At 42.7% G+C, this 57671-nt stretch carries 46 protein-coding genes (2 of these 46 cut by a window edge); 23 read left to right on the top strand and 23 right to left on the bottom strand.

The genetic code is table 11. The features are described from left to right. Positions 1-105, top strand: the 3' end of a protein-coding gene (locus tag FC98_RS02065; protein WP_008857783.1) for a helix-turn-helix domain-containing protein. It extends 1113 nt beyond the left edge of the window; only the last 105 of its 1218 coding nucleotides appear in the window; the start codon falls outside the window, past its left edge; it ends in the stop codon at positions 103-105. Between the two features lie 352 nt (positions 106-457). Here the strand turns inward: FC98_RS02065 and FC98_RS02060 are convergent, their stop codons facing one another. The 3 genes from FC98_RS02060 to FC98_RS02050 are packed head-to-tail and all read right to left on the bottom strand — an operon-like array spanning position 458 to position 3404. Next, complete coding sequence (locus FC98_RS02060) at positions 458-1873, bottom strand: NAD(P)(+) transhydrogenase (Re/Si-specific) subunit beta (RefSeq protein ID WP_008857785.1); 1416 nt, start codon at positions 1871-1873, stop codon at positions 458-460. Then, positions 1873-2193, bottom strand: a complete 321-nt coding sequence (locus FC98_RS02055) for an NAD(P) transhydrogenase subunit alpha part 2 (RefSeq protein ID WP_008857786.1) — start codon at positions 2191-2193, stop codon at positions 1873-1875. Before FC98_RS02055 ends, FC98_RS02060 begins: the two co-directional genes overlap by 1 nt. 2 nt (positions 2194-2195) lie before the next feature. Then, positions 2196-3404: an NAD(P) transhydrogenase subunit alpha gene (locus FC98_RS02050; protein ID WP_008857787.1), complete on the bottom strand. Its 1209-nt coding sequence runs from the start codon at positions 3402-3404 to the stop codon at positions 2196-2198. A 430-nt stretch (positions 3405-3834) separates the two neighbouring features. Here FC98_RS02050 and FC98_RS02045 point away from each other — a divergent pair, with 430 nt between their 5' ends. The 3 genes from FC98_RS02045 to FC98_RS02035 all read left to right on the top strand — a co-directional run bounded on the left by FC98_RS02045 (position 3835) and on the right by FC98_RS02035 (position 7994). Then, positions 3835-6249: a Xaa-Pro dipeptidyl-peptidase gene (locus FC98_RS02045; RefSeq protein ID WP_056949126.1), complete on the top strand. Its 2415-nt coding sequence runs from the start codon at positions 3835-3837 to the stop codon at positions 6247-6249. Positions 6250-6564: 315 nt separating this feature from the next. After that, on the top strand, positions 6565-7476 hold the full coding sequence (locus tag FC98_RS02040; RefSeq protein WP_054654657.1) for a proline iminopeptidase-family hydrolase: 912 nt from the start codon (positions 6565-6567) through the stop codon (positions 7474-7476). A gap of 230 nt (positions 7477-7706) precedes the next feature. After that, positions 7707-7994, top strand: coding sequence for a putative quinol monooxygenase (locus tag FC98_RS02035; RefSeq protein ID WP_008857792.1), 288 nt, complete (start codon positions 7707-7709; stop codon positions 7992-7994). 156 nt (positions 7995-8150) lie between these two features. Here the strand turns inward: FC98_RS02035 and FC98_RS02030 are convergent, their stop codons facing one another. From FC98_RS02030 to FC98_RS02010, 5 genes are all read right to left on the bottom strand, one after another. Further along, positions 8151-8549 carry a type II toxin-antitoxin system HicB family antitoxin gene (locus tag FC98_RS02030; RefSeq protein WP_040471871.1) on the bottom strand — a complete coding sequence of 133 codons (399 nt, stop codon included), beginning with the start codon at positions 8547-8549 and terminating at the stop codon, positions 8151-8153. 26 nt (positions 8550-8575) lie between these two features. After that, positions 8576-8767, bottom strand: a complete 192-nt coding sequence (locus FC98_RS02025; RefSeq protein ID WP_054654655.1) for a type II toxin-antitoxin system HicA family toxin — start codon at positions 8765-8767, stop codon at positions 8576-8578. Between the two features lie 199 nt (positions 8768-8966). Continuing rightward, positions 8967-10499 (bottom strand): glutamate/gamma-aminobutyrate family transporter YjeM, encoded by a 1533-nt coding sequence (gene yjeM, locus FC98_RS02020; protein ID WP_056949125.1) that lies wholly within the window; start codon positions 10497-10499, stop codon positions 8967-8969. A 302-nt stretch (positions 10500-10801) separates the two neighbouring features. Further along, positions 10802-12085: a histidinol dehydrogenase gene (gene hisD, locus FC98_RS02015; protein ID WP_056949124.1), complete on the bottom strand. Its 1284-nt coding sequence runs from the start codon at positions 12083-12085 to the stop codon at positions 10802-10804. Between the two features lie 655 nt (positions 12086-12740). Continuing rightward, positions 12741-14279, bottom strand: coding sequence for an ABC-F family ATP-binding cassette domain-containing protein (locus FC98_RS02010; protein WP_056949145.1), 1539 nt, complete (start codon positions 14277-14279; stop codon positions 12741-12743). Between the two features lie 652 nt (positions 14280-14931). On the opposite strand from FC98_RS02010, the gene FC98_RS02005 reads away from it, so the two are divergent. Continuing rightward, on the top strand, positions 14932-15285 hold the full coding sequence (locus tag FC98_RS02005) for a VOC family protein (protein ID WP_008857799.1): 354 nt from the start codon (positions 14932-14934) through the stop codon (positions 15283-15285). After that, positions 15286-15972, top strand: coding sequence for a CPBP family intramembrane glutamic endopeptidase (locus FC98_RS02000; protein WP_008857800.1), 687 nt, complete (start codon positions 15286-15288; stop codon positions 15970-15972). It begins immediately after the preceding gene. 185 nt (positions 15973-16157) lie between these two features. On the opposite strand, the gene FC98_RS01995 is transcribed toward FC98_RS02000, so the two are convergent. From FC98_RS01995 to FC98_RS01985, 3 genes are all read right to left on the bottom strand, one after another. After that, positions 16158-18377 (bottom strand): DUF5776 domain-containing protein, encoded by a 2220-nt coding sequence (locus tag FC98_RS01995; RefSeq protein WP_056949123.1) that lies wholly within the window; start codon positions 18375-18377, stop codon positions 16158-16160. A 241-nt stretch (positions 18378-18618) separates the two neighbouring features. Next, positions 18619-18966, bottom strand: a complete 348-nt coding sequence (locus tag FC98_RS01990) for a YxeA family protein (protein ID WP_008857802.1) — start codon at positions 18964-18966, stop codon at positions 18619-18621. 67 nt (positions 18967-19033) lie between these two features. Beyond that, positions 19034-20233 carry a DUF2075 domain-containing protein gene (locus FC98_RS01985; protein WP_056949122.1) on the bottom strand — a complete coding sequence of 400 codons (1200 nt, stop codon included), beginning with the start codon at positions 20231-20233 and terminating at the stop codon, positions 19034-19036. Positions 20234-20353: 120 nt separating this feature from the next. Between FC98_RS01985 and FC98_RS01980 the strand changes: the two genes are divergently transcribed. Next, positions 20354-21925 (top strand): amidohydrolase, encoded by a 1572-nt coding sequence (locus FC98_RS01980; RefSeq protein WP_056949121.1) that lies wholly within the window; start codon positions 20354-20356, stop codon positions 21923-21925. A gap of 91 nt (positions 21926-22016) precedes the next feature. Here FC98_RS01980 and FC98_RS14570 read toward each other — a convergent pair whose 3' ends face one another. The 3 genes from FC98_RS14570 to FC98_RS01965 all read right to left on the bottom strand — a co-directional run bounded on the left by FC98_RS14570 (position 22017) and on the right by FC98_RS01965 (position 26728). Further along, positions 22017-24056 (bottom strand): DUF5776 domain-containing protein, encoded by a 2040-nt coding sequence (locus FC98_RS14570; RefSeq protein WP_056949120.1) that lies wholly within the window; start codon positions 24054-24056, stop codon positions 22017-22019. A 124-nt stretch (positions 24057-24180) separates the two neighbouring features. Then, positions 24181-25452 (bottom strand): oligosaccharide MFS transporter, encoded by a 1272-nt coding sequence (locus FC98_RS01970; protein WP_008857807.1) that lies wholly within the window; start codon positions 25450-25452, stop codon positions 24181-24183. Positions 25453-25726: 274 nt separating this feature from the next. Next, positions 25727-26728, bottom strand: coding sequence for a glycoside hydrolase family 43 protein (locus FC98_RS01965; protein ID WP_008857808.1), 1002 nt, complete (start codon positions 26726-26728; stop codon positions 25727-25729). 361 nt (positions 26729-27089) lie between these two features. Here FC98_RS01965 and FC98_RS01960 point away from each other — a divergent pair, with 361 nt between their 5' ends. Both FC98_RS01960 and FC98_RS01955 read left to right on the top strand, forming a co-directional pair. Continuing rightward, positions 27090-27980, top strand: coding sequence for an ArsR/SmtB family transcription factor (locus tag FC98_RS01960; protein WP_054655836.1), 891 nt, complete (start codon positions 27090-27092; stop codon positions 27978-27980). Positions 27981-28146: 166 nt separating this feature from the next. Next, a complete protein-coding gene (locus FC98_RS01955) occupies positions 28147-28746 on the top strand; it encodes a hypothetical protein (RefSeq protein ID WP_008857811.1) in 600 nt (199 codons plus the stop codon). Positions 28747-28962: 216 nt separating this feature from the next. Here the strand turns inward: FC98_RS01955 and FC98_RS01950 are convergent, their stop codons facing one another. Next, entirely contained in the window at positions 28963-29676 is a 714-nt protein-coding gene (locus FC98_RS01950) for an alpha/beta hydrolase (RefSeq protein ID WP_008857812.1), read from the bottom strand. Between the two features lie 746 nt (positions 29677-30422). Here FC98_RS01950 and FC98_RS01945 point away from each other — a divergent pair. Then, positions 30423-31472, top strand: a complete 1050-nt coding sequence (locus tag FC98_RS01945) for an SGNH/GDSL hydrolase family protein (protein WP_008857815.1) — start codon at positions 30423-30425, stop codon at positions 31470-31472. A 91-nt stretch (positions 31473-31563) separates the two neighbouring features. On the opposite strand, the gene FC98_RS01940 is transcribed toward FC98_RS01945, so the two are convergent. Both FC98_RS01940 and FC98_RS01935 read right to left on the bottom strand, forming a co-directional pair. Further along, positions 31564-32727, bottom strand: coding sequence for a hypothetical protein (locus FC98_RS01940; RefSeq protein WP_008857816.1), 1164 nt, complete (start codon positions 32725-32727; stop codon positions 31564-31566). A 48-nt stretch (positions 32728-32775) separates the two neighbouring features. Next, positions 32776-33954: a hypothetical protein gene (locus FC98_RS01935; protein WP_008857817.1), complete on the bottom strand. Its 1179-nt coding sequence runs from the start codon at positions 33952-33954 to the stop codon at positions 32776-32778. 658 nt (positions 33955-34612) lie between these two features. On the opposite strand from FC98_RS01935, the gene trpX reads away from it, so the two are divergent. The 5 genes from trpX to FC98_RS01910 all read left to right on the top strand — a co-directional run bounded on the left by trpX (position 34613) and on the right by FC98_RS01910 (position 40770). After that, positions 34613-35614 (top strand): tryptophan ABC transporter substrate-binding protein, encoded by a 1002-nt coding sequence (gene trpX, locus FC98_RS01930; protein ID WP_056949119.1) that lies wholly within the window; start codon positions 34613-34615, stop codon positions 35612-35614. Continuing rightward, on the top strand, positions 35611-36510 hold the full coding sequence (locus FC98_RS01925) for an ABC transporter permease (protein ID WP_054655838.1): 900 nt from the start codon (positions 35611-35613) through the stop codon (positions 36508-36510). The genes trpX and FC98_RS01925 overlap by 4 nt, the downstream gene beginning before the upstream one ends. Next, positions 36503-37276, top strand: a complete 774-nt coding sequence (locus tag FC98_RS01920; protein ID WP_008857820.1) for an ABC transporter ATP-binding protein — start codon at positions 36503-36505, stop codon at positions 37274-37276. The genes FC98_RS01925 and FC98_RS01920 overlap by 8 nt, the downstream gene beginning before the upstream one ends. Positions 37277-37604: 328 nt before the next feature. Beyond that, entirely contained in the window at positions 37605-39122 is a 1518-nt protein-coding gene (locus FC98_RS01915) for a YfcC family protein (protein ID WP_008857821.1), read from the top strand. 304 nt (positions 39123-39426) lie between these two features. After that, a complete protein-coding gene (locus FC98_RS01910; RefSeq protein ID WP_056949118.1) occupies positions 39427-40770 on the top strand; it encodes a M20 family metallopeptidase in 1344 nt (447 codons plus the stop codon). Between the two features lie 331 nt (positions 40771-41101). Here FC98_RS01910 and FC98_RS01905 read toward each other — a convergent pair whose 3' ends face one another. After that, a complete protein-coding gene (locus tag FC98_RS01905; RefSeq protein WP_056949117.1) occupies positions 41102-42502 on the bottom strand; it encodes a sugar porter family MFS transporter in 1401 nt (466 codons plus the stop codon). Between the two features lie 564 nt (positions 42503-43066). Between FC98_RS01905 and FC98_RS01900 the strand changes: the two genes are divergently transcribed. Further along, positions 43067-43621, top strand: a complete 555-nt coding sequence (locus tag FC98_RS01900; RefSeq protein ID WP_008857826.1) for a MarR family winged helix-turn-helix transcriptional regulator — start codon at positions 43067-43069, stop codon at positions 43619-43621. A gap of 270 nt (positions 43622-43891) precedes the next feature. Further along, positions 43892-44920: an acyltransferase family protein gene (locus tag FC98_RS01895; RefSeq protein ID WP_008857827.1), complete on the top strand. Its 1029-nt coding sequence runs from the start codon at positions 43892-43894 to the stop codon at positions 44918-44920. Between the two features lie 205 nt (positions 44921-45125). Here the strand turns inward: FC98_RS01895 and FC98_RS01890 are convergent, their stop codons facing one another. After that, positions 45126-46484: a uracil-xanthine permease family protein gene (locus FC98_RS01890; RefSeq protein ID WP_008857828.1), complete on the bottom strand. Its 1359-nt coding sequence runs from the start codon at positions 46482-46484 to the stop codon at positions 45126-45128. Between the two features lie 446 nt (positions 46485-46930). Then, positions 46931-47386, bottom strand: coding sequence for a GNAT family N-acetyltransferase (locus FC98_RS01885; protein WP_008857830.1), 456 nt, complete (start codon positions 47384-47386; stop codon positions 46931-46933). A gap of 404 nt (positions 47387-47790) precedes the next feature. Between FC98_RS01885 and FC98_RS01880 the strand changes: the two genes are divergently transcribed. The 5 genes from FC98_RS01880 (at position 47791) to FC98_RS01855 (ending at position 53051) form a co-directional block, all read left to right on the top strand. After that, a complete protein-coding gene (locus FC98_RS01880) occupies positions 47791-48405 on the top strand; it encodes a hypothetical protein (RefSeq protein WP_008857832.1) in 615 nt (204 codons plus the stop codon). A gap of 65 nt (positions 48406-48470) precedes the next feature. Further along, the gene (locus FC98_RS01875) at positions 48471-48980 is read left to right on the top strand and encodes a YbhB/YbcL family Raf kinase inhibitor-like protein (RefSeq protein ID WP_008857833.1); all 510 of its coding nucleotides are present in this window, start codon (positions 48471-48473) and stop codon (positions 48978-48980) included. An 83-nt stretch (positions 48981-49063) separates the two neighbouring features. Continuing rightward, a complete protein-coding gene (locus FC98_RS01870; RefSeq protein ID WP_054655842.1) occupies positions 49064-49549 on the top strand; it encodes a universal stress protein in 486 nt (161 codons plus the stop codon). Positions 49550-49874: 325 nt separating this feature from the next. Next, positions 49875-51491: an FAD-dependent oxidoreductase gene (locus FC98_RS01860; protein WP_054655844.1), complete on the top strand. Its 1617-nt coding sequence runs from the start codon at positions 49875-49877 to the stop codon at positions 51489-51491. A gap of 573 nt (positions 51492-52064) precedes the next feature. Next, positions 52065-53051 (top strand): aldo/keto reductase, encoded by a 987-nt coding sequence (locus FC98_RS01855; protein WP_054655845.1) that lies wholly within the window; start codon positions 52065-52067, stop codon positions 53049-53051. A gap of 77 nt (positions 53052-53128) precedes the next feature. Here FC98_RS01855 and FC98_RS01850 read toward each other — a convergent pair whose 3' ends face one another. The 3 genes from FC98_RS01850 to FC98_RS01840 form a co-directional block, all read right to left on the bottom strand. Then, complete coding sequence (locus FC98_RS01850; protein ID WP_008857838.1) at positions 53129-53776, bottom strand: TetR/AcrR family transcriptional regulator; 648 nt, start codon at positions 53774-53776, stop codon at positions 53129-53131. 199 nt (positions 53777-53975) lie between these two features. Beyond that, positions 53976-55148 carry an ABC transporter permease gene (locus FC98_RS01845; RefSeq protein ID WP_056949115.1) on the bottom strand — a complete coding sequence of 391 codons (1173 nt, stop codon included), beginning with the start codon at positions 55146-55148 and terminating at the stop codon, positions 53976-53978. After that, positions 55126-55872 (bottom strand): ABC transporter ATP-binding protein, encoded by a 747-nt coding sequence (locus FC98_RS01840; RefSeq protein WP_008857840.1) that lies wholly within the window; start codon positions 55870-55872, stop codon positions 55126-55128. Before FC98_RS01840 ends, FC98_RS01845 begins: the two co-directional genes overlap by 23 nt. Before the next feature lie 201 nt (positions 55873-56073). On the opposite strand from FC98_RS01840, the gene FC98_RS01835 reads away from it, so the two are divergent. Further along, positions 56074-57671, top strand: partial view of an APC family permease gene (locus tag FC98_RS01835; protein WP_056949114.1) — the 5' portion only. It continues 4 nt past the right edge of the window; only the first 1598 of its 1602 coding nucleotides appear in the window; the start codon lies at positions 56074-56076; the stop codon falls past the right edge of the window.

The following is a 57671-nucleotide window of genomic DNA, read 5'->3' as shown; positions in this document are numbered from 1 at the left end:
ATGACTGGATTTAATAATGTTACTTATTTTATTAAGGTATTTAAACAACTGGTTGGAAAGACGCCGCTGGCTTACCGGAATAATTCTAATCGTCGAGAATCGTAAAGAGCAGCCAGAAAATCGTTGCATGGTTTCCTGGCTGCTCTTTTTTGATCTATTTAATTAGTTTTGTCAGAGAAATTTTGCGAGTGACGTTTCCTACAAATTCAGCATCACAGACCTGATCGTTCGACATTTTATGGGTTAAGGACCGCTCCGCAAAGCAGAAGTCTGCACCTAAGCCGTCCCGCTCAAAAATCCCAAGCCCAGGGATTTCTATTTCTTGGCAACATTGCAGAAACGTGCTACACCAAGCAGAAAGCTGCACCTAAGCTACTCCGTTCAAAAATCCAAACCCGGGATTTCTGAACGGAGTAACTTAGGCTCCGCTTTCTAAACGCTTGGTTCCGCACTCTGCTCACTCTAAATATCCCTTCGTCGCCGCAATAATCTCCTGCAGGCCCTTCTTAGCGTCCGCAAACATCATACTGGTTTGATCTTCACTAAACAGTGGGTTTTGAACGCCTGCATAACCGGTGCTCATCGAACGTTTAATCACAACAACCGATTTGGACTTATCAACATCTAAGATTGGCATCCCAGAAATTGCATTGCCCTTCTCCCGAGCCAATGGGTTGGTGACGTCGTTTGCCCCGATGACCAATGAGATATCCGTATTTTCAAACATTGAATTGGCTTCATCTAATTGTTTCATCTGATCGTACGGCACGTTAACATCCGCCAATAGCACGTTCATATGACCAGGCATCCGACCAGCAACTGGGTGAATTGCGTAGTTGACGTTAATATCAGCATCTGTTAACAACTTGGCCAGCTCAGCCACTTCATGTTGTGCCTGAGCAGCCGCCAAGCCATAACCAGGCACAATCATGACATTATGGGCATAAGCCAACTGCATCCCAACATCGTCGGGACTGGTTTTCTTAACATTGACCGGAACATCATCGCCAGCCCCGCCAGTGCTAGATTCACCACCGCCAAAACCACCAGCAATAATATTCGCAACTGACCGGTTCATCGCTTCCGCCATCTGCAGGGTCAAAATCGTTCCGGCAGCTCCAACTAATGCTCCGGCAATGATTAAGACTTGATTATCAATGACAAACCCAGCAAAGGCAACTGCCAGACCCGTAAACGCGTTTAACAGCGAAACAACCACCGGCATATCGGCACCACCAATTGGCAGTGTCATTAAGAGGCCGAAAATCAAACTTGCACATAATGCCAGAATCATTGGCCAATAAGCGGACGGGAACCCAATCATCCACACGCCAGCAATGATGATTGCAAAAACAGCGATTCCATTTAGAAGTTTATCGCCTGGAAAGGCAATTGGCTTGCCAGAAACGTGACCTGACAATTTACCAGTCGCAATTAGCGATCCTGAAAAGGTAATACCACCAATAATAATATCTAGCAGTACCGGAATTGAAAAAGCCAAACTTAAAGAGGTCCCGACCGCTTCATTGGTGTAATCAAAAATCCCAATGGTTGCAGCAGCACCACCACCAACGGCGTTAAATAGCGATACTAATTGAGGCACGTCGGTCATTGGGACTTTGCGGGCCTTAATAACCCCGTACAAAATACCAATTAACAGGCCGGCAAACAAAACCGCCCAGCCAATCGTTGTGATCGTACCCTTAGCAATAATTTCCACTAAGATCATCACAACCGCCATCGCCATTCCTAAACCGGACAGCAAATTACCCTTACGTGCCGTTTTGGGTGAACGCATCATGTGAACACCAATGACGTAGCAAACTGCCGACAATAAATAAATTAAGGAGGCAATCGTTTTAAGCATTGACATTATTTATTGCCTCCTTTATCAGCCGAATTCGGCTGCTTTTTTGGTCGGTTAAACATCCCGAGCATCCGATCGGTAACCGTGTAGCCGCCAGCAACGTTGACAGCGGCAAAAAATGCAGCCAAGAACGCTAATACATAAAAGTACCAATTGCTGGCTTCTGCGGCAATCACAAACGCACCAACGACAACCACGCCATGAATTGCGTTAGCACCAGACATCATTGGTGTTTGCAATGTTGACGGAATTTTACTCATTACTTCAAATCCAACAAGCAGGCTCAATACAAATATAGCTAAATTTGTGTATAATTCTTGACTCATAATTATTGGTCCCCCTTATCAGTTGATTGGTTGCCTTCATCAGTCGTGGCTTCCTGTTTTGCTGATTGTTTGGCTGGTAAATTCAAAGCCGCTCTAAGCCGGTTAGAAATAATTTCACCATGATCAGTTGCAACCAACTGGCTCATAACCTCGTCTTCAAGATCAATGTTGAGCTTTGCCTCTTTATCCGCCAAATCATTAATAACCGCTTGAACGTTTTTTGCAAACATTTCAGAAGCGGAGGTTGCAAGCTCACTGGCTAAGTTACCTGCGCCAATAATTTGAGCACCAGAATCCGTTTTAACTGTTTGATCCGGTTTAGAACCAGCAACGTTACCGCCTAAATCGCTCGCAGCTAAATCAACGAAGACACTTCCTGGCTTAGCAACGTCAATCGCGGCCTGTGGCACTAACAGCGGTGGCTTCTTACCAGGAACTTGAGCGGTTGTGATGACAATATCATTTTGTTTAATAAAGCCAATCAACTCTTCTTGTTGCTGCTTCTGCTCATCAGCGGACAATTGACGGGCATAGCCACCCTCACCTACCGCATTGATGGAGCTAGTTAGAAATTGGGCTCCTAACGATTCAACTTCCCCGCGAGATGCTGGTCGGACATCGTAGCCAGAAACAATGGCCCCTAGCCGTTTGGCCGTTCCAATCGCTTGCAACCCGGCAACCCCAGTTCCTAAAACCAGCACCTTAGCAGGCTTGGCGGTGCCAGCAGCGGTTATCATCATTGGAAAATAACGTTTGAACGTATCAGCCGCTACTAAAGCCGCTTTATAGCCAGCAATTGAAGCCTGCGAACTCAAAACATCCATGCTTTGAGCCCGCGAAATCGTCCGTGGTAACAATTCGAACGATAATGCTGTTACCTGCTGCTTAGCTAGCTGCTGAATGGCATCCGTGTCAATCAACGCCCCCAATAACCCAATAAGAATTTGACCAGCTTTAATTTTGCTGCGAGTTGCTTCATCTGGCTGATTGATGACAGCAATTAAGTTAGCCTTCTCAAGTGCTTCATCTCGGCTAACAACCTCGCCACCAGCATCAATGTATGCCTGATCAGAAAAAGACGCGCTGTCACCAGCCCCCTTTTCGATTAATACTTGAAACTTATTGTGAACCAATTTTTTAGTCACATCTGGTGTGATTGCGACCCGATTCTCATCACCAGATTCCTTTAGAGTGGAAATGATTGTTGCCATTAGTCAGTTACTCCCTTCAGACAATTTGCGTAAACGCTTACTACACATTTAAGGCTAATCTTTATATCCAATAAATGCAATAAGTTTGTGATGGATTCCACAATTAAATTTTGCTACCGAAATTCATGACCCCATAAAGTAATGTATAATGTTTCTAATTGTTGGTTTAGGACAGCTGCACAAGCAGGGATCTGCGCGTAAGCACCTGTAACAAAGTCCCAGAACCAGGGATTTCCGTTACAGGAGACTTACGCTCCGATCTCTAACCGCTTTGTTCTGCTCACTTTTTCTAGGACAGCTGCGCAGAGCAGAAACTTCCACATAAGCACCTTGGTCAAAAATTCCAAAACCGGGGATTTCTGTTAGAGGAGACTTATGTTCCAGTTTCTAACCGCTCTGCTCCGCTCACTTTATTTTTGGAGGTCATTTCATGAAAATTAATCAGTTTGCCTACGTTCCCACAACCCACGATCAAATTGTTACTGAGCTAACGGACATTCGTTTCTTAACCGCTCGGACTTCTAAGATTGCCGATCCGGTCATGTTATTTCGCCAATTTCTATTGAAGTTTTATCTCGAAAAGCAGGGACTCTCTACCCGGGTCCAAAAAGTCTCGAATCTGATGGCAACCCCTGAACTGAATGCTTACGAGTACACAACTAGTCAAGAATCTGTCACCAAGCTTGCTTTCTATAACGTTGGCTTACAATTGTTGGGCTTTGAGGTTGGCTTAGACTTCACGCTTGATGAGCCACTTGCCACAATGAAAAAGCTGAAGCTACCAATCGCTGATGTCCCCACCACTTTGGACCGGAATCACTTAATCGATGCCTGGTACAAATTATTAAACACCCGGACAAAATTCGGCCAAACACTGATCGACTTTCTTGCCGGCCAGGGCTACTACCATCAATTTAACGATGACGATTCGCTTAAACGACCATTAATTTTTAACGGTAAATCTCAGGCGGTGTTCGATACTGACAAGCTCATTCACGAAGTTGTTTACGTGGAAGCACCACTTGATAACGATCATGATGGGAAACGCGACCTCTTAAAAGCTGAAATTACCCGACCAGCCGAAACCAATAATGGCCTGAAGGTACCGGTTGTCTTCACAGCTAGCCCCTATGACCAAGGAACTAACGACAAGCAAGCTGACGCCCTCACCCACAAAGTTAACAAGCCACTAACGCGAAAAGTCCCCAATGATTTGACCTATGACGACGTTAAGGCGCCAGCTGCCCCCACCAACTTACCCAACCCCCGTTCAGCAAAAGGAACCACGGAGGTTGCCGAAGAAACGTTTGTTAAGACTTGGACGTATTCACTAAACGACTACTTCCTAGCCCGTGGATTTGCCGTGGTCATTTCTTCTGGCGTGGGCACCAAAGATTCTGATGGTGTCCGAACAACTGGTACTCGTGATGAAACCATTAGTGCAACGTCAATTATTGAGTGGCTTCATGGCGATCGCCAAGCGTTTACTAATCGCCACGACCAAGTTGCTATCAGCGCCTGGTGGAGCAACGGCAACGTTGGTATGACCGGCCGTTCATATTTAGGCACGCTGTCAACAGCCGCTGCCATGACCGGAGTTTCTGGTTTGAAGACTGCTATTGTTGAAGCTGGCATCTCTAATTACTACGACTATTACCGCGAAAATGGCTTGGTAGTCGCCCCCGGTGGCTTTCAGGGTGAAGATACAGACGTCCTTGGCGAATTGACCTTTAGTCGGGAACAATCTGCGGCTGACTACCTCAAGATTAAAGATACCTGGCTAGAACAGCTCAAAAAATTAACAAGTGGTCAGGATCGAAAATCAGGTAGTTATAATTCGTTCTGGGATGCTAGAAACTTATTAAAAGACGTCAATATCAAAGCGGACATGTTACTGATCCATGGTCTGAACGACTGGAACGTTAAACTATCCCACGTTTATAATTTGCGTAATCGCCTCAAAAAAGAAGCCATTACCCAAAAGTTGATTCTTCATCAGGGTCAACACGAATATTTAAATAACTTCAGATCAGTTGATTACACGGACATCGTTAATCTCTGGCTTACTAATAAGTTATTGGCCGTTCAAAATGACGCCAATAAAGTCATTCCAGACGTCTTAGTTCAGGACAACGCCGCCGCTGAAACTTGGACGACTTACAAAGACTGGGGAACAGACGCAACTGTTAAGAAAATTTCATTAGCCGATGATCGTTTTACCGACCTCAACGAAAATACTAGTTTCACTGACCAGTTACCGGATGATTTATTTAAACATTACACGACTAACACCGACAAATGGCAACATGACTTATTCACAAAGGACCACTCTAAGATGGACAAGCACTGCATCAAGCTGGTTTCAGAACCTTTGAGCCAAGACATCATTGTCGACGGCCAAGCTAAAATTTCTTTACGTGGTTCAACGAGTGCCAACGTTGGCCTTTTGAGTGTTGCCCTTGTTGACTACGGTAAGGCCAAACGCCTAACTGCTGTTCCCCAAGTGCTAGCGCCTCAACAAATTCTCACCAGCTATCACTGGCGGAAGGATGATCTAAAGGAGTTCCTGCCAACCAAGAAGGCTTCGGCGTTCAAGAAATTCACCGATTCACATATGAATATGCAAAACCGCACCAACAACTACAAAGCAGATGAATTACAGCCTAATCAGCGATATACCTTTGACATGGCTTTCCAGCCCACATTCTGGCGACTGCTCGCCGGCCATCAGCTTGGTATCGTCATATATGCGACTGATATGGATTACACGATTCGTGGCAATCAAGATATTACTTACACGATTGATTTAGGTGCATCGAGCATTGAAATACCGGTGCTAAAGTAAAAACATCACGATAGTTTTTTGACATCATGGCGTAGGACCGCTCCGCAAAACAGAGGCTCGCAGAGAAGAACCATTTGGAGAATTTTCCAAGAATTAAAGATGTAGTTTGGCAACATTGTGAAAACGTGCTACACCAAGCAGAAAGCTGCACCTAAGCCACTCCGTTCAAAAATCCAAGCCCAGGATTTCTGAACGGAGTAACTTAGGCTCCGCTTTCTAAACGCTTGGTTCCGCACTCTAACCGCTTGGTTCCGCACTCTTGTCGTGCTATCATAACTATAAATGCAAATATAAATAATAAGGACAGGTGATTACATGCGACAAGGAACAAAGATCATTACCCTGGACAATGGCTATCATTTATGGGCAAATACTCAAGGAACTGGCGACATTCACTTGTTAGCCCTTCACGGTGGCCCCGGTGGTGAACATGAATACTGGGAAGACGCTGCCAAGCAACTCGCAAAGCAGGGGCTCAACGTTCAAGTAACCATGTACGACCAACTAGGTTCATGGTACTCAGATAGCCCTGATTTCAGTGACCCCAAGGTTCGTAAAGACATTCTGAACTACGATTACTTCCTAGACGAGGTCGATGAAGTCCGGGAAAAATTAGGGTTAGATAACTTCTACTTAATTGGTCAATCGTGGGGCGGCTTGTTAGTTCAAGAATATGCCGCTAAATATGGTCAACATCTAAAGGGAGCCATCGTTTCATCAATGGTTGATCGAATCGACGATTACACCAAACACTTGGAAGAAGTCCGAGAAACTGCCTTAACACCTGATCAAGTTGCTTATATGAAGAAATGCGAAACTAACAATGATTACGACAACGATAAATACCAATCATACGTTGATATTTTAAATAAGGGTTACATTGATCGTAAGCAACCTTCTAAGTTGTCCCATTTAATTGACGTCACAAACACTGACATCTATGGTGCTTTCCAAGGCGACAACGAATTCGTCATTACTGGTAAATTAGCCGAATGGAATTTCACTGATCACTTGAAGGACATCAAGGTACCAACCTTAGTAACCTTTGGTGAACATGAAACGATGCCAGTTGAAACGGGTAAACGAATGGCGGAAATGATTCCAAATGCTAAATTCGTATCAACCCCAGAAGGTGGCCATCACCACATGGTTGATAATCCAGATGTTTATTATGATCATCTCGCAACGTTTATTAGAGAAGTAGAAGCTGGTACGTTTAACAAATAATAAGCGTCCGGAAATTTTTTAACACATTTATAAGGGAGTCCCTCTGAAATCCGAAACCAAGATTTTAAGTGGGACTCCCTTATATATTAAGCGATAGTTCTTCAAAGCACGGCTCCGCTATATCATGGCGAGCGCAGAACACCTATTTTCTGAACCAAATCCACCGTTCTCCCCCAACAACTTGTTATAATCAACTTGTCCATAAAACATCACCATCCAGGAGGAAAATCATGAAAGTTATCAACGTTGAATTAACCGTCAAACCAGGCATGCAATCAGATTACGAAGCATTTATCGATAAACTCGTTCAGGGATCGCGCGGTGAAGCTGGCAATCTTAGTTATAACCATTACAAACAAATTGGCAGTGACAACGAGTACGAAATCATTGAACATTGGCAAGATGCTGAAGCCGTTGAATTTCACAATAACACTGCCCACTTTCAAGCGTTTCTTGCCGGAGTTGGCGACTTCTTAACGAAGGACCCGGTCATTATTCGAATGGATTATGACGAGTAATAATCGCTTATTTCAAAACCGAAAAAATTAAGATTTTTATATCGCAGCTACTTGCTACTTTAAAAAAACTGGCCTAAATCAAAAATTATTTGAATTTTTGATTTAGGCCAGTTCGCTTTCGAAGGACTTATCACAAAAGGCCACTTCATTTTTTAGCTATTCTTTTAATTTTTTCTTTAATGCATCTGTAAGAACGGCACTGAAGTTGATATTCTTCTGTTCGGCCATTCTGGCTAAATCGCCGGGAATGGTTGTATTTTTTTTGACTGCGGGTTCCCGAACCGTTTGCCTGATTTCCTCCAAATCGGTTGCAATCCAATTAACAATCGTTCCCGATTCATCTGGATGGATTGCGGCCAAACTACTTGCCCCGGGCAATTCTTTTGCATCATACAGCATCAGCCCCAGCGCTTCACTTCCATTTGAAATAGCCTCAGCAATCCCCTTCCCCTGAGAAATTGCCCCTGGTACATCTGGAAAAATAACGGTATAGATCTGAGGTGATTCCTTATCGGGAATCAGCTCGGCTGGATAAGCGACAATCCTTTTTGACATATCAAGATCTCCAATCATTCTCATAATTATTTGATACCTGCCTGTTGTTTGATGTATCGATATGTTGAAAGTGTAATCTCATCCTTTAAATGTGAGTATGGTACCGTAACTTTATGACCATGTTGATCAACAAAGCGATGATGATCACCCTTAATCCTCGTTTCAACAAATCCCTGATTCACCAACATCTCTAGGACTTGTTTAGCCGTAACTTTCATTAAAATATCCTCCAAGCATCTGCATTATACGTAGTTATGCGTATAAATGCAAGAAATTGATTTTCCTCTCTGCTAATTAAATACGTAAATAGTTAGTAGGATCTCTAGCATTTACCAAGAATTGAAATCGAAAACCAAAATAGTGCTAACGTCAAAAATTTTCATGACGTTAGCACTATCTTTAATATAATCATAATGTTTACTTATTAAAATCCCCAGAAATCTCTGCATCCGCCAACGTTCTTGCGCTTCGCTTCCGATATAACCTAAACAAGACGTAGCCAACCATCCCAAAGAATAGTGGGCCAATTAGTTCAAGTGTCAAGTTCCAGTATTGGCTCTCTGAAATGGCCGAAATGGCAGTTGAGGCTACCCCAATCATCAACAGTAAATCCACCACGATTGTGACGGTTATATAGACCCACTTTCGTTTATAGAAAACAAATGGTCGTTCCAGCGTGGTATTCGCCTTGAAGAACGGGAATGCTGTCACTAAAAATAGGTATGGCAGCGTTGAAGATAAATTATCCATCAGCGTCAATACGTTATAAAAACTAACTGCCGACTTCCCACCAAACGACGTCAAGGCAATCAATACGCTCACCACGCCCGCCTGCAGCCACATTGCGTTGGCAGGCATTCCATAAGTGTTTAACTTTGGAAGTGCTTTAGGCCACAATTCTTTTGGCGTTCCCAAAATAAACGACTTAATCGGCATGTAGACAATGACAAAGAATGACCCCAGATAGCTAATTAACATGGCAAATGAACCAAACCGGGCGAACCAGAAGCTTAAGGTTTGCGCTCCAGCTGTTCCCAATGAGAATTGCTGACCTAGGCTATAACCTAAATTACTCATCAATACATAGGTCGTATTCCCCAAGTTAACCCCAGAGCCGTTGAAAACCTTTGACCAGTTTGCTGAAGCCCCCCACAAAAAGATAAATAAGGCGTAAATCATTGTAATTAGGAATGCCCCCAGCGCCATTGCCAGTGGAAAGTTCCGTTTAGAATTCTTCATTTTATCCGAAACACCGCCAAGCGCTTCAATTCCGGCATAGGCATAAATCGCAAAAATTAGAAATGACACAATTGAACTAAGTGATTGATAGCTCGACCGGGGTGATTTTAATAGACTGGTCGGTAAGTTAATTGGCTCAGCAAGTTGGAACCCATTTTTTGCCAGCAATACAAGACTCGCAACACAGAAGAAAATTGTTAGCACAACAGCGGCAATGCCACCAACAGCAGCAAGTTTGGCAACCTTGGTGAGTCCCTTGGTCGCAACAAACGTTACGATACAGAAGAAGCCAATGCTGAGTAAGCCGATGGTTTCAGTGGAATTGAAGCCACCCAAACGCCACTGGCTTGTCTGATCAGCACCACTAATTGTTGTGGAGAGCATAATCCAAATTTTAGAAACGGTTGAGACAATTAGGATTATCCAAGAGGCAATCCAGACAAATCCGCCAATGAACGCCCATTTTGTTCCCAGTGACTTTGATAACCACGAGAACACACCGCCAGCTTCATTTCGCAGTGACGCTCCGTATTCCGAAAACATCAACGATGATGGAACAAAAAACAATAACGCGGCCAACACATACCAGATAATCCCGGCATAACCCATTGTGTAATAAGCAATGGATGTATTATCAAATGCAAACGTTGAGGTGAAGATCATCAGCATGACACTCATTAAGGTTAATTTATTGGTAGCAATTTTCTTCATAGGCGTTCCTCCACTTTAATTCAAATCCGTTCTACAAAATAACAATTAATGTATGAGTCGTATTTTTACAGGTATATAGACTAGGACCACTCCGCAAAGCAGAAGCCTGCACCTGAGTCCCTTACCCAGAAATCTTAGAAGCGGAAATGTCTCTTGGCAACATAGAGAAAACGTGCTCCACCAAGCAGAAAGCTGCACCTAAGCCACTCCGTTCAAAAATCCAAGCCCAGGATTTCTGAACGGAGTCACTTAGGCTCCGCTTTCTAACCGCTTGGTTCCGCACTCTGACCGCTTTGCTCCGCTCACTCTTTATCAAACCGACTCTCAATCGCCCGGGCGTGGGCTTCCAATCCTTCTACCCTTGCTAACGTCGTGATGGCATCCTTTTCCTTGTCAAGGGCTTTTTTTGTATAAGAAACGAACTGGGTTCGCTTAACAAAATCCTGCACACCAAGGGGCGAAAAGAAGCGCGCCGTTCCACCCGTTGGCAGAATGTGGTTTGGGCCAGCTAGATAATCGCCAAGTGGTTCAGAAGCTGAAAAGCCTAAGAACACCGAGCCAGCATTTTTGATTTGGTTCAAATATTCGATTGCGTCTGGTAGTTGAACTTTCAAATGTTCTGGTGCAACGGCATTCATCAACGTAAAAGCATCATCAATGTCATCAACAACGGCAATAAACCCTTCATTATCCATTGCGGCTTGGGCAATTGCCCGTCTCGGTAACAATGCCACTTGACGATCCAGCTCTTTATTAACAGCTTCTGCAAGCTCCCGATCATCTGTAATTAACATCGGCCGGGCTAACTTATCATGTTCCGCTTGGGACAACAAATCAGCGGCAACTTGGCTTGGAACTGATTGGGAACTGGCAATGATGCCAATTTCAGATGGGCCAGCAATCATATCAATATCCACTTGCCCAAAGACTTTCTTTTTGGCAGTGGCAACAAACACGTTTCCCGGCCCAGTAATCTTGTCGACCCGCGGAATGGTTTCCGTACCATAAGCGAGGCTGGCAATTGCCTGTGCCCCGCCAACCGTATAAATTTCATCGACTCCGGCTATTTTAGCGGCGGCCAAAACGGCTTTGCTTAACCCATCTTTTTGCGGTGGGGTCACCATCACAATCCGGCCAACTCCCGCAATCTTAGCTGGAATCACATTCATCAAAATTGATGATGGGTAAGCAGCGGTACCACCAGGGACATACAGACCAACGGCAGCTAACGGTTGAATCTTTTCGCCACGGATAACGCCCTTCTTTTTGGCATCAATAAAACTTTCTTCAACTTCCATTTTTTGAAATGAAGTGATATTTTCCTTAGCAAGCTCTAACGCGTCGATGACCTTCTGATCAGTTTGTGCGTATGCATCATCAATCTCGGCTTGCGAAACTCGTAAATTTTTCAAGTCAATGCCATCAAACTTTTTCTCATAATCCTTGAGCGCTTGGTCACCATTTTCGATGACATTGGCAATAATGTCATCGACTGCTTTTTCAACTTCAGCTCTGTTAGCCACTTTATTCGTCCGAATTGCAACCTGATTCAATAATTGATCCAATGAATCTTCAATAATTTGCATAAAATCCACTCTCCGTTTCCATAAATACGTTAATTATGACTAACCAAATTGGTCTAAACACTGGTTGACACTCGATTACTTGCCACTAAAAAATCGCCCTCAGATATTACTTACCAATAAGTAATATCTGAGGACGATCTGTCGCGGTTCCACCTCATCTTTGTCGCCACCTCACGATGAAACGACCTTACGCTGCTCATAACTAGTCGTCCATTAAAATGGAGAACAGTCACAGTAGCCGTGGTAACGCTGACTAGCGGAGTAACCTACTTAATTCAATCACTCAGTTCATAGATGTGTTTTCATCATTCACCACAACCCCTTCTCATCAAATAGTGAGCGGAGCAAAGCGGTCAGAAGCTGGAACCTAAGTTGTCTTGACCGGAAATCCCGATTTTGGATTTTTGGTCAAGACGGCTTAGGTGCAAGCTTCTGCTTTGCGCAGCTGTCCTAACAGGGCTCTCTTTATGTGAAATGAACAATTACTTTTCTAATCATAACTTCATATTTATTATTATTTTTTAATTTGTTGATGCTGCAAGAATACCACCTCGAAATAATATGTCAAGCCACTTTTTGAGGTTTGAATCATCTTTTACACAGAAAAAAAGCCCAGCATCCTAAGAATGCCAAGCTTTGAAAGCACAATTTACTTTTAAGGCTCTTCTCTAATCACTGGTTGTTCCTTTAAACTCAGCTTTTCAACGTTAAGCACCTTATCAACCAAGCCATCATAAAAACTGTCCTCATGGCTCACGATGATTAAGTTACCCGGAAAACGATCCAATGCGCGCTTCAGGGCTTCCTTAGTCTCTTCGTCCAAATGATTGGTTGGCTCATCCATAATGAGGAAGTTAGACGGTGTAAATTCCATCATTGCCAATTTAACCTTGGTCTGTTCACCACCAGATAGTTGGCCGATTGGCTTCATTGCATTAGCGGAATCAAGGCCACACTTCGCAAGCTTGGTCCGAATCGTTTTTTGATTGAGTTTGGTGAACTTGTCCGAAATAATTTGCATTGGCGTCATCCGATTATTGTCCCAGGAAAGCTCCTGGCTGAAGTAACCAATCTTTGATGATGGTGAAAATTTCGCCGTTCCACCCTTTGCGGTTAATTGGCCAAGAATCGTCTTAATCAAGGTTGACTTACCAACCCCGTTAAACCCAGCAAAGCCAAACTTTTCACCCATTGAAATTGTGAAAGTTACCGGCTTCAAAAGCGGCTTATTATACCCAACGGAAAGGTGATCAACCGTTAAAGCTTCGTGAGAGCCGGTTTCCTCATATGGAAAGTTGAAACTCGCCTTAATGTTCGTTGAAGGCGGGTCGATTTTATCCATATGCGACAGCTTTTTCTCACGTGATTTCGCCATCGTTGCTTTAGAGCCAGCCTTGTTTTTCCGAATAAAGCGTTCAGCCTTATCAATTTCAACCTGTTGCTTATCGTACTCCCGCTGTTGAAATTCTTCTCGCTCTGCCCGCTGCCGCATGGCCTGTTTGAAGCTCCCACGGTATTTCGTGATCTTTCCGAAAGCAACGTTAATGATACAATTGGTAATTTTCTCTAAGAAATCATAATCATGAGAAACCACCAGGGCTGATCCGGAAAAACCGTTTAGATAGTCAATCAACCAATCAATTTGAGCTGTATCCAAATAGTTAGTGGGCTCATCGAGCAAAATAACATCTGGGTCAGCTAATAGCATTTTAGCCAAAATGATCTTAGAACGCTGACCGCCAGACATCTTACCAACCAGATGATCCCGGCCAATGTTATCAAGCCCCAGGCCAGTAATTGTTTGATCAATTCTGGTATCAATTTCATAAAAATTACTGGAGTCTAATTCATCTTGCAGCTGACCGGCACGTTCCATTAACTTATCATTGCCGTTGTCAGCGTAATCAGCGTATAATTTATTTAATTGCTCACTCTTTTTATAGAGGTCAGCGAATGCGGTCCGCAAGAATTGAGTAAGTGTTAAATCACCTTCAACGTCAGCGTACTGATCCAAATACCCAATCTTGATATTTTTCTGCCACTTAATATTTCCAGATAGTGGCAATTCGCTTCCTGTGATGATCTTAATGAGTGTTGATTTACCGACCCCATTTTGGCCGACAACCCCCATGTGTTCACCCTTTTCAAGCGTGAATTCAGCGTCTTTGTACAGATCTTTTTCCGCAAAACTCATTGAAAGGTCTGAAACAGATAGTAATGGCAAAAGATTCACTCCTTTTTTAATAGTGTGCGGAACAAAGCGGTTAGAAATCGGAACATAAGTCTCCTCAACCGAAAATCCCGGTTTTGGGGATTTTGGGTTGGGGTGCTTATGTGCAGATTTCTGCTTTGTGGAGCACCATTCGACTAGGTAGCCACGTAGCAAAGCAATTAGAAACCGGAACATAAGTCCCCACCAGAAATTCCCGGTTTTGGAATTTTGAGCTGAGGTGCTTACACGCAGATCTCTGCTTTGCGGAGCACCATTCGACTAGGTAAATTAGACCAGTGCGCCAGCAAAACCAATCGCAATCAGAGCGCATCATCAATGTAACCAAAGAGATTAGAAACGATCGGATACCAGGACAATTGTCGACACACTATTCAACTAAAATACCTAAGAATACATACAATTTGTTACGTTACTCTTAATTAAAGTGATGGTCAAGTCATGCAACCGCTCGCAGATACAAGTAATGGTATATAATATACCCATTGGTTTGGGACAGCTTCTAATCGCTTTGTTCCGATCACTTATTTTTTAAGGATGTTAAAAAATCAAGAAAGTAGGTGCGAGGCAATTCCTCTCCCGATTAAAATCGGCAGTTCTTTTGCCTCAATTTTAAATGAATATTAGAGAAATTGAATATATCACAATTCCAGTATCAAACTTAGAAATCAGCTTGCGCTTTTACCACGAAGTATTTGACCTGCAGATCGTCGATTTACCAAACGGCGATAAGGGCGCTGATCTTCGAAAGATGTTCTTAGACTTTCGACAAGTCGACAATGTTAGCAACCCCATTTCGTTTGGCTTAATCGCTAAAGATTCCATGGAAGCTATCAAGGCACACTTGATCAATTACTTTGTTGATATCGTTGACGAGCCATCTACCAAAACTGAAGTGAGGAGAAAAGTTAACTCAATCACCATTTTAGACCCAGATAAAAATCGGATTGAGGTTAACGAATTCAAATAGATGAAACTGACGCAATTAATTCATTACAGCACCACCAAGTCCCTGCAAATTATCAAGTGGATTGGTTTTTTGTTTATCTATTTATTTGCCTCAGGCAGCCTTGATATTGCTGGTAGCTATACCGCCCTCGTTCAGTTACGAAAGGTGCTGGGTATCTCACTACTGTTAATTGCGGTGGTCCTTGGCTTTATCGGCTGGCGGTACGGCAAACAGCTCACAATTACTAATCCACGCCATTTTGGGCGATCAAAGGCAACTTTTAGTCGCATTAGTCAACTGATCATCATTTTTGCGGTTATTCTTATCGTTCAGTCCGTTTGGGGCTGGCTGGTCGTCCACCATATTTTAGATTTACCAACAAACCAAAAAGTCATTAATGAAACGGTTACCCATTTACCACTTTGGAATAATTTGTTTGCAATTTTTCTGGCACCGATCTTTGAGGAACTTATTTGCCGTGGGATTTTTATGAATTACTTTTTCAACAAGGATAATCGGCTTAATAATATTTTAGCTATCCTTGCTAGCGGCATGGTATTCGGCTTTCTCCACGACATGAGCTTCGACGTTAATTGGCTTTTGTACTCGGCCTTAGGATGTTTGTTGGCATACACCTACATCCATTTCAGAGATATCAGGTACAGTATCGCACTGCATGTCATGAATAATTTGTTATCAATACTATAAGACTAAAACATTGACGTTTATCCCAGCGTTTAACGGCGAAGGGCCATCATTCCTGATCATTCGGAATGGTGGCCCCTCGCCGTTAAGTAACACATATTTATCATTTGCGCCAATTTTTTAATAAGCTTTTGGTTGTGATTCCAAGTAAAGAATAACGACTATCTCGGCCACCGACTACCTATAAATCACTTGTAGTAAGCTCTAACCAATTTAGGATTAGCGGAAATGAAACCACCTTTAACTTCGAATCGTTTAGTTCCGCCCTGCTTAATTGAATCTTGGTGACTAAACGTGAATCGTTTAACGATAATCTTGTCACCTTTATCAAAGTGACCATTCTTCATAGTGAAATCAGCGTCACGATAGCGATTAAGCCCCTGCTTTAGAACCACTTGCTTCGGTTGCTTATGTCGACCCATTTTAACCAGCTTTCGATTTCCAGTGACGTAATGACCATTGGTTAATTGATAACGGGTCGTGAGATTATGAGTTACAAACTTCTTAACTCGTAATACCGTTCCCTGTTTAAAGTTTCGGACTTTATTGGTCAAATTCTTGTTGGTATATTCATTGACCCCCTTGGGATTAATCGCAGTTAACGTCTTATGACTACTGTGGTAATAAACTGGGCGTACATAGGCAAATTGCGTTGTAATATAGCCCCGCAAGCCATCAGTCTTGCTTTGATGATTGACATCCCGAACATGATAACGCAGTCTGCCGTCTTTAGAATGGGCGTACCCATCAACGACAAACATTGGTCGAAATACCCGTGGCTTTTGGACATAGCCAGCTTTTCGCTCAGATGATTTAAAAGTTGGATTCTGGTATAAATAGATTTTCTCCAGTGAATAAACCGCCTCATGAATTTTAGCGACATTCTCCGGTGCGGCAACTTGGGTTTGCCTTTCCGACGTTGGCTCTGTCATCACAGGTTGGTCTGGAACACTTGGCGTCTTCGGTTTATCTGGTGCAGTAGGCGGATTTATCGACTCATTCTTCGGGACAACCGGTACATCTGGTGCCGTGTTTTTTGTATAAACTAATTTCACCGTTTGCGCCTGTCCCGTTAGCTCGCCGGTCTGGATTGGATCATACGCCTTAAACGTATAGCCAGGTATTTCCAATTGATAGTCGGTCTTCGATAGATCAAATGAATCACCCAATTTACCAGTAATCGTCTGAACTCCGTGAATCGCGGTCCCCTTCTCATCCTCGTATTTAACGGTAACTGGCTGCACCTGAACCTTATCGATGACGTAAGGCAAGTGATAGCTCATCACGGCAGTCGAATAGCCTGCCCGCTCCGGTTCAGCGCGATATTTCACCATCATATAGTATGTGTGTTCATTAGCAAGCAAGGTCCCGTTAATATGGGCAGCCTCTCTTGACGGGGCAACGACCCCACCATTTCCTGGTTCGGGAACGAGTCCACCTTGTTGGGCAAGTGATATCCCTTCACCTGGTGACACCTGTTCTGCCAAACCAGCAAAGTGAACATCATCACCATCTAGCGTCATATTTTGAGTGGCGGGCTTAAAGACTTGAATGAGATCCGTCTCATCTTCCTCGCCAGCATAACCACCCAAGTCATAATAGTTAGAACTCTTTACCATATGAATATTTTGGGACGTGTATGGTTCCCAATGATTGGTAGGATCGGCAACGTGTTTTGGCAGTGCATCTTTGAACGGTGCTTTCCACGTGTAGGCATTTTCAGTTAGATGCTGGACCGGAAAGACAACATGTTGGCCGAGATACTGGAATTTGTCATAATTATCCCGGTCCAAAACATTTAAATTCTTAATCGAATTTGAAATCAATATCAGGTTCTTAACCGACCGCATCCCAGCAATCGGCGAAATGTCCTCAATTCGATTGCCTTCCAGGTTGAGATCAGTCAATTTAGTTAGGCCACTTAGCGGTGTCACGTCTTTAACGTCATCAAAATAATACCGACCATAGTCAAGATCATGTGCCAAATCCAATTCAGTTAAATTAGTGGCATTTTCTAAACCCTTAAGAGAATAATTACCAGAATTAACGCTAGCTGGCCCAATTGTCCCATTACCACCATTAATTGGCTCATAATCAGCTCGTTGATACCCGGGAATTGTCCGCCAATTAATACTGGTTAACTTACCAAGCGCTGTCTTAAATGATCCAGCATCGAATTGACTGAGATCAGAATCACTCGTCACAATCTTTTGCCGCTTCATTTCGTACAATACTAACTTTTGTAGTTGCTGATTAGGCATAACGTCATTGATTGTTTCTTCGTTAGCGACGGTTGCCGCTTGAACATTCAGTATCGGCTGATCGCCTATTCCAGCATTCTGCGTACTAAATAAGATCGCCGACCCTAGTAGCAAAGTTGTTGTTAATAATAATTTGTGAATCTTCATAACTATCACCTCAAAGAATATCCCTTCTATTTCGATTACATCATACAAGAAAGAATACGCTGGTGTATATTATTTTGACTGCAAAGTTATATAATCAATAACAAATATGTTAATCACGTAGACAGATTATGACCATTTTTAATGGATCATCCCAATAACCCATTACCGATTCAAAACCGCCGATCAAGTCAAAAAAGCTGGCCCTACGTTCAGGCCAGCCATCGAGTGATCAAATAAGTCATTATTCTAAATGTTGCAACGCTTTCTTGGGAATTTCATTTCTCTGAACCTGTTCATAAGTTGCCACCTTTTGGGCTCTTGACCAGCCCACCTTAATGTAGCGGCCCTTCACAAATCGGTGACCACCAACGGAGCCGACTTCCATCCGCTTATGTTGGCCATCCTTATTCCAACCATTAATCAGATAATAATACGTAGTTGGATTGCCGTCTGGTTGTTTTTCGTATCGTTCCATACTACCAACTTGCCCATAATACCAAGTCTTCCCGTACGCGTGATGATACCAAGTACCACCTGCAGCCGCCAGCACAACAATCACGAGCAATGTTATCATCGTTCCCTTTTTCATGACTTAATCTCCTTGTTATTTGGTTAGTTACTCATGTAGCTAACTATATCTTGTGGTCGATAATAAGTCAATGATTTAGCCGCTCTTGGTTGATCATTTGTTCGAGATAAGCTTCTAACTTCGGATCATGCGCATGCAGATACATCCCTTTGATTCCGCGGCGCAACAACACATTTAGTGAGTTACGCAACAGGGTTTCTTTACTTTGCCCGAAAACTTGGTTATCCATATCCGGCCGCCGCTTAAATATTTCAACGTCAGTTACCTTACTGGGATCGACTCCTAATCGATTATCCGCGGTCAAATAAAACGGCGGTCCAATAATAATCCCAATATAATTGAGGTCAAATCCCTGCACAGTATAAATACTACCAACTTCATTGATCGTCTGGGGTTGCTCAGCCCACGGCGTGCTGGTGAAATTGTACTGATCCCATGGTAAGTGAAAATTACCCTCATTGACCAAATGCTTGCCACCATCCAGTGTTGATGGGTAGCCACTGGTCGACGTCATTCGGGCAAGCCCAGAACGGTTATTCTTTTTGATGATTAGTTGAAACATCTGCTGAGCATCGGCAAACGCCCTAAAGTCATAATCCCCAACATCCGTGGGAACTGGGCGGATGACATCGCCATCAATAAAATGATCCAGCCAGTCCATTAATTGGGGGCTGGCCTGCATTCGAAACTGCTGCTTTAGATGAACAACCTGGTGGGGATGCGATGCGACTAAATTTAACAACCGTTCCTTATTCCAAAAGCTCTTGGTGCGCAAGACCTGGTGGGGATCAAACACGACAATGGTTACGTTACTAAGCGCCATAATATCTTCAAGCTGGTTATTGCCATAATAGTTGTTGTAGTGATCCGGTTTGCTTAACAACAAGTGAGCCTCGTCAATAACCGTTAAATTGACCCGTTTACCAAGTTTATGCAACTTATTAATGAAACTAGTCGGTCGCTGATAATATTTTTTTAGCATATGGGGTGTCTGACCAGCCAACTCCCGGTATACTTTGAGTAACTCAGGATGATTTACTAAAAAATATGCGTCAGTAACGTTTTGAGCCAAATTAGTAAATAGTTGATTGAGAATGAGACTTTTGCCAGTCCCAGCATCCCCCATCAGAACAAACACCGCGTGATCAGCTTTTTCTAGGTGGTCGCGAGTAAAAGCTTCAATGGTATGCAGAACCTGATTCTGTTTTTGCGTCAGCTGAACGTTTTTGGAAAACGCGTTTAGGGTATGGGATTCTAATGATTGCATCGTCAACCTCCATTTCAAAAAGTCGTACTTTCATCATAACGCTTTGCAGCCATGACTAAAAGTTGCGTCTACACTCGCCATCAGCTACTATTTAATTAAAAGTTCAAAGGAGCCACGTTTATGCCAACATTTATCAACGCCAATATCTTTCTAGGACTGGATACCTCAAGCTTTGCGACAGCCATGACGGTCACTAATGGTCAAATTACGTGGATTGGCAATACCAATACGGTTAGTGATCCAACCGCCATCGATTTACGCGGGCAAACAGTCCTCCCTGGCTTAATTGACGTCCATACACATCCCAAATATATTGCAGATGCCCTTCACGGCGTGGCCTGTACCCCACCCAATGTTAATAGTATTGCGGAAATGAAAACGGCTTTGCGCCAGTCACCCCAATTCGGCAAGGGCAAAAAAGTTTGGATTGAAGGTTGGGGCTTTGACGAAACCAAATTAGCCGAGCACCGCACACCAACGGTTAACGACTTGGATGACGTCTCAACTACCCAGCCAATTTTCATTTATCGCTCGGATTGTCACTCCTCAGTTGGCAATTCCAAAGCACTTGAATTAGCTGGTATTAGTCGAGACACGTCTGATCCGAAAGGTGGCTTTATTGGTCATTTTGCAGATGGCCGGCCAAACGGTTACATGAAAGAAGTCGCTGCGAGCCAATTATTAATCCGTGCCAAGTCTGCCCAAAGCTTTGCTGGTGACGTTGAAAACATGGTCGCCAGTTCCGATCATTATTTGGCCAATGGGATCGTCGCTATCGGTGAAATGATGGGCCGAAAGAAGCCAACTGATTCGTTCAAACTCTATCAAGCCGCCGTTGAAGCCGGCTTTAAACCTAAAACCGCCATCTACTACGTTTACGATGAAGTCGCCGAAGACAAAGCCTTACAGCCGACTAGCGAAGAGCAGCTGCGGATTGCCGGCATCAAAGTTTTCATGGACGGCAGTATTTCTGGTGAAACGGCGGATAATCAAGTTCCTTATCCAAATGGTCAAACTGGAGTCGCTATCACAAACGCTGCTAAACTTCACCAGGCGGTTGATTACGCCCGTCAGCATCATCTTCAAGTCGCAGTTCACGCTATGGGGGACGCAGCTATTCAACTTGTCTTGAATGTCACCCGTGAATTGGCACCTTGGTTAGAAGACCGGCCAGCCATTCGAATTGAACATGCTTCCATTTTAAGTGACCAAATGCTTCACCAAATCAATGAGGCCACCATGACCTATGCATTGGTCACCCAGCCGATTTTCTTTTTTGCTGAAGACGAATCCTATCGCCAGTATTTGTCACCCGCGCAATTTAAGTTGATTTATCGAGACAGATCAATGTTAGCATCTAAAGCAGCTTTCGCGCTAAGCTCGGACGCGCCATGTACCCCGTGGGCCGAGCCTGACAGTCCATTTGTTAACATTTACGCGGCAGTCACCAGGAAAGCCGCCAATGGGGATCTTGTTAACCCAGCTGAGTCGATTAGTGTCCCGGAAGCAGTCTTGGCTTACACAAACTGGCCAGCAAAGATTGGCGGTTTCAAACACAATGGTACCCTCCAGCCGGGAATGGCAGCCGATTTTATTGTTTTGGATAGAAATATTTTTTCGATTCCGGCAGAAGGACTCAAAGACGTTAGGGTCAAGGAGACGTGGTTGAACGGGCGGAAAGTTTTTGGGTAAGGATTATTTTTGAATGGTTGATCACAAAAGGCCGACATGCAAAATCGCATGTCGGCCTCTCTAGTTAAGTCAATTAAGTTTCTTCACTTAACTATGGTTGAGCAATAATTAATTTCTTATTAGCTGTTAAATAGTGACCGTTAGTCAAAACAAATTTGCTTAATGATCCTTGTTTAACAAGTTTCTTCACTTTAACAATTGTTCCTTTTTTAAGGTGAGTCGAACGATTAGCTTTACTAAAGGTTGGTTTGGTATACTCATATGTTCCAGCTTTTGCCAAAACAGTTACTTTCTTAGGCGCTGTTTGATAGTAAAGTTTAGCAACATACTTACTGTTAGCTGTGATATAACCTGCAGCTGTCTTGTATCTTAAAGCGCCATTCTTAGAATAGGCTTTACCAGTTATTATAAACGTTTTGGCATTTGTCCGTGAATGTTTGGCGTATGATTTAACGACATGTTTGAAGTCAACGCCTTTGTACACACGAATTCCTGTCTTAGCGTAAACTTTGAACTGTTTAAACTTTTTAGTTGCGGCAGGTTGAGACGTTGTGGTTGGTTGCGTCGTACTTGGTTCAGTCGTTGTTGCTTGGCTACTTGAACTTGGTGTGGTGATTGTTCCTGTCGTACCCGTATTCGTTGAGTTGTTATTATCGGGTGTTGGTGCAGCTTGGCCAGTAATGCTGACTTTGAAGTTAGCACTAAATGACGCATCATCCTTCTTCGTCGCGGTGACGGTCACATCTTTTTGGCCAACAAAGTTTGAATTGACTTTTAACTGATAGCTACCATCTGCCTGCTTTTCAACCGTAACATCTTGGGCATCGTCAGTTGTGATATCAAAGTCAGCCGCACTGCCGTCAGATAATTTGACGGTGAAATTAGCCGTTTTACCCGCAGCTAATGACGTTGGCTGGTTTGCAAATTGAACGGTTGCTCGATGATATTGGGCAGGGAGATCGTAAACCATGGAAGTTAAGGTCCGATCACTATTGGTCTTTATAACTGTATTGCCATCGGTTTTATATGGTGTTGCACCCATCGGTCCGCCACAAACGATCAATATTTGATTATTTGGCAATGCAGCAAGTGACCGTGAATAGCCGCCTCCCATTGGCGTGTCGACGCTAGTCCAGGCGCCGTTACCATTATCTTTATTAACATATATATTCTCAGCAGTACTATTCAAGACAATTGTGCCATCATTAAGCACCGTTACATACGGAGACCCTTTTGTTCCGGCAATTTTTGTTCCTGGATTTGTCGCATCCCAATCTAAACCATTATCAGAGTACTTAACCCAGGTTGTAATCCCGGTTGCTTGATTAGGGTCGTTATTCGTAATTGATCGATATCCTTCATACGACATAATATATTTACCATTGGCCATTTGTGCAACCACAGGCATACCGCCAATGTTTGCATCTTCCTTTTCGTCGCTCCAATGGATCCCATCACTAGACGTCCGATGATCAATAGTTTGCGGCTTTACTTTCTGGTCTGAATAATAACAAACCAATTGATGGTTAATTGTTAGTAAACTAGGTTCCCAAACAGGTCCATTAGAACTAAGACCCAGATCAGCAGCACCGCCATGATCAACCGTGCTCAAAAACGTCCACGTTCTCCCATGATCGGTACTCTTATATAAATCAATTGACGTTTGACTTAAATTAGTTGGAATTGCATTACCAGCACAAATTAAGGTGCCTGCTGGCATATCTCCTACTTGTTCGGGTAATTCATACAAAGTGGGTTGATATCTCATCCCCCAGCCATGTTGGGTATCTTTGACATCTCCAACTTGATTCCAAGAGCCACCATGATCAGTACTCTCAAAAATAGTAAAGGTTGGCGTTCCACTTACATAATGCTCCCCAGTTGCATACATTCTACCATTATAATTTTGATCACTTTGGTGGGTAGTCGTGATGCCGCGACCATACATAAAATTAGGGAATATCGTGTCTGATGACAAATTTTTATCTGCCACTGTCACAACCGAATTATCAGTACTTGCCCCACTGTCAGCGGCTTTAGCTGGTTGAGCGGTAATCGTACTTAATCCAAGAACTGCAAGTCCGACTGCCCCAACGACAATTTTGGCTATTTTCTTAACAACGAAATGCATATAATTCCTCCTCAATGAGTATCAAGCGCTTACATTTTCCTTACAATAAAGGGGATGCGATCCCATCACGTGACCGTATCCCCCTTATTTAATTGTTATTGAGCTGAAATAAGTTCTAAATTACTTATGACTTAGCATTACCCTGCTCGTCAACTTCACCAGCTTGTAATTTATTTTCCTTCTTAAGAACAAAGGCTGCAAAGAGTGTTACAACAGCAACGATTGCACCAAGAATCAAGTATGTGTGGTGGAAGCCAATGGCGTCATACATATTACCAGCAACAGCTGAGAAGATGAAGACAGATATTTGTTTAGCAAAGTTTGACGCTAACGCATAAACGGTGGCGTAAACTCGAACATCGAAAGCGCCGGCAATGTATTTCATAATTGAAACCAGTACCAAAGGCATTTCGAATCCGGCTAACAGACGTAGGAAGATAACCCAAATCAAACTTGGTGATAATGCTGATCCGATGATCCGAATTGCCAGAATAACACCATAAGCAATCAAACCATTTCGTGAACCAATTCGGTTAATAATCCATGGCATTGGGAACATCAGTAAGAATTCCAAACCAATTTGAGCAGTTGTCATATAACTGTATGCCTGCGTTCCGGCAGCAGCTGAATTGAAGAATGACTTGAAGAAAATGATAAATTGTTGATCAAAAACATCATAAATAGCTGAAGTACCAATGTAGAAAATTGAGAGATACCAGAAGTTCTTTAATTTGAAGATTTTACCAATCATGCTTAAGTCGAGTGAATTAGAAGTATCACCAGCGGCAGAAGCGTTGTCCATATCAACTTTATCACTGAATAAAAGTAATCCAGTCAAAATGGTAGCTGAAATTGTACATGCCCAAAAAATTGAGTTTGGATGCCACAAGAAGATTTGACCACCAACAAATGACGCAACCATTCCGGCTAATGACCCACCCATTCGTGAGTGACCATATTCAAAACCGTTGGCTAAGCTGGCCCGTTGAACGTATTGCTCAATAACTGAAACACCACCATTGAAGATAAAGCAAAGATAGATTCCAGTTACAATGGCAACTAACATTGAATTAATGTGCATCAATGGCATAAATACCCACTGGAAGTACGGCCCGATTAGCATTGCGGCAATTGCAATTGTAAATAACAGGTTCTTCTTGAATAAGAGCTTATCTGAAATAACACCGAATGCTGGTTGGAACAAGAGTGATAATCCGGCCATAGCTGAGAAGACAACTCCAGCTTCGGCACCATTCATATGCCCGACTTGTTCCATCCAAAGAGTTAAATAACCAAAGATAATTTGCCACATGAAGAAGTAAGTAAAGTGGGTAAACGGGAATCCCCAGAAATGCTTACTCTCCTTTTTTTGCGGTGTTTTTGCACTGTTTTCCATTATACGTGCCTCCTAAAGTAAAGTGAGCGGAGTCAGGCGTTTAGAAACCGGAGCGTAAGTCTCCTTCGAGGATAATTCCCGGTTCTGGAATTTTTCTCGAAGGTGCTTGCGCGCTGGTTTCTGCCTGACGCAGCTGTCCTAATATAGTGAGCGGAACAAAGCGGCTGGGGATCGGAGTGTAAGTCTCCTTCAACAAAAATCCCCGGTTCTGGGATTTTTGTTGAAGGTGCTTACGCGCAGATCCCTGCTTTGCGCAGCTGTCCTATTAAATTTTTTAATCGTAATTATATGGAACTGGCTTGCCAAAGTTAGGCGTCCCATCATCGTTCCAAGTAAATGCCTGAACCTTTGTATGACGGTTTGGATCGTATAATGGATCACCCTTGATTTCGGTATAATCACGGCAATGGTAAACCAAAATGTCGGTCTTACCATCCTCTGCGACCGTAAATGAATTATGACCAGGACCGTATTGATGAGTCGCCATGTCACTTTGGAAAACTGGGTCTTTTGACTTAGTCCAATTACTTGCGTCCAATAAGTCAGCATCGTCTGGCACACTCAACATGCCCATTGCATAATGCTCATCGGTAGCGCTTGCAGAATAGGTTAAGAAGTAACGCCCATTTCGATGAATCACGGCTGGACCTTCGTTAACCCAAAAGCCGATCGTTTCCCAATCAAATTCTGGTTTGGTTAACATCACCGGTTTAGTCTTCAACGTCCATGGATTTTCCATTTCAGCAATATAAATATTGGAGTTACCGCGAATAGCTGGATCCTTTTGAGCCCAAACATAGTAAAGCTTGTCGTTGGCTTCAAAACAAGTTGCATCTAGTGAGAAGCTATCCATGCCCGTTTCAACCTGACCATGTTCAACCCAGTCGTCTTCACTTCTCATTGGGTCGGCATTGTCACATTCAATACAGAACATTCTGTGTTGGAACATGCCATTCTGATCCAATGCAGTTGTTTCAGAAGCGGCAAAATAAATGAACCACTTGCCATCAATGTAATGAATTTCCGGTGCCCAAATCAATTGAGACATGGGACCGCTTTCATGTTTGCGCCAAATCGTTCGCGGTGCCGCATGAGCTAAACCGGCCAATGTTTTAGCTCGACGGATTTCAATTAAGTTATAGGCCGGAACTGAGGCGGTGAAATAATAATAACCATCAGTGTGCTTATAGATGAATGGATCGGCCCGTTGAACAATCAACGGGTTAATGTATTCAGTCAAAGTAAACGCTCCTTTTCTACTACGTAGTTTTGTCATATCTTGTGCACGTGTTTTATACTATGGCTTGCGGAAAACGATTACAATGGTTTTTGTGAGTGTTTTGCATAATTTTGACTTGTATCAACATTTTTGATAGTATTATCGGGATGATAAAGCGGTTACAATTTTAAAGATCAATAAAAATGTTGATTAAAGTGTTTTCATTGCTTTAATACCAGCTTTACTAGTGAATGTTTATACAAGTAGTGCTATCTTAAGTTTAGGACAGCTGCGCAAAGCAGAAGCTTGCACCTAAGCCGTCTTGACCAAAAATCCAAAACCGGGATTTCTGGTCAAGACGGCTTAGGCTCCAGCTTCTAACCGCTTTGCTTCGCTCACTTATTAGGAGTTAACAATTATGGAACTAGATATCTCTCAAGATTCTCTAAAAGTTTATAAAGCTTTAGCCAGCTCAGTCAGAATTCAAATTATTCAAGCACTATCAACTAAGCGGACCAGTGTTCAGGACCTATCAAAACAATTACATTTGAGCAGTACGATCGTGTTAATGCACCTCAACAAGCTTGCTGAGGCTGGCATTATTGGCTTCGAGCGGCATGGTCACCAAAAAGTGTCCTATCTTAAAGTCGACAACATTAATGTTCATTTTCCAAGCACCATTTATCCGGCATTCGCTGAATACGATACAGCCGTACCAGTTGGTCAGTTCACTAATTACACTGTCACCCCTTCTTGCGGATTAGCTGGCAAGAACGATTACATCGGTAAAGTAGATAATCCTACCTACTTCATGAGCCCAGATAGAATTAAGGCTGGCATGATTTGGTGGACAGAGGGATTTGTGGAATATCAGTTTCCCAACTACTTAGAAGAAAAGGATACCTTGGAGATGCTGGACCTTTCAATGGAGCTTGGGTCGGAATTCCCTTTCTCCAACAACGTTTGGCCATCCGACATTACTTTTTATATCAATAATGTTGAAATCGGCACGTGGACTAGTCCGGGTGACTTTTCCGATACTCGTGGGAAATACACACCGGCCTGGGTTCCCGATAACGTCAACCAGTATGGTCAGTTAAAAGTCGTTCGGCTAACCGACCACGGCAGCTATTTAGATGGTCAGCCATTTACCGACGTCTCAATTAACGACATTGATTGGCACAATCCAACCATTACCGTTCGGTTTGCCATTAAAGATGACGCCAAGCACAAAGGAGGTTGCACGATTTTTGGATCTGGCTTTGGTAATTACGATCAGGATATTCAGATGAAGTTATTTCATAGTTAAGTTATTTTTAGGACAGCTGTGTCAGGTAGAAACCTGACTCCGCTCACTTATTTTAGAAAAGTTGCGCAGAGCAGAAGCCTGCATCTAAGTCTTCTCGCACGAAAGCTTGGACTTCGACTTCTAACCGCTTTGCTCCGCTCACTTTTATGTAAAGAGGGTAAAATTCATGAGTCAAAATGACAAAATGCGAGAATTTATTTTAAGCTATTTAGAAACCCAGCCTAATCAAGTTAATCTTGCTACCGTCCGTAAACTAATCGGATATGGTACGAACAATGATTATGGGGCTCCAGATATTTTAAAACAACTCTTGGCGATGGATCAAAACCACGAGGCCATTCTCACGGCAACTTTTGACGTTGATTTCGTAGACGGCGTTAAATTATTTAACAACAAGGCCACTCGTTGGCTGACTGCCAAAGGGACTAAATACTTTCAAAACCTGAAGCATGGTAGTGTCGGCCAGTCGACTATCCATCTATCTGCCAACAACGAAAAGCATACTACTCAAAAATATGACGGCTACCTTTCTCAGCTGATCTCCGCAAAAAACGTGATGCAAACCGAATCTGACCAGGTCACCCTTCAAGAGTTTTCACTGGATCTCCGTCACCTACTTACCGATAATAAGAAGCTTGAACGGGGGGCTCTCAACAAATTTTCTCCATTTGTCCAGCGTAATTGGCAGGAATTATCAACGCCGATGACCCCCATTTTTATGGAATTATCCCGCCGATTTTTGTTCGACAAGGATTATGACGCATGAAAGTGAGCGGAGCGCGATCCTAATCCACGTAACTAAAACCACAACCCGTTGCACAAATACAGTAACTAATCCTGATGTTTCCAAATTAATCTAAAGATACAAATAGAAGGGACCATGACAATAATAGCTTTGTCATAGCCCCTTCTATTTTCATTCTCAACATTCTTCTATATTTGATCTTAACAAAGAATTTCCTTTATCACTCATAAAGCCAATCTAATCAAGTTGATTCAACCACTCCAAGCAAAGTGGGAACCATTTAGCAAAATGTACATCTGCCCGGTCACCGTTCACGATCGCTGTATACTTGTTCCCTAGACTATAGCCATGACCGCCCGAACCAAAGACATGCAGTTCAAACGGAACATCATTTTTAAACAATGCGGTTGTGTATGGCTGAATATGGTCCACGTAAGGCGCCAAACCATCTTCACGTGCCCCAAAGATAAAGGTCGGGGTCGTGTCCTTAGTTACTAACTTAGAAACGTCTTCACTTTGAATTCCCATTTTTTCATCCAAGGCCTGATTAACAACTGGATATCCCAAGACAGCAAATTTTGCCTGAGTCCCTTTTTCACACGAATAAGCAGCCGCTAACTGACCTCCTGCTGAAAAACCGATAATCCCGATCTTTTTAGGATTGACTTTCAGTGCTTTTGCGTGTTTAATAATGTAGTCAAATGCCGTGCTGATACTTTTTTTAGCTAACTGGTAATTCTTCTTATCGTTAATTGGGTACTCAAGCACAAACGCCTGATAGCTTTGCGTCAAAAACGTCAAGGCCACCCGCTCAGAATCCCGCTGCTTGAATGGTTTATAACTGCCACCAGGTAGAATCACAACCCCGGGTAGCGCAACATCGGTATCACTATTATAAATATCAAGTTTCGTGTCATTTACTTCATCCAGTGTAATTTGTTTAAAATCCATCTAATCACCTCAACTTCTATGATAAGATGCCAACAAGAAAATGCCAACATCAATTATTGGGAACTGCTGGCAAACCACCTTGTGGCGCGGGATTAACTGGTAACATCAGATTTATTTATGTCATTATCGACTTAATTTATAACTTTCTTTAGTTTTTTGTCTTATAGTAAACAGTTGGTGACTGTAAATAATTAATACATAGATTCTCATTTAACGTTGATCAATATTTTGTAGGACAGCTACGCAGGCAGAAGTCTACACATAAGCACATAGGATAAAAATCCCAAACCCAGGAATTTCCATCCGAGGAGACTTATGCTCCGACTTCTAATCGCTCTACGCCGCTCACTTGTTGTAGGACAGCTGCACAAAGCGGAAAGCTGCACCTAAGCCACTCCTACCAAAGGCCAAAACCCATGGCCTTTGGTAGGAGCAACTTAGGCTCCGCTTTCTAATCGCTTTGTTCCGCTCACTTGTTATTAGGACAGCTTCTCCAGACAGAAACTTCCATATAAGCACCTCGGTCAAAAATTCCAAACCCAGGAATTTCCGCCCAAGGAGACTTATATTCCAGTTTCTAACCGCCTGGATCCGCTCACTTGTTGTAGGACAGCTCCTCAAAGCAGAAGCTTGCACCTAAGTCATCTCAACCAAAAATCCAAAACCGGGATTTTCGGTCGAGATAACTTAGGCTCCAGCTTCTAACCGCTTTGTTCCGCTCACTTTATTAAACCGGGGGAATTTACATGATTTCAATTAACAAACGTGCCGTTATTTTAGTTGCTGCTTTTGTGGTTGCAACCCTCTCTTTTGGGTTTGGCTGTGATTCAACGGCAGATACTGGTACCGCTAAAGTTAGTGTTCATTTTCAGGCACCGATCCACGCCCATGCTTATGCATTAAAAAAGAATGCGACACTTTATTCAAATTTAAAACTCACAAAGAAATCGTCCAGTAACGCGTTTCTTAACACAACGTGGTATCGAAATAAAATTGCTAGCGTTTCAATCAACGGTAAACATGTCTACGTTTATCGGTTAACGAGCGCTAACAACAAACATACCTACTGGGTTCTCCATTCTCAGATCAAAGGAATTTACAGTCCCTCATTTAACATCAAATTGCCTCAAGCGGGTAATAAATTCGCGGGCAAACAGATTGGGGTATTTGGTGACTCCATTCCATCTGGTTGGGATGGTTATCATTTTTACCTGAATAATTCATACTTTGACTGGTTGAGTAAATACCTTGGCACTAACAAACGGGTGATGAACGATGCCGTTCCTAATGCCAAAATTGTCGGCCATCGATTTGCTTACATTGGTACAAAACGGGTTGCTCAGGACTTGCCAGTTGCCATCAGCTATCATCAAAGCCAGATCAAAAAGATGAACATGATCTTTATTCACATTGGTACCAATGACTACACTAATCTTTCGGGCTCTGGTAACCTACGAAACGTCACCCGCCACTTATACCATGACGTTATGACAATTAAGCGAATTAATCCTAATGCCCATATCTATGGTGTCCTGCCAATCTCTCGGTATGACGAATTAGGCGAAAGCCGCCAAAATATGGTCAATCAATCTGGTTACACGTACGGACAGCTACGGGAAGCAGAAGCCCGCGTTTACCATAAGCTCGGCGCAACGATTATCAATTTCCAAAAATTTGCTCCCAATATCATCACCGATCAAAATAAGGATCTCACCCTGGAAGATCATGAAATTCACCCAACCGCGCAAACAGCTCAAAAAATGGGTTACGCGCTGGCAAAGCACTTAGCCAAATAAACAATTTTACATGATACGCAAAAAGCCCATTGACCATTTTCCTTGATCAATGGGCTTTTCGTTTACATTTAATAGACCAACAAACACATAACTAACTTGAACCATCTGGTCTTGCCAAAATAAACACGTACCCATTCCAACGAGTAGCATCCCGGCTTTCATCTTCATATCCTTTGATATTATTGACAATTTGGATGCCAAGTTTGTAACCAGACATTGAAGCCCGTTTGCTTGCAGAATAGCCTTCTTTATCAAGCAACTGCTTAATGCCGGCTAACTTAGTCGCATTTGATGCTTTTTCATGTGCATACAGCCATTTTTGAATTGACGGAAATTGCTTGATATCAGTATAGCCCTGCTTACTGATGGGATTGGGATCGCCATCAGACGTATTGTTAAACGTATCATAATCATACGCAGCAATCTTTGATAAACCTAAGTCAACTGGGCTGTTAGGAAACAGCTTAACAATTTCTCTAGCAAGCTTTTGCTTCTTACCTTTTTGAATATAACTATTGTAATCAGCACTGTCGGTGAACTGATCAATACTTGTATAGTCAATTTCTGGATAATTTGTATTGTGCCCAGCCTCGACTTGTGAAGCACTAACGTAGCCACTGATAATCTTGCTAGAATTCCCGTCTGGTGTCAGATGAACATAGTAATAGGTGCTTTGTTTTTGATGATGCATCATGGTAACTGTTGCTAACCGATATAAGTTGGCCCCAGGATAATTTTTTAAATTAGCGCGTTTCTTAGTATGCCGCCAGTTCCAGATGCCCACATTTTGCTTGGCATTCTTAGCGTGAAATGTGGCTGACTGATGGCCCCACTTCTCCTTAATAATTTGGTAGCCGTATGGGCTGAACCCCTTGATTAACGCGCTGGGGCGGACCCATCCCTGATAACCATTACTTTTATCGGCAACATAGTAATAAATGGCACTCTTGCGATTATGATAAACCCTAGCCGTTTTTTGGACAAACAGCGTTACACCCTTTAATTTAGAAACTTTATAAAGTCGTCTTTGAAAATCTTTTTGCTTATCAAATGGATAACGCTTGCTTGACCAGATATAAGCTTTTGAATTTAAATTAGCATGATACGCATTCTCCGGCAAATCATCTGAGTAGATGGTATTGAGAACCTTAACCCGATAACCGCTGGGGGCTGCTTGGACAGCCTGTGGGTTGGTAATAGCTATTAATGCAGCAAACGCCACTATGATACCAACCAATTTAATAATCCTTTTCATGAATAAAAATTCCCCTCTTTCACTGATACATTAACAACCTTAGATAGTTTAGTTGTTATCAACTTTTCCTAAAATGAATGTATAACTGTTCTTTCGTCCCATCAGATCATGCTCCGGATAGTTAAAGGCAATGTTATTAACGATTTGAATCCCCAGTTTGTATCCAGAAAGTGCATTCCGCTTGCTGGAAGTGTACCCGGCCTGAGGCAACAATTTTTTGATTTCGGCAATTTTAACGGTGTTGGAAGCACTTCGGTTCGCATACAGCCATTTTTGAATCGTTGGAAAAGCCTTAATATCGCTGTACCCTTTTGTGCTGATCGGATCTGATTCTGCGTCAATGCTCTCATTAAATTGATCGTAATTATAAACAGCAATCTTTGATAGGGCTAAATCTGGCTTAGAATTAGGAAAGAGCTTTAGAATCTCCCTAGCCAACTTTTGGTTCTTGCCCATTTGAAGGTATTGATTAAAATCAGTATTATTCACAAAATCATCGATTGGCACAAAGTTCATGCCCGTATGATCGGGATTTGAGCCTTCAGTGATGGCAACCGCCGGAACATATCCGTGAACACTTTTAGCCGTCCCGTTAAGTGAACCAACCAGATAAACATATTTTGCATCCTTACCACTGTGACGCATCACAATGTCGGCTGTTTTGACGAAATTCGCTCCAGGATAATTTTTTAGGTTGGCAACCTTTTTGGTATGGGTGTAATTCCACATGTAAACAGGTTGATGTTTGTAGGCGGGCTTAACATGGAACGAATCGTATTTACCGTACCATTTAATGCTGGTAATCTGATAACCATAAGGACTGAAGCCTCGCGTTAATGCACTGGTGGGCACATAACCTTCAATACTGCCATAACGATTATTAACATAATAGTATGTTGCGCTCTTCGAATGGTGGTAAATTCGGACCTTTGTTTGAACAAACCAGGTTGTCGTCTTGTATTTGGAAATCTTAATCCCTTTCTTATGAAAGACAGTTGGTTTAAGCGTTTTAGCATTGACACTTTCCTTATTAACCCACAGCGTTGCCTTTGTTCCAGGCTTTGCGTGAAAGGCGACGTCCGCTCCTGAATTGCTTTGCTGCCGATAGGTTTTCAACGTTTTTATCTGATAATTGTCCTGAGCAGCCTGAACCGAATCTGGGCTAATAACAACTGCCAGCACAATAAACGCCAGCATACCCCCTAACACTTTTACGAAATTTTTCATGAAATCAACGCCCCCTCTTTCAACAATAGAATAACATGAGTAATGTTACCAGTCTGTTAAATAATCCCTTCATTTGAGTAATATATTCAAGCTCCCATGTTGACGAACCTCACACAATCATATAAAATTATATGTATTCTATCACGAAAGGAAAGATTGCTATGAATTCACTTGTTAATCGCAGTTGGCAAAGCCGGTAACAAGTCACATCGACACAGATGCGACTTGATCTTAACCATGCGATCATGAACGCATCTGTGCCGGCAATCTTTCGGAAAACGAACGGTCTGGCCAGATGATTTCGGCAGGCCGACTTATTACGAGTATTTCGGTCAGACCGGAATGCTCGTTTTTTGATTGCAAGTATTTGGATAGATTTCATTTTTTATTGTAGGACAGCTACGTAAAGCAGAAACTTCCACATAAGCACCTCCAACAAAAATCCCAAGCCCAGGGATTTCTGTTGGAGGAGACTTATGTTCCAGTTTCTAACCGCTTTACTCCGCTCACTTTATTAGGACAGCTCCTCCAGGCAGAAACTTGCGCATAAGCACCCTAAACGTAAATTCCAAGCCCGGGAATTCACGTTTAGGGAGACTTATGCACCAGTTTCTAACCGCCTGGATCCGCTCACTTTATTATTAAGGAGACAGCTATTATGAAGAAAAAATATTTAATTTCAGGTGTCGTGTTAATTTTTGTCGTGATCTTGGGCGTTGCATTTTTCCAAGGTAACCAAAAGCAAAAGCCCCAGGCTAAGCCAACCGTTGGCATTTTGCAACTCATGTCTCACCCTGCCCTTGATGCGATTCATAGAGGGATCATTCATGGGTTTGAAGAAGAAGGCTACAAGCCTGGCAAGAACCTCAAAATTGATTTTCAAAATGCTCAAAATGATCAAAGTAACTTAAAAACGATGAGTACAAAGTTTGCCAATGAAGATGCAGACCTCTCAATTGGGATTGCTACCCCATCTGCGCAGGCACTTGCCAATACGATTAACAAAAAGCCAGTTATCTTAGGCGCCATTACCGATCCTAAGGGTGCTGGACTCGTCAAAAACAATAACCATCCCGGTGGCAACATTACCGGTGTATCTGACCAGGCACCACTTAAAGAGCAGCTTGGCTTAATCAAGAAGCTCATGCCACACATGAAAACATTGGGAATCATCTACACTTCTAGTGATGACTCGGCGGTTGCCCAATACAAGATGTTCGTTAAAATATGTAAACAGGAAAACATTCCACTGAAGGCCTACTCAATTGCGAATACGAACGATTTAACCCAAGTTGCCCAGCAAGCCGTCCGTTCAGTTGATGCCATTTACGTCCCAACTGACAACACAATTGCTGGCGCAATGCAGACTTTGGTTGGCGCTGCTAACAATGCAAAAGTGCCTGTATTTCCAGCTGTTGACACGATGGTGAAACAAGGCGGAGTTGCCACTTATGGCATTGATCAATATCAATTGGGCGTTGCAACTGGTAAGATGAGCGCCCAAATCTTAAAAGGCAAAAAGAAGCCATCAACAACGCCAATCAAGTTCTTCCGCCATGGCAAACTCATTATCAACGAAAAACAAGCTAACAAATTAGGAATCAAAATTCCGGCAAGCCTCTTAAAAGAAGCTCAGCAAAAAGGAGAACTCATCAAATGAGCATTATCGTTTCAGCCATCGGCCAAGGATTAACATGGGGAATTGTTGGTATCGGCTTATTTTTAACATTTAGAATTTTAGATTTCCCCGATATGACCGTTGAAGGAACGTTTCCAATGGGTGCTGCCGCCTGTGTCGCCGCCATTTACTCTGGTGCTTCACCATTAGTCGCCACTTTAATCGCCTTTATCGCCGGAATGTTGGCAGGATTGGTAACCGGCCTCCTCTACACGAAGGTGAAGATTCCCGTGCTGTTAGCTGGGATCCTGGTCATGACGGCTGCGTACTCAGTTAACTTGCGAATCATGGGTAGAGCAAACCTATCATTGTTTGGCAAACCCACGATGCTTAGAAACCATTTTCTAGAATCATTACCACCCTATTTTGATAGTGTGGTACTTGGAATCGTCGTTGTTGCAATTGTTACCGCGCTGATTATCTATTTTCTCCAAACCAATCTCGGGCAAGCGTTTATTGCGACCGGCGACAACCCAACGATGGCCCGGTCGCTCGGAATCAGCACTGATGCGATGCAAATTATGGGATTAGGCGTTTCTAACGGTTTAATCGGCCTTGGTGGTGCCTTGGTTGCCCAGAATAATGGCTTTGCGGACGTTAACATGGGAATTGGTGTCATCGTGGTTGCCTTGGCATCCATCATCATCGGTGAGGTCGTCTTTGGCGATTTAACCATGAACCAGCGTTTAATTGCTGTTACAATCGGAAGTATTCTATATCGATTCGTCATCTTACTTGTCCTCAAGCTCGGCTTTAACGCCAATGACCTCAACTTGATTTCAGCAATCGTGCTGGCAATCTTTATGATGCTGCCAGTATTGGAAAATCGATTTCGAATTCGTCACACGCTCGCAAAGGGGATGACCAAACATGACTGAGCCAATTTTCGAACTAAATGATATTGTTGTCACGGTTAACCATGGAACCCCTGAGCAAATTAACATTATGGATCATATCAACCTATCAATCTATCCTGGTGATTTCATCACAATCCTTGGATCAAACGGCGCCGGCAAGTCAACCCTATTCAACGTCATTGGTGGCAACATCCCAATCACAACTGGCCAAATTTTGTTGCATGGCAAGGATATTACCAATATGTCCGTTGAGCGGCGCACCCGTTTTCTGAGCCGCGTCTTTCAGGATCCCAAGATGGGAACGGCTCCTCGAATGACAGTGGCTGAAAACTTACTACTCTCTGAAAAGCGCGGTCAGTACCGTGGTTTCGGTTCCCGGCACCTAAAGGCTCACATGGCAAAGTTTAAAGATATCACTTCAGTCATGAACAATGGCCTTGAAGATCGGCTCAACACTGCCACCGGGAAATTGTCAGGTGGGCAACGACAAGCACTTAGTTTCCTAATGGCCACAATTAAGCGACCAGAAATTCTGTTACTTGATGAGCACACGGCTGCGCTTGACCCCCAAACTTCTCAAGAACTCATGCAGGCAACCAATGATCAAATTACCCGCAATCACCTAACTTGCTTGATGATCACCCACCATCTCGATGATGCCCTCAAGTATGGCAATAGGTTAGTCGTCTTAGATCACGGCAAAATCACCTATGATATTGCCGGTGACGAAAAGGACAACTTAACAAAAGAAGAGCTGTTGAGTTTCTTTAACGATTTAGATGATTAGTGACCATTTACGATTTGTGAATATTTGAATTAAAAGCATCCCAAACGTGATCAACTCACTTGTTTGGGGTGCTTTTAATTTACATCAATAACAGGTTCTGATATTAATGGCGTTATATCGGCGATCAAAGACTAATTTACATAGTTTGCTTATTGTTTGATAAACAATTCGCTTTGATTATTATCATCTATTATTTATACTGAGGGTAAGCAAAGCGTTTATTATTTTTTAAATTGTGAATGTTAATATAATTCTTCTTTAATTATTCACGGAAAATTTATAGATGTTTTGTAAAATTTAACCAGAAAAAGAAAAGGAAGTGAACATCATGCAAAATCAACAATCGACTCCGAAAAAGAAATTTAAAATGCCTTCCGCGTATACGATTCTATTTCTGATCATTATCTTCGTTGCAATTTTAACTTGGATTATTCCAGCTGGTCAGTATTCAACCGATAAAGCGGGTAACATTATTGCTCACACTTACAAGGCTGTTGCTTCCAATCCACAGGGAATTTGGGACGTCTTTTCCGCCCCAATTTATGGCATGATTGGTAACGATACAACTGAGGGAGCCATTTCAATTTCGCTATTTATCTTAGTGATTGGTGGTTTCTTAGGGGTTGTTAACCAAACTAAAGCACTTGATGACGGGATTGCCACCGTTGTTTCAAAATATAAGGGAAAAGAAAAGTTTCTGATTCCCCTGTTGATGATTCTATTTGCACTTGGTGGGTCAACTTACGGGATGGCTGAAGAAACCATTGCCTTTTACCCGTTACTTATTCCAGTCATGATTGGTGTGGGATTTGATTCACTGGTTGCGGTCGCAATTGTCTTAGTTGGCTCTCAAGTTGGGTGTTTAGCATCCACGGTTAACCCATTTGCGACAGGGGTGGCTTCACAGACCCTCAATATTTCGCCGGGTGACGGCATTATTTCTCGGGCAGTCCTATTTGTCATCGTAGTTGCAATCAGTATCTGGTTTGTTTACCGTTACGCATCCAAAGTCGAAAAGGATCCTTCAAATTCATACGTTTATGAACAACGTGAAGCGGACCTGAAACGATTTGCGTTGAACCATGAGGATAAACCCGGTACTAAAATGACTGGTCGCCAAAAAGCGGTCCTCTGGATGTTTGGCCTAACCTTTGTCATCATGATCATGGGATTGATTCCATGGGATCAAATTAATGCTAAATGGACGTTCTTTGTTAGCTTCACAAAATGGATGCAGGGAATCCCAGTTCTAGGCAGCATTATCGGCTCTAATCTGGTACCATTTGGATCATGGTACTTTACTGAAATCACGACATTATTCTTATTAATGGCTGTTATCGTCATGTTTGTCTTCAAGATGAAGGAATCAACATTTATTGAATCATTCCTAAGTGGCATGAGCGATTTCATGGGCGTTGCAATTATCGTTGCGGTTGCCCGTGGAATTCAAGTCATTATGAACGATGGTAGCATCACTGCTACTGTTCTCCACTGGGGTGAAATGGGACTGTCAAATCTTGGCTCAACAGTCTTCATCATCCTGGCATATATTTTCTACATTCCAATGTCATTCCTGATTCCGTCAACTTCCGGCTTAGCAGCGGCAACGATGGGAATCATCGGCCCAATGGGTAAATTTGCCGGTGTTGATCCAAGCCTGGTAGTAACGGCATATCAAAGTGCCTCTGGCTGGGTCAACCTAATCACGCCAACATCTGGTGTGGTAATGGGCGCCTTAACAATTGCCCATGTTAACATTACAACATGGTGGAAATTCATGTTCAAACTGATGATCTACTTGTTCTTAGCAACGGCAGTGTTCTTGGGTGTAATGGCAATGCTATAGTGAGCGAAGCAAAGCGGTTAGAAAGCGGAGTGTAAGTCTCCTCAAACAGAAATCTCTGGGTTTTGGAGATTTTTGTTTGAGGTGCTTACACGTAGCTTTCTGCTTTGCGGAGCGGTCCTAATCTGTGAAGGCTAAAAGTCTAGATCTATATAAATTCAAACTGTATTCCGGACTTGAATTTTTGGTGGAGAAGGTTTAGACACAACTTTGCACAGCAATCCTACTCCATACAAACTAGAACGCCATCCCCTCGATCATCATCACCAAAATCAACCTCACCACAATCTAAAGGAGGAACCGCATCATGACCAAAATTGTAACCGAGAAGCAACAAAACCAAGCCGTCGAAGCCTTAAAACGCCTCGTTAGTAAACCATCTGTAAATGATGAATCAACCAAAACAGCCACAATGCCATTTGGAAAGGGAATCGATGATGCCCTGACTGAAATTCTTAAAATTGCCGAGGAAAATGGGTTTAAAACCTATAAGGATCCTAACGGTAACTATGGCTATGCAGAAGTCGGTACTGGGGACAAAATCTTTGGGATTATCGGCCACGTTGACGTTGTCCCTGCTGGTGATCCAAATGATTGGGACAGTGACCCCTTTACAGCGACCATCAAGGACGGCTACATTTATGGCCGGGGAACGCAGGACGACAAGGGTCCTTCAATGGCAGCGATGTTTGCCGTTAAGGCGTTAATTGACCAAGGGTACCAATTCAATTGCCGGATCCGCTTTATCTTTGGAACCGACGAAGAAACGCTATGGCGGGGAATTGCCGTTTATAATAAAAAAGAATCACCAATTGATTTTGGCATTGCCCCCGATTCCGAATTTCCAGTGACCTATGCCGAAAAGGGTCTGGAACAGGCTTACTTGGTCGGTCCTGGTATGACCGATTTATCACTTGATTTGGCAAACGCGTTTAACGCCGTCCCTGCTAAAGCCCCTTATAATGGTCCCAAGCTCGATGAGGTTCGGCAGTCATTAGACAAACATGGCTTTAAATACGAAGACCATGGCCAGAATGGCATCACCGTGGTGGGTAAATCTGTTCACGCGATGAATGCCCCAGAAGGCGTTAACGCCGTCTTGCGATTAGCAATTGCCCTAGATGATGTTTTTCCAAGCCCAACGCTCGACTTTATCGGCAAACTATTCAAGGAAGACGCAACGGCAACTAATCTATTAGGTGACGTTGAAGATAAGCAATCCGGGCACCTGACATGCAATATCTCAAGTCTCAAAATTGATAAAGTAGAAACTAGGATGCAGATCGATATGCGCATCCCTGTGACGGTTGATCGGGATACTCTTATTAAACAATTAAAGAAGGCCGTTGCCCCATTCGAACTTCACTATGAAGCCTTCGACTATTTAGCACCTCTATACGTGCCAACTGATAGCCCACTGGTAAAAACATTAATGGCCGTTTACAAAGATCTTACCGGTGACGACACACAGCCAAAGATCTCCGGTGGTGCAACATATGCCAGAACAATGAACCAATGTGTTGCATTTGGGGCAATGTTACCTGGAACTCCAGACTTTATGCATCAAGTTAACGAGAATTGGGAATTGACCAGCTTATATAAAGCGATGGCTATCTACGCAGAAGCTGTGAAACGCCTTTGTACAGACTAAGTGAGAATCCATCCAATAAAGCAAATTACTAGTTTAAAATATCGTTAGGAATTTCACTGACGTCAAGCACTACCAAAATAAATCTTGAATAGTTAATTCCAAAAATATAACGGACTTAGGCATCATCCCAATTAGGGGATTGCCTAAGTCCGTTATATTTTTGAAGCAAAGAGGCAGTTACCTCAATCAAGTCAACTAGCCACTCTTTTATAGGACAGCTGCACAAAGCAGAAGTCTGCACATAAGCACCTCGGGTGAAAATTCCAAAATCGGGAATTCCCACCCGAGGAGACTTATGCTCCTACTTCTAATCGCTTTGCTCCGCTCACTTTTACTTAGCACTGCTTGCGTTCTTAGCAGCTGCTTTAAGTGCAGCCTTTTGACGCATTTCCATTTCAATTTCTTCAAGTGACTTGCCACGGGTTTCTGGAACCATGTAGATAACAAAGAAGATGGAAACGATGGCGAAAAATGTGAAAACTGCGAACGGGCCACCAACGTTGTTATTAAATACGTGTAGGAGTTCCAAGAAGAATTGTGAAACAATAAAGTTACCAATCCAGTTAGCAGCTGAACCGATGGAATTACCAACGCCACGAACATTTAATGGGAAAATTTCACCAATCATCAGCCAGCAAATTGGCCCCCAGGAAACGGCAAATCCAAAAATATAAATTGCAATCAGAATCATGGTTGGAATGGCGGCATCTTGAACGTTTAAGGTAAAGTTCAAAATGGACAAAATTCCAATTGAGGTTGCCATTATGATCGAGCCAAATAACAAAATGGTCTTTCGATTAAACTTATCCATAATGTTATAAGCCAAAATGGTGCAGACAAAATTGACAATCCCAATGCCAACGGAAATCCAAATTGCGTTACTTTCTGGGAACCCAAATCCTTTAATAAACACCTGTGGTAAGAAGTAAATCACTGAATTAATCCCAACTAATTGTTGCAGCAGCATCAAACAAATCGCAACGATTACCGCTGGCCGGGCAAAAGTAAATAGTTCTTTTAAGCCGCCCTTTGGCTGATTAGCAACCATTTGAATATCAGCCAACTCCTTGTCAGGATCTTCAGCCGTATTTTTCCGCAGTTCATGCAAAACATCCCGAGCTTCGTCAATCTGACCCTTTTCAACCAAGTAACGAGGAGATTCTGGTAAAATAATCGAACCAATAAATAGTAGTAAAGCAGGAATCAAAGCTGATCCGAGCATCCACCGCCAGTCACGCAACCCTAACAGATTATGATGCAAGAAACTCAAGTTAGAAACGTACGCTAACAGGATTCCTAAGGTGATCATCAATTGAAACATGGTCCCTAGTGATCCTCGATGAGGCGCGTCGGCTAATTCAGCCAAGTAAGCGGGTGTCAGTGCTGACGCCGACCCAACGGCAAAGCCTAAGATAATTCGAGCAATAATCATCGAAATAAATCCTTGGGCAAACATCGACAGCCCAGAACCAATTAGAAATAGAATGGATGCCAAAACCAATAACCGCTTTCGGCCAAATCGATCTGATAACGATCCAATTGATAAGGCCCCAACGGACGAACCAATTAAAACCGAGGAAACAATGAAGCCAGTTTGCTCAGTTCCTAAATTAAAATTACTTTCAATTAATGGTGAAGCTCCCGAAATAATACCAGTATCAAACCCAAATAAAAGACCACCTAAGGCACCAAAGAAAAAAATAAAGAAAGTACTTAAATGTTTTGCTCTCAAAATGATCCCTCCCCAGAAAAAAATAATTTACACCTATAAACTATCCATAATTCTGTTCTAATTCCCCCTATCAAATTATTGGTATCGCTTACAGTGTAAATCATTCATTATATTTTACAAATTTTTGCATTGGTCAGAGTGCAGAACCAAGCGGTTAGAAAGCGGAGTGGCTTGGGTGCAGCTTTCTGCTTGGTGTAGCACGTTTCCTCTATATTGCCAAGTGCACAAATTCCTGTCTTTAAGATTCCCGAGTAAGAAAGCTTAGGTGCAGGTCTCTACAGTTTGCGGAGCGGTCATAATCTATGATGTCTAAGAGACTAGATCTTAATAAACGCGCAGTGTACGCCCGGCCTTAGAGCTTTGGTGGCGACGACCTATGTGGCAGTTTTTGCCTTGCGTAGCTGTAATACTCCCCAATACATCATGATTAGATACTAGAATCAGCCAATCCTCGTCAGTTTCAGCGATACTTAGGTACCAAATCATTATCCTTGCCTTCTTAAAATAAGCGTGTATACTTCTTCTTGTTAGGTACCTAAGTATAACAATCAAAGGAGAATTAGAATGACAAAAGATAACGCAGAACTTTTAAGAAAAATTTTTGGCTTCATTCATGGAACCCAACGTATGGCTCAAATGCAAGATCGGCCATACCATATGCACGGTCAGCACAGAGCACTAGCGGTTCTCGCCAAAGAAGGCACCCTTATCCAGTCTCAGCTTGCTGAAATCCTGGATATTCGCCCATCCTCTTTAACTGAATTATTGTCTAAACTAGAAGATCGTGGTTTGATCACCCGCACTGCTGACGAAGACGATAAACGAGTTACCAAGGTTTCAATTACTGATGACGGCCGAAAGCTGATTGAAAATGATCACGACTCATCCAGCAAGATGCTTGATACGCTTTTTGAAGGCTTATCAGCTGACGAAATTACTGAACTAAGTCAACTTTTCGATAAACTCAACGCATCACTCAAAGAAAAGCTTCCAAAGCGGGAAGAAGGCCCCCACGGCTTCCCACACCATCACCACGGTTTTGGTGGTGGAGGTCGTGGCCCATTTGGCGGCCCTCACGGCAGGTTTCATGGCCCACGGGGATCATTTTTTCAAGACTAATCACCCATTGTGTTAAGGATCGGATTATCTCAAAATCCAACAAAACGGCAATCATTCCTCTTTGAGGATGGTTGTTGTTTTTTGTGTGAAACCTGAAAGTTGTTTAGGTACTAAAAGTTATCTATACTTGGGGGCACGTACATTGGACTTGCTGTTATCATGTTCCGACAAATTAAGCTTATTTTAAGGTTGCTATTGTATAAATGACGTAAATAAAGATAACTACAAAAGTATCTCAAATAGATAACGGAAGGTGATCGTGGAATTATTATGCTAAAAAAGAGAATTGAATGGATTGACATTGCTAAAGCATATGGTATTATTGCCGTCGTTTTCGGTCACGCGCTGGCCAGTGGTACAACCACAAACATGATCTATTGGTGGCATATGCCCCTATTCTTTATCATTGGTGGTTTCTTCCTCAAGCCAATTAACGCCAATAAAATAACTGCCTGGAAACATTTCTTTAACAAGAAAATTTATAAAGACCTTGAGATTTACTTCATCGCTGGAATTATTTTAATTCTCACGTATAGTATGTTATACAATCGGGATTGGGATTACTTAATCAACCATCTATCTCGATTAATTGTGGGCGGTCGTACCTTAAACCTTTACACCAGCACGTTTTGGTTCGTTAACGTTTACCTGCTTTCCATAGCGGCTGTTACCGCATTAATTTCAATAACTAAATCTCGCCTCATCCAAATCGGCGTTGTCCTTAGCGGCTTATTTCTCGCTACCTGTTACGACAAAATTGATTGGCTAACGTTATACAATTACCAAACAATGCCTTGGAACGCGGATATTGTCCTCATCGCTGCTTTCTTCACCTACATTGGCTACCTATTCTTCCATACAAATTGGAAGTGGATTGAAAAGCCGATACCAATTGCGATTCTACTAACATTAGCGGGAACCTTGATTTTTTCCTACCTAAATGGCAATTTCAACTTTGAATTTTCAATGAAATCTCACTTAATCCAAACATCGAGTCCCAAATTTTTAATGATTTCAGCCATTCCATTGATCTTCTCATTTGCGGTAATGGGCATATCGACTTTAACGACCCGGTTACCAATTAATTGGTTCTTATCAATAGTCGGTAAGCATACGATGATCATCATGTACATGCATAACGCCCTATTAGATATCACCCGTCACGCTGGCATCAACAACGTATTGACTCAGGTAACGATTGCCATTATGGTGCCAGTCATCATCGTAACGCTAGAAAAACCTATTTCCGAAATGCTTACAAAACAACGTGGTCCCTATTTAGATAATTATGCGCTTTAATAGATGCACCCTAATTAGGCTGGCAAACCAAGAACAACTGTCAAAACGATATAAAACGGCTCCTTAAATCCAACTATCGGATTTTGAGGAGCCGTTTTATCTAGTTTTAGGTTACAAATTGATCTCATTGAAAATCTTGGACCAGCCAATTAAATCAATATGGTTCAATGTCTTTAAATCCAACAACTCATTCGCATGATTTATTTCACTTTCGTAACTGCTTTTGGTGGAGCAGACGCCGTTTTTCTTCCTCAGCTTTTTTATCAGCTAACCGTTCTTCATGTTCTCGTTCGCTAGCAGCTTTATTGGGCAACACCAAATTGAGAACAATCCCAATAATGGTAGCAAATGCTAAGCCAGTAAATTGAAAACTTTTAATTTGTAGATAGGCATTTCCAACCCCAATGACCATCACCGTTGAAGCAATCATCAAATTCCGTTTGAGATTCATATCCACTTTGTTTTCAACCATTACCTGAATACCAGCCGTGGCGATTGTGCCAAACAGGAGGAAACTAATTCCGCCAATAACCGGCATCGGCATTTGCATAATCAACACGTTCAATTTATTAACGAACGCGAACAGAATTGCAAACATCGCTGCTCCCATCAACACATAGACACTGTGAATCTTCGTAATCGCCATTACACCGATATTCTCACCATAACTCGTCATGGCCGGCGCCCCAACTAGCCCAGCAAATAGTGAAGCCGCTCCGTCTCCTGCTAGGGTTCTGTTTAAGCCGGGATCCTTAAAGAAATCCCGCCCAGTCAATTCATCAAGAACCATAATATGGCCCATATGCTCTGTCATCGTCACAAATGCAATTGGCGTGATGGCGAGAATGGCAGCCCAGTCAATCTTAAAATGATAATCAATTCCGGGAATATCAAATGCCGGAATTTTGAACCATGGCGCAGAAGCAATCGCATGAAGGTCAACGATCCCACAAAAGACTGAAATGACATAACCACAAACAATTGCCAATAAAACCGGTATCAATCCAATAAACCCTTTGAACATCATGTTAAAAATAATTGCTAAAAATAACGTTGCCAATGCAATACTGAAGTATAGTAGGCTGTATTTACCGTTTTTCATCATTGCGTCCTGAGCGGCACTACCCGCAAGTGATAATCCAATCACCATCACAATTGGGCCAACAACAATCGGTGGCAAAATCTTATCCACCCAAGCAGAGCCAATGCCCCAAATAATCGCCGCGACGATCATATAAACAATTCCGACACCGATTACCCCCTGCGCAATTCCCGGATAACCGGTGGTTTTCATTAGCGCTAACATTGGCGTAATGAAGGCAAAACTTGATCCCATGTAAGCCGGAATCTTCCGCTGCGTAATCATGATATGTAATAACGTTCCAACCCCTGATGCAAATAACGCGATGCTCGGGCTCAACCCAACCAATAACGGCACAATCACGGTTGATCCAAACATTGAAAACATGTGCTGCAATGATAATCCAACCCACGGGAAGAATTTTGGCATATCATGAATATCCAAAATCGCCCGATCATCGTGAAACTCATTCTTGTCTGCCATGTGTCCGCTCCTTTAGTTTGCGACAAATCTGGAAAGAAGAGGCGGTCGACTTTGCTTGTCGAAAGTATTACCGGAAAAGGTTTTAGGGAATTTGCTGGATAACTCAGCTGAGTGATGCGCCACAAAGCAGCGACCTGCACATAAGCACCAGAGTCAGGATCCCCTACCTAACCTATCTCAGGACCGCTTCGCAAAGCAGAAAGCTGCACCTAAGCCACTCCTGCCAAAAGCCGAAACCCATGGCTTTCGGCAGGAGTAACTTAGGCTCCACTTTCTAACCGCTTTGCTCCGCTCACTATATAAAAAGCCCACCACTAACAAGCGGCCGGCATTTTTTCGGGTAGTTCACACCCGTTTTAATATCGTCGTCTTGCTAGCCTCTCCGGACCAGATTTAAAGATTCATTTCATTACAATTAGTATAATATATTGTGGAACCATGTCAATCTAATTTTGCTCCAGGAGCTCCATATCAATGTGAGGGATGCCATCCTCTAGATATACGTCACTCACGTCCTTAAATCCAAACGAATGATAGAAGTTCTGCAAATATTCTTGACCTGCTAGAACAATCTTACTGGCTTTAGGGAACAATTCCCTTGATTCAGCCAATGTAGTTTGTATCAACTTTCGGCCCAGTCCATCACCCCGATTATTTGGATTGACAACAACCCTGCCAATTCTAGCAACCCGGTTATTATCTTCCGGAATAATTCGTGAGTACGCCATCAATTGACCATCCTTGTCTTTGAACATGATGTGATACGAAATGAGATCATCATCGTCAACTTCTTGATAGTAGCATTTCTGTTCAACGACAAACACAGCCACCCGTAGCTTATAAATTTGGAATAATTCTTGAGTCGTTAATTCTGAAAACTTTTTTACATCAACCTGTGTCATCAATTTTCACCTTTCGTTAGGACAATTGTATAATCTGGCAATTTGGGGGAAGTCGTTTTAAATCCCAAAACCGAGAATTCATCTTTTTTGGCAATGCGATGCAATACGATGAAGATGTGTTTTCCAAGCAGCACTCCGCTCATTAGTAGCCTTAGTTAAAAAAGCTCTTAGTAACATTGTAGAAACGTGCTCCACCAAGCAGAGACTTGCACCTAAGTTTTCTTCGCCAAAAATCCAAGCCCAGGATTTCTGGCGAAGAAAACTTAGGCTCCAGTCTCTAAACGCTTGGTTCCGCACTCTAACCGCTTTGCTACGCTCACTCAAAAATACAACCCCATTGCTTTCTGTTATAATATATTCAATCAGGTTAAGATGCAATAATCGAATCTAAATGAGGTATTAATGTGAATAGGCATGACAATGAACCAAGATACAAAAAATATGATTTTAATTCTGAACAGGATCGACGAAGGCAACGCAGGAAACAGTACAGTGGCTGGTGGTTTGCCCTGCTCATTTTAATCGTTGCGATCGGTCTGGCCTTTTCCATCAATTGGCTGGTAACCCGTAACGACCATAAGCAGGGAACGTCAACTGCGTCAATCAGTAAAACTGTCGATAAATCCAAAAAAGTGACTGATCAAAATGACAGCAAGGGTAACTTAACCAAAAAAGTTGAGGATAATCGAGTCTCAGCATTCTCCGATAAGCTCGAAACGGCTAAGGAAAACGGCTTAACGCCTCAAGAACAAGGTCAGCTCCAAAGTTCAATTAATAACGAGAAAAACAAAGCCGTAAAAACCAGGCAACAACAATTATTAAATCGCGTCCGGGCTAAACCACGTCCAGCCAAGCCGAAAGCAGCAGATCCTTTTGCCACCACGCATACCTTTTCATCTGTAAATGACGCTAAGAATTGGGCAAACGCCACCAAGCAGCAATGGCTAAAAGATGGTTACGTCAATTACACCATTACATCCAACGGTCAAGGCTACTACGTTTTAAAATTCATTAAGTAACCCACGTGTCTTTTTGTTTTATTATTAGATTAAAAGACATATCATTAACTTGAGGAGGGATAATCATGAAGGTTCAAGTACCATTAATCAAAGGCATGTTAGCAGATAAGTATGGTAAGTACGCGTCACCTGCCGACAAAATAAGCGATGGCCCAGTCATTTCATTTCCAGTTAAAATAACTGATGTCCCAAAAGATGCCAAGTCACTCGCCTTAACGTTAGTTGATTGGGACGCAATTCCTGTTAGCGGCTTTATGTGGATTCATTGGACGGCAGCTAACATTTCCCCAACCATTACTGAGATCCCAGAAAATAACAGCCAACAATTAAAGGTTCCAATGATTCAGGGACGCAACAGTACCGCCGGTGGTTTAATTGGCAACAACAATCCAATAACTGCCTGGCATTATAACGGTCCAGTACCACCAGACAAGACTCATAATTACCATTTGTCTATCTATGCGCTAGATACTAAATTACCATTACAGAATGGCTTTTGGTTAAATGAACTTCAAGATGCCATGCGCGGTCATATTTTGGAAACCGCAGAGTTTGTCATTCCATCCCGTGCATAGCCTAAATAATTCCTAGGTAAGCCGTTTGGACTTTTAAATAGTGATATAATTAACACATACATTACCACAAGGGAGGCAGCTTCATGGAATCCAACTATAAAAGCATCTTAGTCCCAGTTGATGGGTCCGCTCAATCCGAAGATGCACTAGCAAAGGGTGCACTAATTGCTCATAATAATGGCGCTCATCTAGATGTTCTTCACGTACTGAGTACCCAACAATATGGCTATAACTACGGTGGCATGGTCGATGGCGATGTTATCAATAATTTGGTTGAGGACACCACCGATTATCTCAACAAGCTAGTAGCTAAAATAAAAAAAGAAGCGGAATTAGACGATATTGATATTCACATTCGTTTTGGCAATCCGAAGACGGTTATTGCCTTTGAGTTCCCAAAGGATCATGGTTCTGATTTGATCGTTATGGGCGCAACCGGTATGAGTCGTCTCCAACGAGTCCTTGAGGGGTCAGTATCCTCGTTCGTTAACCGAAGCGCCCGTTGTGACGTAATGGTTATCAGAACAAACAAGGAAAACAAACCATATGTGGAAGTGCCAAAAGATTAGCGTGCTAGAAACTGGTTTCAAGTACACTATGCGCATGTACACCGGTGTCGTGACATGTTCCTACAATGTAGCTGAGAAGCCAAAACTTTTCAGCTTTATGGCTATGTCGTATAGAAAGCTGCCATTTTTAAAAATTTTAATCATCTATCAAAAAGATCCTTACTTAAGAGACTGATTCTAAAATTGGATTTTAGACTTGGTCTTTTTTTGATCCCAAGCATCAATAACTGCCATTTCTCTCCCGAACCAATTGACCTAGCTTAAAATCATTGTATGATAAAGCTAACAAGTAAATGAAATCGCTATCACCAAGGAGGATCCGACTATGAAAGTGTTAGTAATCGGCGGGATTGCCGGTGGGCCATCATTCGCCACCCGGCTTCGAAGAATTAATGAAGACGACGAAATTGTTATCTTTGAGCGAGGGGCCGCCATTTCCGTTGCCAGTTGTGCAATGCCTTATTACTTAGGCGGGGTTGTCAACGACCGGTCTAAATTAATTGAGCGAACTCCGGAAGTTTTGAAGCAACGAAACAATATCGATGTCCGTTTGTTTAATGACGTCACTTCAATTGACCCTGATCAAAAAGTCGTGACCGTTAAGAATCTCAAAACAAACGCCATTTACCAGGAACCATACGATAAATTAGTTATTGCAACGGGTGCCAGTCCAGTTGTGCCACCTATCAGGGGGATTGAAACCGCATCAAATGCCTTCGTTTTACGAGCAATTACCGATGCAGATAAGATGATGGACTACTTAGATGCCAAACATCCCAAGACCGTCACCATTCTGGGCGCGGGTGCAATTGGCATAGAGGTCGCCGAAGCGTTTGTCAGGCGGCAAATGGACGTGACCATTGTTGACCAAGCCGCCCAGGTTGCTTCACCCTATGATCCAGAAATTAGTGACATTATCCAAGATGAGTTAATCAAACAAGGGGTTCACGTCATTCTCAACAACGGTATCAAAGAAATTCGCAATAATGGTCATACGCTTGTTTTTCAGGATGGCAGCCTCCATCAAACTGCGATGTTATTTCTCGGAACTGGGGTCAAGCCGAATAGCGAACTGGCCGCAAAAGCTGGGATTACTTTGTCAGCTGACCGACACGTTATCGTTGACGATCACTTACAAACCAATCTACCAGATATTTACGCAATTGGTGACGTCATTGAAACAACCAGTATGATAACTGGCAAACGCATTCCAAGTGTATTATCCAGTCCCGCCAACCGCCAAGGTCACTTACTAGCAGATATTATGACGGGCGCTCCCGTTAGCTACAAAGGATTTATTGGCGCCGGTGTTGCAAAATTCTTTGATCTCACTGCCAGTTACGTTGGTTACACCGAAAGTGCCCTAAAACAACTAGGCATCACAAACTATAAAACGGTCTTCATTACTCCGTACGACAAGGCTTACTTCTTCCCGAACGCCGACCGGGTTAACTTCAAATTAATCTACGAAGAGAAAACCGGCAAAATTCTCGGTGGTCAAGCAGTTGGTACGTCAGGCATTGATAAAAGAATTGCCGAATTATCCGTTGCAATTACCGGCAACCTCACCGCGTTTGATTTGCCCGCTTTGGAGATCCCCTACTCACCACCATATTCGTCAACGAGGGATGTCTTAAATATTGCCGGGTATGTCGCTATCCGAGAACTAACTAATAAAACCAAGACTACCAAATTAACAGCCATCCCGGCCCAAGATCGTCAAACCGCCTTCTTCCTTGATATTCGCGAACCTGGAACCACCCCAGCTGGTTCAATCACCCCAACTGTTAACATTCCTTTGTCCCAACTTCGAGATCGGATCAGCGAGGTACCGAAGGATAAAAAAATCTACATCACCTTCAGAAAGGGAATTGGCCCGTATAATGCTTCCAGGATTCTTGCTGGTAAGGGTTACGATGTGACCACAATTGATGAATCATAAAAAGTAATTATCCGTTTAATTTAATCCTAAAATATAACGGGCTTAAGTAGGTATTCTTAATTTGAGAACACTTACTTAAGCCCGTTATTTGGTCAAAATTGACCCATCAATTTGGGCTCAAAAAATATCCGCTTTATCACTTTACCTCAAGCTTACTTGAAGTGATATATTGAAGTAAGTTACCTATTCAATATAGGAGTGCTATGCAAAGCAGAAACTTCCCCATAAGCACCTGTAGCAAAAATTCCAGGCCCGGGAATTTCCGTTCCTTGGCGACATTGCAGAAACGTGCTGCACCAAGCAGAGACTTGCACCTAAGCCTTCTCCGCCAAAAATCCAAAACCGGGATTCCTGGCGGAGAAGGCTTAGGCTCCAGTCTCTAACCGCTTGGTTCCGCACTCTAACCGCTTTGCTTCGCTCACTTTTCTTAGGACAGCTCCGCAAAGCAGGGATCTACACATAAGCACCCCACCCAAAAATCCCCCAAGCCCAGGGATTTCTGGGTGGGGAGACTTATGCTCCGATCCCTAACCGCTTTGCTTCGCTCACTTTCTATAATAAGGAGATCTTATCATGTATAAAGCTTCCGAACAACGATATAACAAGATGCGCTATAACAGGGTTGGCCGCAGTGGCCTAAAGCTCTCCGCAATTGGCCTTGGGCTTTGGCATAACTTTGGTAGCGTTGATTCATTTGAAAATCAAAAAGCAATTATCCACCAAGCGTTCGACCTGGGAATTACTTATTTTGATTTAGCTAATAATTACGGTCCAATTCCCGGAAGTGCTGAAGAAAACTTTGGCAAAATTATGGCCGGTGATATGAAACCGTACCGGGATGAAATGATTATCGCTAGTAAGGCGGGTTACACCATGTGGCCTGGTCCTTACGGTGATTGGGGTTCTCGTAAGTACATTATCGCAAGTGCCGATCAAAGTCTAAAGCGAACGGGATTGGATTATTTTGATATTTTTTATTCTCACCGTCCCGATCCAAACACCCCAGTCGAAGAGACTGCATTAGCCCTTGATGAACTGGTTCATGAGGGTAAAGCCCTCTACATTGGGATTTTCAACTATGATGGTGCTCAAACAAAAGCAATTACAACGGTCTTCAACGATTTAAAGACCCCCTTTATCATTCATCAACCGCGCTATAACATGTTTGACCGAACCGTTGAACAGGATTTGTTCCCCGTGTTAAGATCAGAACATAAAGCAGCCGTCAGCTATAGTTCGCTTGCTCAAGGACTCTTAAGTGATCGGTATTTGAACGGCATTCCAGCAGACTCAAGGGCTCATAAATCAACCAGCCCCTTCTTGCACGAAGATCAAGTTGAGAACACGTTGACAACGGTCAAAAAATTGAACCAGGTTGCTCAAAATCGGGGGCAATCATTGGCTGAAATGGCCCTTTCCTGGAACTTACGAAATCCAGAAATCGCCTCAGTACTAGTAGGCGCCAGTCGCCCGGCACAGTTAGTCGACAACGTCAAAGCATTGGATAATCTAGATTTCACCGCAACAGAATTAAAACAAATCGATAACATTTTAAAATGATCAAAGGATAGGCCCAGTCAAAAGTTGAAATTCATCAACTTTTGACTGGGCCTATTTTTAGATCATCTAAAATGAAATTACCCTTGGGGCTTCAAGCCATCGAGGATAAAGGTAACCGTTTCATGACTAGCTTGCTCAACGTCTAAGTCACCCCCATCCAGTACCTTAGGCAGTACGTATGATAAAACCGTAGCAAAAATATACTGAATAATACGCGCTAACGGCCATTTGACTAATTGGCCAGTGGTTTGATATTTCCGCAAACTATCCCCCAGGGGGCTATTAATAATATTGCCAATTTCACTGCCCACAAAATTTAATAAACTTGAATTACGGGTTGCCTCTTGTAAGAGAATGCGGATCTGTAACCGATTATCCATTGCAAATTGCATTCGATTTCTAATGACATAGGTGAGAAAGGCATCAATATCAGGGGATGCGTTCTCAGACATATCCACCATAAATTCAGTCACTGCCTTAGGTAAGACCTTATGAATAAAAGGATCAAGAATCGCCGCTAAAATTCCCTCTTTTGTCTTAAATTGCTTATAAACCGTTCCTTCAGACACAGCCGCTCGATCAGCAATATCCTTCGTACTGGTCCGGTCAAACCCTTGCTCAGAAAAAAGCTCCAAGCTTGCTTTCAATACTGCTTGCTGCTTAGTGGATAAATTGGATTGATCGATACTTTCATTAAATAGCGCTTTAATATTCCGATTAACCATTCGGGTTACCTCCTAAAAGTAAGTGAGCGGATCCAGGCGGTTAGGGATCGGAGCATAAGTCTCCCCACCCAGAAATCCCTGGGCTTGGGAGATTTTTGGGTGGGGTGCTTATGTGTAGATCCCTGCTTTGCGGAGCTGTCCTAATATAAGTGAGCGAAGCAAAGCACTTAGACTCCGGCTTCTGCTTTGCGAAGCTGTCCTACACCTGACGATAATGCCGCATTGATAACATATTGAGTGCTAAAAATACCACAATAAATATTAACAGAATTCCAAGGCTTGGCGCAATTGCCACAATGGATGCACCCTTTTGAATCACGTCACTCATCGACTGGGCGCCGTAGTATAATGGCATAATTTTCGCAACTGGCTGCAGCCAATCTGCCATTTGATTAACCGGAATAATCCCTGAGAAAAAGATTTGGGGAATCACGACGATTGGAATAAACTGAACCATTTGAAATTCTGACGAGGCAAAGGTCGATATCAACAATCCCAATGTTAACGCGACAATCGCTAACAATATATTAATCAGGAAAATATTCCAAATACTTCCAAGAATTTGAATGTTAAAGACGTAAATTGTAAACAGTACGACCAATAACGTTTGAATAAGGGCAAAAATTCCGTACCCCGACAAATACCCCATAATCACCTCGCCCCGCTTGATTGGGGTTGCCAATAATCGGTTCAAGGTACCAGTTGTTCGCTCCCGCAATAACGCAATCCCAGAAATCAGGAAAACAAAGAAGAAAACAACAAACCCGATTAGGATTGGCAACAATGTATTAAAATAGGTCGACTTACTACTACCATAAAGATAGTGAGTGGTGACTTGATAGTTTGGCGCATTTTTAACTGATTTATCCATGCTAGGTCGGCCAACCTGCCCATTACGACCAGCTTGCCCCATTTGCCGGGTAACCGCAGCCAAAGCAGCCTGCATCTTTTTTAAAGCTTTGGCTTGCGTCTTAATCACCGTCACGGCTGCTTGAGATTTCAATTGAATCTGCCCCTTTTGAAGGCTCTGCTTTAAGATCGCCGTCTTACTCTGATCACTATTTTGGAGTGTTAACGCCAAATGATCGCCACTTTGACTCAATACCCCGGCATAATCATGATCGTGAATGACCTTCTCAGCGCTTTGATTGGATGTTACTTCATGAATTTTGACATGCTTGTTTTTCACAGCACTTACTAGAGTGGTATTAACGTTTCGAACACCTAGTGAAGCCGTCTGGTCAGTATTTGACTGAAACAGAAAGTATAATAGTGACAAAATAAATAGGGGTGCAATAAACATCAGCGCTAACGTCCGCTTATCACGTAACATTTCCGTTAGAATTCGCTTAATCATTGTTAGTATGCGCATCTTGCTGCCTCCCTGCCTTTAAAAAGACTTCTTCGACTGAATGAACATCATATTCCGAAATCAATTGTTCTGGTGTTCCCTGAGCAATCGCAGCACCATTTCGAATCATCATGACTTCGTCGGCTTCCTCTGCGTCTTCCATTACATGAGTCGTCAACAGAATTGTCCGTCCGGCCTTTGCCAACTTGTGAAGTTCATTCCAAATTTGTTGACGAAGTTCCGGATCGATTCCAACGGTTGGCTCATCTAAAATTAGAATCTCTGGGTCAGAAACTAGGGCAATCGCCAATGACAACCGCCGCTTCATTCCCCCAGAATAATCTTTAACGTACTTTTTAAGGTCTGGTACTAAATTCACAATGTTAGCGGCGTGGGGAATCTTTTCTCGCAACTGTTTTCGAGCAATTCCCTGCATTGAGCCAAAAAACATCAGATTCTCTTGTGCGGTTAAGCTTTCATACAAGGCATCTGTCTGGGCCATAAAGCCAATTTTAGCTAACAATTGTCTGTTGGGCATCGCTGTATTCAATACAGTAACGTCACCCTTCATTGGCTTTAGCATCCCCATGATCGTGCTTACTAAGGTTGTTTTCCCTGCACCACTAGGACCGATCAATGCCAAGATCTCCCCGCTGTTAACCGTTAAGTTGATGTTTTTCAAAACGACCGTCTTACCATATCCCTGCTCTAAGCTACCCACTTGAATTACGTTTGTCATATTCATCACCCTTTTTTAATAATGAGTAAATACTCACTCATTATTATAAACACATTGATAGATTTTGCAAGCGTTCTCGTCAAATTGGTTTGATCAGGGAAAGAAAGCCGGTGTGCCAACCATTTTCGGCTATAATAACTGCTAACATTATTTGCATTCATTTTTATCTTTGTTAAACTAGTTGTCGACACTAAACAGGAGGTACTCATGGATTCAGAAAACACGACAAAGATTGGCCTTTTTCAACTGATAATGCTAACGCTAGGTTCACTGATTGGCTCGGGATGGTTATTCGGTTCTTGGGAAGCAACCAAGATTGCTGGTCCGGCCGCAATCATTTCTTGGGTAATTGGTGGGATTGTCATTGCAGCGATCGCATATGATTATGTCGAGATCGGAGCAATGTTTCCAGAAGCCGGTGGAATGAGTAGATACGCTCAGTATTCTCACGGACCGCTTTTAGGATTTATCGCTTCTTGGGCAAATTGGATTTCGTTAATCACACTGATCCCTATTGAAGCCGTCGCAGCGGTTCAGTATATGAGTTCGTGGCCTTGGTCATGGGCTAATTGGACCCACGTTTTCTTAAAAAATGGCACAATTACAACTGCCGGCCTAATGGTGGTTTTTATCTTCATCATCTTATTCACCCTATTAAATTTTTGGTTAGTTAAGCTTTTAACGAGCTTCACTAGCTTAATTTCGATTCTTAAAATTGGCGTGCCCGCACTAACGATTATCATGTTAACCGTTTCCGGGTTTTTCCCTCAAAATTACGGTCACTCACTGCATGAGTTTATGCCTTACGGAACCGCTCCAATTTTTGCGGCAACCTCGGCAGCCGGCATTATTTTTTCATTTAACGCCTTCCAAACGGTTATCAATATGGGGAGCGAAATTAAAAAATCGCGAAAAAATATTGGTCGTGGGATTTTTATCTCACTGTTAATCAGTGGCATCATTTATATTTTGATTCAAAGTACCTATATTACCGCTCTGGAACCTTCGTTGCTTGCCAAACGTGGCTGGAGCGGAATTGACTTCAACTCACCATTCGCCGATTTAGCCATCATGCTGGGGATTCGCTGGCTATCCGTGCTATTGTATATGGACGCATTCGTCTCTCCCGTTGGAACGGGTGTCTCATTCGCCGCTTCCACTGGTCGGGCACTTTACGCAATGGAAAGTAACCAGCACACTCCAAGCTTCATTGGTAAAATCAACGAAAAATATGGCATCCCCCGGGTTGCGATGATCGTTAACTTAATTTTGAGCATGCTGATGGTTTCTGTCTTCAGGTCATGGTCAACATTGGCAACCGTTATTTCGACCTCAACGCTAATTGCGTATTTAACCGGTCCAGTGACTGCAGTCGCTCTTCGAAAAATGGCACCGAACTTTAGGCGACCCGTTAGGTTAAAGAGCTTAGGTTGGATGGCACCATTATCATTCGTATTAGCGTCATTAGCCGTTTACTGGGCAATGTGGCCGACAACTGTTGAAGTTATTCTGGTGATTTTATTAGGATTGCCATTTTACTTTTATTACGAGTACCGGGCGGGCTTTGTGGACACTCGGAAGGCTTTCTTCTCAAGTATGTGGATGATTATTTACCTCATCTTCATTTCAATTATGTCTTACATCGGCAGCACGCAATTCAATGGCATTAATTGGATTCATTATCCATATGATTTCTTGGTAATTATCGTCTTCTCACTTGGATTTTATTATTGGGGAATCCACACAGCACGAGTTTTCCCTGATTTTTATCAGGCGAAAGAACTAAACGATACCGTAACAATAGA

It is taken from the genome of Lentilactobacillus kisonensis DSM 19906 = JCM 15041 (genome assembly GCF_001434135.1).
GTDB lineage: Bacteria > Bacillota > Bacilli > Lactobacillales > Lactobacillaceae > Lentilactobacillus > Lentilactobacillus kisonensis.
Note: the sequence above shows the minus strand (reverse complement) of the source record. Positions and strands in the feature narration are given on the sequence as shown.

What these genes read in the sequence shown, in the direction of transcription:
- FC98_RS02060 (WP_008857785.1), bottom strand. Translation starts at nt 1,873, where the DNA reads ATGTCAATGCTTAAAACGATTGCCTCCTTAATTTATTTATTGTCGGCA.
- FC98_RS02055 (WP_008857786.1), bottom strand. Translation starts at nt 2,193, where the DNA reads ATGAGTCAAGAATTATACACAAATTTAGCTATATTTGTATTGAGCCTG.
- FC98_RS02050 (WP_008857787.1), bottom strand. Translation starts at nt 3,404, where the DNA reads ATGGCAACAATCATTTCCACTCTAAAGGAATCTGGTGATGAGAATCGG.
- FC98_RS02045 (WP_056949126.1), top strand. Translation starts at nt 3,835, where the DNA reads ATGAAAATTAATCAGTTTGCCTACGTTCCCACAACCCACGATCAAATT.
- FC98_RS02040 (WP_054654657.1), top strand. Translation starts at nt 6,565, where the DNA reads ATGCGACAAGGAACAAAGATCATTACCCTGGACAATGGCTATCATTTA.
- FC98_RS02035 (WP_008857792.1), top strand. Translation starts at nt 7,707, where the DNA reads ATGAAAGTTATCAACGTTGAATTAACCGTCAAACCAGGCATGCAATCA.
- FC98_RS02030 (WP_040471871.1), bottom strand. Translation starts at nt 8,549, where the DNA reads ATGTCAAAAAGGATTGTCGCTTATCCAGCCGAGCTGATTCCCGATAAG.
- FC98_RS02025 (WP_054654655.1), bottom strand. Translation starts at nt 8,767, where the DNA reads ATGAAAGTTACGGCTAAACAAGTCCTAGAGATGTTGGTGAATCAGGGA.
- yjeM (WP_056949125.1), bottom strand. Translation starts at nt 10,499, where the DNA reads ATGAAGAAAATTGCTACCAATAAATTAACCTTAATGAGTGTCATGCTG.
- hisD (WP_056949124.1), bottom strand. Translation starts at nt 12,085, where the DNA reads ATGCAAATTATTGAAGATTCATTGGATCAATTATTGAATCAGGTTGCA.
- FC98_RS02010 (WP_056949145.1), bottom strand. Translation starts at nt 14,279, where the DNA reads ATGAGTTTTGCGGAAAAAGATCTGTACAAAGACGCTGAATTCACGCTT.
- FC98_RS02005 (WP_008857799.1), top strand. Translation starts at nt 14,932, where the DNA reads ATGAATATTAGAGAAATTGAATATATCACAATTCCAGTATCAAACTTA.
- FC98_RS02000 (WP_008857800.1), top strand. Translation starts at nt 15,286, where the DNA reads ATGAAACTGACGCAATTAATTCATTACAGCACCACCAAGTCCCTGCAA.
- FC98_RS01995 (WP_056949123.1), bottom strand. Translation starts at nt 18,377, where the DNA reads ATGAAGATTCACAAATTATTATTAACAACAACTTTGCTACTAGGGTCG.
- FC98_RS01990 (WP_008857802.1), bottom strand. Translation starts at nt 18,966, where the DNA reads ATGAAAAAGGGAACGATGATAACATTGCTCGTGATTGTTGTGCTGGCG.
- FC98_RS01985 (WP_056949122.1), bottom strand. Translation starts at nt 20,233, where the DNA reads ATGCAATCATTAGAATCCCATACCCTAAACGCGTTTTCCAAAAACGTT.
- FC98_RS01980 (WP_056949121.1), top strand. Translation starts at nt 20,354, where the DNA reads ATGCCAACATTTATCAACGCCAATATCTTTCTAGGACTGGATACCTCA.
- FC98_RS14570 (WP_056949120.1), bottom strand. Translation starts at nt 24,056, where the DNA reads ATGCATTTCGTTGTTAAGAAAATAGCCAAAATTGTCGTTGGGGCAGTC.
- FC98_RS01970 (WP_008857807.1), bottom strand. Translation starts at nt 25,452, where the DNA reads ATGGAAAACAGTGCAAAAACACCGCAAAAAAAGGAGAGTAAGCATTTC.
- FC98_RS01965 (WP_008857808.1), bottom strand. Translation starts at nt 26,728, where the DNA reads ATGACAAAACTACGTAGTAGAAAAGGAGCGTTTACTTTGACTGAATAC.
- FC98_RS01960 (WP_054655836.1), top strand. Translation starts at nt 27,090, where the DNA reads ATGGAACTAGATATCTCTCAAGATTCTCTAAAAGTTTATAAAGCTTTA.
- FC98_RS01955 (WP_008857811.1), top strand. Translation starts at nt 28,147, where the DNA reads ATGAGTCAAAATGACAAAATGCGAGAATTTATTTTAAGCTATTTAGAA.
- FC98_RS01950 (WP_008857812.1), bottom strand. Translation starts at nt 29,676, where the DNA reads ATGGATTTTAAACAAATTACACTGGATGAAGTAAATGACACGAAACTT.
- FC98_RS01945 (WP_008857815.1), top strand. Translation starts at nt 30,423, where the DNA reads ATGATTTCAATTAACAAACGTGCCGTTATTTTAGTTGCTGCTTTTGTG.
- FC98_RS01940 (WP_008857816.1), bottom strand. Translation starts at nt 32,727, where the DNA reads ATGAAAAGGATTATTAAATTGGTTGGTATCATAGTGGCGTTTGCTGCA.
- FC98_RS01935 (WP_008857817.1), bottom strand. Translation starts at nt 33,954, where the DNA reads ATGAAAAATTTCGTAAAAGTGTTAGGGGGTATGCTGGCGTTTATTGTG.
- trpX (WP_056949119.1), top strand. Translation starts at nt 34,613, where the DNA reads ATGAAGAAAAAATATTTAATTTCAGGTGTCGTGTTAATTTTTGTCGTG.
- FC98_RS01925 (WP_054655838.1), top strand. Translation starts at nt 35,611, where the DNA reads ATGAGCATTATCGTTTCAGCCATCGGCCAAGGATTAACATGGGGAATT.
- FC98_RS01920 (WP_008857820.1), top strand. Translation starts at nt 36,503, where the DNA reads ATGACTGAGCCAATTTTCGAACTAAATGATATTGTTGTCACGGTTAAC.
- FC98_RS01915 (WP_008857821.1), top strand. Translation starts at nt 37,605, where the DNA reads ATGCAAAATCAACAATCGACTCCGAAAAAGAAATTTAAAATGCCTTCC.
- FC98_RS01910 (WP_056949118.1), top strand. Translation starts at nt 39,427, where the DNA reads ATGACCAAAATTGTAACCGAGAAGCAACAAAACCAAGCCGTCGAAGCC.
- FC98_RS01900 (WP_008857826.1), top strand. Translation starts at nt 43,067, where the DNA reads ATGACAAAAGATAACGCAGAACTTTTAAGAAAAATTTTTGGCTTCATT.
- FC98_RS01895 (WP_008857827.1), top strand. Translation starts at nt 43,892, where the DNA reads ATGCTAAAAAAGAGAATTGAATGGATTGACATTGCTAAAGCATATGGT.
- FC98_RS01890 (WP_008857828.1), bottom strand. Translation starts at nt 46,484, where the DNA reads ATGGCAGACAAGAATGAGTTTCACGATGATCGGGCGATTTTGGATATT.
- FC98_RS01885 (WP_008857830.1), bottom strand. Translation starts at nt 47,386, where the DNA reads ATGACACAGGTTGATGTAAAAAAGTTTTCAGAATTAACGACTCAAGAA.
- FC98_RS01875 (WP_008857833.1), top strand. Translation starts at nt 48,471, where the DNA reads ATGAAGGTTCAAGTACCATTAATCAAAGGCATGTTAGCAGATAAGTAT.
- FC98_RS01870 (WP_054655842.1), top strand. Translation starts at nt 49,064, where the DNA reads ATGGAATCCAACTATAAAAGCATCTTAGTCCCAGTTGATGGGTCCGCT.
- FC98_RS01860 (WP_054655844.1), top strand. Translation starts at nt 49,875, where the DNA reads ATGAAAGTGTTAGTAATCGGCGGGATTGCCGGTGGGCCATCATTCGCC.
- FC98_RS01855 (WP_054655845.1), top strand. Translation starts at nt 52,065, where the DNA reads ATGTATAAAGCTTCCGAACAACGATATAACAAGATGCGCTATAACAGG.
- FC98_RS01850 (WP_008857838.1), bottom strand. Translation starts at nt 53,776, where the DNA reads ATGGTTAATCGGAATATTAAAGCGCTATTTAATGAAAGTATCGATCAA.
- FC98_RS01845 (WP_056949115.1), bottom strand. Translation starts at nt 55,148, where the DNA reads ATGCGCATACTAACAATGATTAAGCGAATTCTAACGGAAATGTTACGT.
- FC98_RS01840 (WP_008857840.1), bottom strand. Translation starts at nt 55,872, where the DNA reads ATGAATATGACAAACGTAATTCAAGTGGGTAGCTTAGAGCAGGGATAT.